Here is a 47,745-nt window from a genome sequence, read left to right on the forward strand (position 1 = left end):
AATTCAACGCTGATTTCCATGAAGCAGTGGGTATCGATCCAGAAGCAGAAGCTGACACCGTCGGTACAGTCCTACAAAAAGGCTATAGCTTAAACGGTCGTCTACTACGTCCAGCCATGGTACGTGTTGGTCAATAATATTTTTTGGGGTTAAACCCTACTAATATGAAGGTTTTTCACAAAAAATCACATGAAAGACTGTTTTTGCTTGATTATCGCCTTGAAAAATACAACAAGCAAACCGATATATAGCAACAAGTGACTGACTACGGTCTGGATAAATAAGTATTTATAGTTAAAAATAAATTAGGAGCAATTGATTATGGGTAAAGTAATTGGTATTGATTTAGGTACGACTAACTCGTGTGTAGCAGTAATGGAAGGTGACAAAGTTAAAGTCATTGAAAATGCTGAAGGTACGCGTACTACACCATCAATCGTCGCTTATAAAGATGACGAAACATTGGTTGGTCAGTCAGCTAAGCGTCAAGCGGTCACCAATCCAAGCAACACTTTGTTTGCGATTAAGCGTTTGATCGGTCGTCGTTTTGATGACAAAGTCGTGCAAAAAGATATCGGTATGGTACCTTATAAAATCGCTAAAGCAGACAACGGCGATGCGTGGGTAGAAATCAACGGTAAAAAGCTTGCGCCACCACAGGTTTCTGCTGAAATATTGAAAAAAATGAAAAAAACAGCAGAAGACTATCTTGGTGAGAGCGTGACTGAGGCAGTTGTAACCGTACCTGCTTACTTCAATGACTCACAGCGTCAAGCAACCAAAGATGCGGGTAAAATTGCAGGTCTTGATGTAAAACGTATCATCAATGAGCCAACTGCTGCGGCACTTGCTTACGGTATGGACAAAAAGCAAGGCGATAGCACCGTTGCTGTATATGACTTGGGTGGTGGTACTTTTGATATCTCAATCATTGAGATTGCAGATGTAGACGGCGAGCAACAGTTTGAAGTACTAGCAACCAACGGTGATACGTTCCTAGGTGGTGAGGACTTTGACTCAGCGTTGATCGATTATTTGGTAGCTGAGTTCAAAAAAGAGCAAGATGTAAACCTAAAAGGTGACTCTCTTGCGATGCAACGTCTAAAAGAAGCAGCTGAAAAAGCGAAGATTGAGCTATCAAGTGCACAAAGCACTGAAGTGAACTTGCCTTATATTACTGCTGACAGCAGTGGTCCTAAGCACTTGGTCATCACTATCAGCCGCTCTAAGCTTGAAAGCCTAACCGAAGATCTAGTACAGCGCACCATGGACCCTTGTAAAACTGCCCTTGAAGATGCTGGCCTAAAAATTGGCGATATCAACGATGTAATCTTGGTTGGTGGTCAGACTCGTATGCCACTTGTACAACAAAAAGTACAAGAGTTTTTTGGTCAAGAGCCACGTAAAGACGTGAACCCTGATGAAGCTGTGGCAGCTGGTGCGGCAATCCAAGGCGCGGTATTGTCTGGTGATAAAACTGACGTATTGCTACTTGATGTAACGCCATTGACGCTAGGTATTGAAACGATGGGCGGTGTTATGACGCCAGTTATCGAGAAAAACACCATGATTCCTACCAAGAAATCACAGGTATTCTCAACCGCTGAAGACAACCAGCCAGCAGTAACGATTCAGGTATACCAAGGTGAGCGCAAAATCGCCAACCAAAACAAATTGCTTGGTCGTTTTGACTTGACGGATATCCCACCAGCACCACGTGGCTTACCACAAATCGAAGTGTCTTTTGACATCAACGCTGATGGTATCATGAACATCTCAGCAACTGATAAAGGTACTGGTAAAGCACAAAGCATCCAGATCAAGGCGGATTCTGGCTTGTCGGACGAAGAAGTCGAGCAAATGGTTCGTGATGCAGAGGCTAATGCTGCTGAAGATGAGAAGTTCGCTAACTTAGCACAAGTTCGTAACGAAGCAGATGGTCGTATCCATGCCGTACAAAAAGCGCTGAAAGAAGCAGAAGATAAAGTCACTGATGAAGAAAAATCAACAGTAGAGTCTGCGATCACTGAGCTTGAAGCGGCGGCGAAAGAAGATGACCATGACGAAATCAAAGCCAAGCTTGAAGCACTAGACAATGCATTCTTGCCAGTTAGCCAGAAGATTTATGCTGACAGCGGCGCAGGTAGCGAGGGTATGGATCCAAGCCAGTTCCAACAAGGTGCTGACGCTACTGGTAGCAATCAAGCGGATGATGACGTTGTGGATGCTGAGTTTACTGAAGTAGACGAAGACAAAAAGTAAGCAATTACTTGATGTTCAAGGCTGATTTAATCGTTAATTAAATTAAATTAGCTAGATCAAAAAAACGCATCTTTCGAGATGCGTTTTTTTATGCCTGATATTTAAGTATATATTTTCAAGCGGGCCATTATGGTAAATGCGCATCAACGATTAGTACGTCATAAGTCAGATACACGCAAGGTTGACCGTCCTTATCTATGCCCGAAAATTGCTGCCAATAATCGCGCTCGAATGCTTGCAAGCGGGTTTTGGTCCAGACAAAAGGTTGTGTGTTAGACGTTTGCTTGCCATAGGTTTGATTGCTATCTATTTGATTGGTCGATACACCTGTCATCTTCATATGTTTGAGCACATCATAAGGCTGGGCAAATGGCACATTGAAACGCTGCACTGATAGCTTAATGTGTTGAAATCCCGCTTGATCTAGCGCTGATTGCCATTCACTAATATCTGGATAATGCAGTCCTTGTCCTGTTAGGGTTTTTATTTGCAAGAAATTATCTGGGGTAAAGGTGCTTAGTAATAATTGTCCATTAGGTTTTAGCCGTGAGGCTGACTGTGCAATGAAATGCAGTGGGTTATCGAACCACTGAATCGCATTAGCGCTAATAATTAAGCTATGCTCACCGCCTAAATCCATGGTTTCAGCATCGCCAATAAGGATTTGTGCTTGTGGCAACAATTCCTGTAAATGAGTGGCTTGCTGCTCACATAACTCGTTGATAGACCATCGCTCACTTTGTACATATGTTGCCAGTAGCTGCGTTAGTTGTCCCGTGCCTGCACCGACCTCAAGCACACTGTCTTGATTGGTATTATCGATAGCCATTAATAAGTGCTGACAAACCTGCTGCTGAATATAAGCATGTTTATCGTACTGACTGGCTTGAGAAAAATGCCGCGCAATGGTCTGCTTGCGGGCACTTAGCTCGGAAGTAGTGAGGGGATGTTCCATAATCGCTCTTTCACATAAAAGTTTATAACGAGCATCAAAAACTGCTGCCGTCATATGGATAATTGCATGATTAGGCGCTCGCACTCAGCATGGGTAATGGCTGCGTTGAGTACCAAGCGAATACGTGACGTATTAGTAGGAACGGTCGGTGGCCTGATAGGCAGCGCATAAAATCCAGCGTCTTGGAGTTGTTTTGCCTTTGTCATGGTACGAGCGTTATCACCTAAAATATAAGGCACAATGGGTGACTCGTAAATAGGATCTTTTGCTGCCGATGCCACGCGATATTCAGGGCTAATGGCTTGGCTCAGTTGTAATGAAATCTGCGCCAAATGCTCTCGACGTGTCTGTAGCTGCGGCATTTTTGCCAAAATAAACCGTGTCCATGCATGATTGATCGGTGGCAACGCGGTACTAAAAATCAGTGGACGCATCTGATTAATCAGCCATGATTTAACGATCTTGTCACATAGAATATAAGCACCAACGGAGGCAAATGCTTTACCAAAGGTTCCTACTAAGTAGTCAATATCAGCCAAGGTGTTTGTTTCTTCAGCCAGCCCTAATCCTTGCGCGCCAAGCACACCAACGGCATGGGCTTCATCGACATACAGCTCAATACGACTGTCAGTGGCTTTTAGCTTAACTAAAGCGGGTAGATCAGCACGATCCCCGTCCATGCTAAAAATACTTTCGGTGACGATGATGATACGCTCCACATCCTCCGCAACCTGCGCGAGCATAGTAGCCAAATGCGCATAATCATTGTGTCGATAGCGGCGATACAGACAGCGTTTGCTTTCGCTGAGTTTAATACCATCAATCATACTGGCATGTACCAGCTTGTCTGCCAAAATAACAGTCTTCACTGGTAGTGCAGTCAATGCAGGTAAGATCCCGATATTGGCGTGGTAGCCACTATTTAATACCAACGCAGATTTCGTCGCGGTTTGATTTATTCCAGCTGCAGTTTCATACCACGCTTGTAGCTCATCCTCTAACGCCTGTAGCTGTGTATCATTGCCAGTTAATAGACGCGATGATGTTGCGCTCATTTTGGGCAAACAGTCCATTGATTGCTGAATAAATTCAAAAAACTCACGCTGCAACTCAGCATCACTGCCCAAACCTAGATAATCATTGCTAGCGATATTTAATAGGGTATTGTCATCAGCGATTACATACCGTCCGTAGTGTTCGATATCTGGTAATTTGCGATACTGCTGTTTGTCTTTGAGTTGTAAGAGCGCAGTTTGTAGCTGCGCGTCGATAAAAGCTGACATGCAGAGCCGTCCTTTTTCTTTATTCGTCAGTATATGCGGAACACAATGAGTAGGGATTATTGCACAAAAACGGGATGTGTAACAAAAAGTTTCATATATCAGCCTTTGTAACCCGAGCACTGACAAATGCTTTCAAATCTTAACTCTCATACCATTAAACACTGACAGAGTGTCTGAAATAGTTTGTTACTATGTACCCATCGTTAGCAAACAAGGCGATACGGCCAAATGGTCAATACAACTAAATAACTTGTTTGTCCAAATTCACTTGAAGGAGCTAATAATGAAAACTCTACAAAAAACTATACTTGCACTAGCAACTGGTTCTTTACTTACTGTAGGTGCAAACGCCGCTGTTAACTATGGTAACGGCTATACAGGCCAACCTTATGTTGGTGCTAAGATTGGTCAATTTGACAATGATGTAGACGGTGATGATCCAACTGCTTATGGTGTATATGCTGGTTACAACTTTGATCCTAACTTTGGTATGGAAGTTGAGTATGTTGGTTCAGATGATGCTGACCTAGATAACAATGCTGGCGACTATGATACCAAAACTTATGGCGCGTACGGTACTTACCGTTATATGTTTCCAAATACTGCACTATATGCCAAAGGTAAACTTGGTATCGCTAAGACAGAGTTAGAAGCTGATTTTGATAACGGTAACAATGACTCAGTCAGTGATACTGGCATTGCTGGTGGTATCGGTCTTGGTTACGCAGTGAATCCTAACTTCAATGTCGAAACAGAATATGCCATGATGGATAGTGATGCAGATACTAAGCTGCTTACTGTAGGCGCTAACTTAAAGTTCTAAGATAGTATAGCGTACTTGTACCTATAGTCAAAAACGAAGAAACGACCATTATATATGGTCGTTTTTTTATGCCTGTAAAATATTTCTGCAACACATGTTTACTTTGACAAATAATTTGGTATGATACCGCCACTACTAATAACAAGTGAAAAAGAGTTGAGTAGTATTTGATATTAAAAAAACTATTTGTTTATTGAATCCAAGGTTGAAAATACTTTATGAAAAATCTACAAAAAGCGTTACTTGCAGTAATCGCAGGCTCAGTAATGACCATGAGCGCACAAGCAGCCATTTCTTATGGTGCTGGCCAATCATACGTTGGTATTAAAGCTGGTCAATTCATGGTAGATGCTGATGATTTAGATGATCCAACCGCATATGGCGTTTATGCTGGTTATAACTTCGATCCTAACTTTGGTGCTGAGATTGAGTATGTAGGTTCTAATGACGCTGATGTTGATACAGGTATCAGTGGTATTGACGCTGAATTTGATCTAAAAACTTATGGTGCTTATGGTACTTACCGTTATGCATTCCCAAATACTGGTTTATATGCGAAAGGTAAACTAGGCTTTGCTAAAGCTGAGATTGAAGTTTCTGCTGAGGACTTTCTTGGAAACTCTGGAAGTGACAGCGATAGCGACAGTGGTGTAGCTGGCGGTATTGGCTTGGGTTATAACTTCAATCCTAATATGAGTGTTGAAGCTGAATATGACTATGTTGCTGAAGACCTTACGCTATTAACTCTTGGTGCACATTACAAATTCTAAGCTTTGATTTGTGTGGATGACTAAAAGCGATCACTTTAAGTGGTCGTTTTTTTGTGTCAATTTTAGCATTCATTGTGCTTGTTTTATCAAAATACCACACCATAAATAATAATAGGTAATTGATTTTTAAGATAATATTATCTACAAAACTGTGCTACATTGGAAGGTAGGCAGATACAGGAGTAGACAGCGATGATTGAGACTATCTGGATGATTGAACCTTGGCATTGGTTGGTGTTGGGCTTCTCTTTGATGATTGCTGAGATTTTTATTCCGACCTTTGCTAGCCTCTGGTTTGGTGCGGCTGCGGTGATCGTTGCTGCCTTAGCATGGTTGCTGCCCATTCCATTATTATTTCAAGTACTGATCTGGCTTACGCTATCGGTTTTGTTTATGTTTGCTTGGGTCAAATACATCAAGCCGCTGTTAATGAGCCGTAAAAAGATGGGGCAAAGTAGCGATCTGATTATTGGTGAGACGGGCATGATCGTGGTCAAACCGCAAAAAGGCATTTCAGGTATGGTGCGCTTTAACGTGCCTATTTGGGGTGCAGATGAGTGGCCATGCCGCACAGCAGGCGTGAAAGTCGAAGCGGGAGATCGTGTGGTGGTTATAAAGGTGGTCGGCGATGAGCTAATCGTTGCGCCCTCGCAGCGCCTCCAAGCACCTAAAACCATACGGCCAAACAGTACTCCGACGATTAACAGTCAAGTGCCTGCCAAACAATCTAAAGCGGGTAGACTGAGTTTGCACAAAACCGATCTCAAAGAGACAGGTACTAGCAAATAAACGTTATCAGGTACTAAAGATTTTTAAATTAAGAAAAAAAGGACATAAATCACGTCGCTGGCAAATAAAGCAAGGGTCAAGGAGAATCACATGGGTAGTATCTTGAGTAGTTTAAATGGCGTCGGTATCGTGATGCTGGTATTAATAGCATTGGTAATTTTTACCGTTTTTAAAGGCGTTTGTATTGTTCCGCAAGGGTACAAGTGGGTCGTGCAACGGCTGGGTAAATATCAGCAAACTCTAGAGCCTGGCTTTAGTATCATCATTCCTTTTGTGGATAGAGTCGCTTATAAAGTCACCACAAAGGACATCGTACTAGATATCCCATCTCAAGAAGTCATCACCCGTGATAACGTGGTCATCATCGCTAATGCTGTGGCTTATATCAACATCTTGCGTCCAGACAAAGCGGTCTACGGTATTGAAGATTATGAACATGGTATCCGCAATTTGGTACAAACCTCCTTGCGCTCTATTATTGGTGAGATGGATTTGGATAATGCCTTATCGAGTCGTGATGAGATTAAAGCCTTGCTCAAACATGCGATCTCAGAAGACATCGCCGATTGGGGTATTACGCTTAAAACCGTAGAGATTCAAGACATTAACCCCTCGCAAACCATGCAAGCCTCTATGGAAGAGCAGGCCGCGGCAGAGCGTCTACGCCGCGCGACCGTTACTCGTGCTGATGGTCAAAAACAAGCTGCTATTTTGGAAGCAGATGGACGTCTGGAAGCCTCACGCCGCGATGCCGAAGCGCAAGTGGTACTGGCTAAAGGCTCAGAGGAATCAATTCGTCTTATCACAGCGGCGATGGGTGATGAAGAGATGCCGATTGTCTATTTACTTGGCGAGCAGTACATCAAGTCCATTCGTCAACTAGCGGAGTCTGACAATTCAAAAATGGTGGTGTTGCCAGCCGATATCTTGAGCACTGTTAAAGGGATGGTAGGCGATAAATTAAAGCTGTAAATATTTCAAAAAATATCGCAAAAAGACCTCGTTTGAGGTCTTTTTAACGGCTAATAATTGGCTGCCAAATCGTTATATCAGATAACTTTTGAGAAACGGTTTTTATGTTTTTTTTCTAAATACTCATCAAATACCATGGCGACATTGCGACCAAGCAAGCGGCCCCTAGGTAAGACACGAATGCCTGCTGCATCCATATCAATCAGTCTATCTGCTTGCATCTCGCCCAGCTGTTGAATCTCATCAATAAAATAGGTAATCGCATCGATACCGAATTTTTGATTCACATCTTTAAAATCAAGATAGTCGTGGCAGAGCAGGTTCATGATGACATATTCACGTAAGCGATCTTTGATGGACGTTTTAATATATTTCACCGCAGGCATGACCATAGGATTGATTTTCGCCATATCAATCTTAGCTTGGTAGTTCTGTAGATTAGTGTCATTTTGCAAGATGTAGCGCGTATTGCTATTTGCAATTTGACTGATGGATGAGACACCAAAGCCCAATAAATCACAATCGCCCATGATGGTGTAGCCCTGAAAATTACGATGTAATTTTCCTTCGCGCTGGGCGATCGCTAGCTCATCGTCAGGCTTAGCAAAGTGATCGATACCGATATATTGATAGCCCGCTTCGGTTAGCGTGTTGACAGTGTTGCCGAGCATAGCGAGCTTAGCTGCTGGGCTAGGTAGTTTTTCATCTTTGATCTGACGTTGGGCTTTGAAACGCTCAGGTAGATGCGCATAGTTAAAGACAGACAGACGATCTGGTGACATCTCAATGATACGTTGTACCGTTTTGTCTAACGTGTCAGGCGTTTGATGCGGCAAACCATAAATCAGATCGATATTGATGGAGTGAAAACCAAGCCCTCGCGCCTCTGTTAATACATTCTCAATAAGCTCTGCTGAATGTACGCGATTGACCGCGATTTGTACCGTTTCATCTAAGTCTTGCACGCCTAAGCTGATACGATTAAAACCAAGGTTTCGTAATATCTTTAGCGTATTCTCACTCAGCTCACGCGGGTCGATTTCGATAGAGTAGTCGCCTTCATCATCACTCAGAAACTCAAACTGCGTCTGCAAAAACTCCCACAGCTTAACCATCTCTTCATCACGCAAAAATGTTGGCGTACCGCCGCCCAAATGCAGCTGCTTGACCAAGGGCTTATCGCTACCTTCTGACACAGACAGCAAGCGGCGTTTAAGGGCAATCTCAGCCATTAAATACTGCAAATAATCACCAGAGTCGCTATTTTTTTTGGTAATAATCTTGTTGCAGGCGCAGTAATAGCAAAGGTGACGGCAAAACGGAATGTGAAAGTATAAAGACAACGGCGCGCGTGACTCACGATTCTGCAAGATTTTCGTCTCAAGACTAACTGCCTCAAAACCATTTACTCCAATATTCTCAGGTATCGGCGTGAACTCTAGAGCAGTTGGATAAGAGGTATAACGTGGTCCTGAACGATTGTACTTATTGATGATGGCCTCATCAAATGCTGGTAGCTGCTTATTGGTGATACTGCCGCGGGTACTGGCATAAGGGTTGTCTGGTTGCATAACAGGACGCGTGGTCGACGGCGGCGCTTCCGCATCATTGTAGGGCTGCGGGTTAGTTTGTACTGAATAATCTGTCATGCGGTACTCCTCGTTTTGACCCATATTGGCTATAGCATCGCTTTTTTGTGCTGCCAGATGATAACGTTTGCAGTAACAGCTTGGCTATTATAGCAACTGTCTTAAAATATGGTCATTATTATACCAAATCCCTACTTTTAGTATGGTATATCGTGATGGTTTTTAGCATTAATATTGACGGCTTTGGTTTGAGATGATTGTTTTAATATCCTACCTATATTTTTTATAAAACACGACATTTGCACGCTGATAAATAATACTTTATCATCGATTAGTCTCTAATATTAGGAAACGCTGATGTCGTTTGCCCAAGTCTATACCCGCTCAGTCGTCGGCCTGCACGCCCCCAAGGTCATCATTGAGGTACATCTATCACAAGGACTACCTGCATTGACCATTGTTGGTCTACCAGAAGCCGCTGTACGCGAGAGTAAAGACAGAGTACGCTCTGCCATTCTTAATTCAGGTTTTCAGTTTCCTAATCGGCGTCTAACGATTAATTTAGCCCCTGCTGATTTACCTAAAGATGGCGCGCGTCTTGACTTGCCAATCGCTATTGGGATATTGGCGGCAAGCGGACAACTTGAGCCAGAAGTATTATCGGGGTTTGAGTTTATTGGCGAGTTGGCACTCAACGGTGAGCTGCGGCAGGTGACCGGTAGCTTGGCTGTCGCTCGCGCGATTAAGGCAGAAGGATTGGCATCAACGTTGTCGAAAACGTTGTCAAAGGCGAGTGACTCTGTAAAAAACGAGCAACATGTTACCTTACAGAGCGCACCACAATTAATCGTACCGATTGACAATGGTCGTGAGGCTAGCCGTGTGGATGGCGTGACGATATTGGCAGCGAAGAGTCTAAAAGCAGTATGTAACCACTTGCAGTCACTGGCGGATCCAAGCGGATCTTATGACTGCTTGAAGGTGGTAACGCCCAGTCCAGCACCGCAGCATGTAGGCTATCAAGTGGATTTAGCCGATGTCAAAGGACAGCACCATGCCCGCCGCGCGCTAGAGATAGCAGCAGCTGGCGGTCATTCGTTATTGTTTACAGGGCCACCGGGTTCTGGCAAAACGCTCATGGCCTCACGTTTGCCGACGATATTGCCTGATCTCAGTGCTGAGGATGCGCTCGAGGTAGCTAGTACGTATTCAGTGGCAGACAGTGATTACGATTACGGCACACGTCCCTTTAGGCAAGTGCATCACACCATATCAGCCGTGGCGTTGGTTGGCGGCGGCTCACGGCCCAAACCGGGCGAGATTACGCTTGCTAATAAAGGGGTGTTATTCCTTGATGAGTTACCAGAATTTGATCGGAGCGTGCTTGAAGTATTACGCCAGCCGTTAGAAGCCAAGCAAATCACTATTAGCCGCGCCAACTCGCAAATGACCTTTCCAGCCAACTTTCAACTGGTCGCAGCTATGAATCCGTGCCCGTGTGGTTATGATGGCGATACCTCAGGGCGCTGCCGCTGTCGACCTGAGCAAATCAAACGCTATCAAGACAAACTCTCAGGGCCACTATTAGATCGTATTGATTTGCATATTACCGTACCAGCATTGCAGATTGCTGACTTACAAAGCGCGCAGGCAGGGGAAACATCCAAACAAGTACGCGAGCGAGTAGCAGCCGCGCATCAGCATCAATTAAAACGACAACAAAAAGTCAATAATGAGCTAAGCCCGAGCGAAATCGATGAATATATCAAATTAGGCGATAGCGAAAAACAACTATTGCAACTTGCTCAGCAGCGCTTGAATTTATCCGCACGCGGCTACCATCGGGTGTTACGAGTCGCGCGTACTATCGCGGACTTGGCCAACAGTACAGATATTAACAGCGCCCATGTGTCAGAGGCGCTCAGCTATCGTAGTAAGGAGTAGTCTTCGTTTGAGCCAACTATCACATCCGTTTGATAGAGGCTTTTATGGGTTAGATGTTATCTTTCATAATCCAAGTAACCAAATCCGTAAAATGATCAAACGCCTCGGTTGGGCCGAGTTCACGAATGTCTTGCCCGTAGTTATAGCCATAGGATAGTCCAAGCGTGTCCATATTGGCGTTTTGACCCGCCAAGATGTCGTTTCTAGAATCGCCAATCATAATCGCTTGGTCAGGAGTAATCCCCAATTGAGTACAGACATGCAGTAGGGGCGCTGGATCTGGCTTTTTGGTGGATAGACTGTCGCCGCCCATCACTTCACTAAACAGATCTTGCCAGCCGAATGATTCTAATATTTTGGGGACAAAACGAATGGGTTTGTTAGTGACTAGAGCGAGCGTGTAGCCAGCCGCGTGAAGTTGTTTAAGGCCACTATCGACATCGGGATAAGCAACGGTTTTGCTACCACCAATCTTAGTATATGCCTCAAAAAATATTTGCTCCGCGTGATCGGCCTCGGCTTTGGTCAGTGCGCCCTCTGGGACAGTGATATCACCGACCAAAGCACGCTCTACAAGCATTCGTGAACCATTGCCTATCCAATTGCGTATCGTCTCAATTGGGTAGGTGTCTTTACCAAGCGTGGTCAGCATTGCATTGGTGGCATCGGCCAAATCAGGCACGCTATCAATGAGTGTGCCATCAAAATCAAAAATTAAAAGTTGCTTATTCATTGTTCCTCACTATTGAAAGTCATTATATTTATTGTATTAGATATTCCGTGTTATACCTTAGCACGGTAGTATTTTAAGACTGGTCAATTTAGTGTTGTTATATTCTCAAGTTTATGAGCATTAGCAGTTACTCGACATCTTTATATAGTCAATCCACTAAAAAGCGTTACAGCGTTAACCTCGCTTGAAGTATGACGTATACATCTGCACTCGGTTGCCTTGTACCACTCTTAAATTGGATCAACTATAACGCGCGCGGTGTTCTTTTTTCATTCTTAGATAATCTTCGTTCTCACGACACTGGTCCCATTTTTGCTTAAAAATACGCGCCGATTCTGCCTTGATCGGGTCTTCGGCTTGTCGTGGTAACTCTTCGCGACCATGGGCGCCGCTTTGGCCTTTTTTGTCATCAGGTACTGGCCCTTTATATTTTTTACCGCCCTTGTGATTGGCATAGCGGCGAGCACGAGTGTAACCCATTTGGATGAACTTACGTGCCATATCCGCGCCAACGAAGTCATCATCTGCTAAATAATCTAAAAACATCTGATAAATGGTTTCACTGCTCTCGCGGGCGATATCAGGCGTGGCAAAACGCCAATGCGGGAGGATTTCAGACTTGTAAGGCTCTACAAGTAATACGCCTTGCTCACCGCGCCCGACGCGGTATAACTCAGGATGCGCGCGCAGATCAAGATTTTTATAATCCAAGTCGTAATCAAATTCTCTCATATCTGCCACCTAGGCTCTGTACTATGATGGGTATCTATTCATTCATAGTTACTGAGTATACTGAGCCAAGCGGTGTAGAAAAAAGCACAAAAATGTTATACAACCGTGAGTAAAGCGAGCGATGAGTATAAATAACAGACATAAAAAAAGCCCCAAACATTGCTGTTCGGGGCTTTTTAGAATCTATTAACGAATGGTGGCTCGAGGCAGGATCGAACTGCCGACACACGGATTTTCAATCCGTTGCTCTACCGACTGAGCTATCGAGCCGTCTTCGTTGAGGCGCTATTAAACTAAATATAGGCTCGGCTGTCAAGTGATTTTTGCGTTATATCTCATAAAAGTCGATAAATAAACAAATATTGGCGAAATAAACCCTATTTACTCTATATTTAGTCTTTTACGCGCAGGAGTTCGTACTCGCTCATAATTCGGTGAATATCTGCATCCGCAGGGACAAATTCACGCACGCCTTTTTTGACCTCGGCATCATAGACCAGTTTAATAAATTTGGCATCGATGGCGCGTTTACGGTTCTCTGGATGTACCGTCAGATATTGCAAACGCTTGGCATCGGTCTGTCCATCATCAAAACAGGCAACCGCAGCGATAGGCTTATCATTGAACATACCAACATAGAGGTATTGCCCGCGTTTGAATCCTTGCGCCACTATGCTTAACACCTCAGCACCATCAGGCTGCGCATCATCACTATCGTACAATGCCTGCAAGCGTTCTGCTAGCTCATTATCGCGAGCAGGTTTTTTGATAAGTGGCGCATCCAAGCTATTAATAGCGATCGCTTCTAAAGGCATAGCAGTTCCTATAAACAGAGGGTTTTTATAGTATAAAGTCAGTATTACACCGCACTATGTCATAGAGAGTAGTGCCATAAAGGTGAGACTGTCAACGTTCGCGCCAGTCATGATTGATAATACTAAACACACTATTTTAGCAGAATGACGTAAATTTGTGCGTGGTTTGGTGCTTGGTCGTGGCAGTAAATGTTAGGGTTTGCTATGATGAGGCTAAATCATATGTGATACACATCAACCCTAATATATTGATATCTTTTGTATATATCACTTTTTCATACATTTTTTGTGGGCGCTGATGGCAGCGCTAGCCTCAATGTAACAGACAGCAATGGGCGATGTTTTACCCTATTTATAATTGACCGCTTTTCACTGATAAAAAACCGATAGAGAATAGCCATGACAGCCAATGCAACTGAGCAAAATCAAGCAACAAACCTAAATTTATACGGTCGCCCTGAGCGCATCGCGACCGTTGAGCGTATCACTGCCGAAACTCAAATCACTTGTACCATCAACCTCGATGGTACAGGCAAAGGCGTGGTAGACACGGGCGTACCATTTTTGGATCATATGATCGATCAGATTAAGCGTCATGGTTTGTTTGACTTGGATATCAAGTGCAACGGTGACACCTTTATTGATGACCATCATAGCGTTGAAGACACCGGTATTACCCTTGGTCAAGCATTTAACAAAGCGTTGGGCGATAAAAAAGGCATCCGTCGTTATGGGCACTTTTATGCGCCATTAGATGAGTCGTTGACACGCGCTGTGGTGGATTTATCAGGGCGTCCAGGGCTGCATATGGATATTCCGTTTACGCGCTCGCACGTTGGCCGCTTCGATGTTGACCTATTCAGTGAGTTCTTTTATGGGTTCGTCAATCACTCGTGGATGACGGTGCACTTGGATAATCTCAAAGGTAAAAACAGCCATCACCAGATTGAATCAACCTTTAAAGCCTTTGCTCGTGCGCTGCGTATGGCCTGCGAATATGATGAGCGTGCGCTGAATACCTTGCCATCGACCAAAGAGGCTTTCTAAGACGCATTTAAGGCTGTTCTACAAGGTTACTCAAGAGGGTCAGTTAAGTTTGGCGTACTGGTTGTACAGCCTGCGCTTAACTTCCTTGTAGCAAAACCTTATCTACACCTTAGGAACAGAAAATAGTATACAAAATAGTATAAATAGTATAGTAGTCAAAATATTTAAAAACGAGAACCAATTGATGACCAAAGTAGCGCTATTAGATTATGGTATGGGCAATTTGCATTCAGCTGGCAAAGCCTTGTCGGTAGTCGGGGCAGATGTCTCTATCACCAATGCTCCAAAAGTTGTCGCGGCAGCAGATAAAATTGTCTTCCCTGGTGTTGGCGCGATGCGTGATTGTATCGCTGGTATGCATGAGGCAGGCATTGATGACGTGGTACGCGATGCAGTGTTTAACAAACCCGTGATGGCCATCTGTGTGGGGATGCAAGCGTTATTTGAGCAATCGGCTGAAAATGGAGGTACAGACTGCCTTGGCATCTTAAACGGTACGGTAGAAGCGTTTGACCCTACGTGGAAAGACAAACAAGGCGCAACGATAAAAGTACCACATATGGGCTGGAATACGATTAGTGGTATGGATTTTGACCATCCGCTTTGGCACGGTATCGAGGACAACGCGCACTTTTACTTTGTGCACAGCTACTACTGCGCACCTAACGATAACTCTCAAGTCGCCGCTATCTGTGATTATGGCCAGCCGTTTTGTGCCAGTATCATCAAAGACAATCTATTTGCCACCCAGTTCCATCCAGAAAAGAGCCATACCGCTGGCTTGCAACTGCTAAAGAATTTTGTCGAGTGGAATGTGTAGATAGGCAGTAAACGTAAATTGCACATTTGCTTCAGAATAGGGTAGGTTATCGCTTGTATAGTCTGCCTTTTTTATTCTCCACTATTGTCATTCTTAACTATCAATTTTTAGTTATTATTGTTTAGTGATACGCTCAATCATTTTCTGCTCGCTTATATTTGGAATACTCTAGTGGACTTTAACACCTTTAAAATAAACGTTGTTGAAACAACTGGCCTTGCCAAAGATGCGTTACACATTTACGTCGGCGTCGGCGTCTATCTGCTCAGCATGTTTATCTTACGCCCTATCATTAAGAATCAGACTATCAGAGCCTTTTTAGCACTATTAGTCGTCATTAGCGTAGCACTGCTAGGTGAATATTTCGACAATCGTCACATCATCGTGCCAAAAGGCCTTCTGGCTCTAAAAGGTACAGATATCAAAGCAAGTATTCATGATCTCATTAATACCTGCCTGCTGCCTTTCGTGCTGTTTGCTCTAAATAAGTGGACAAGGATTTTTCAAGCGAGCAGCTCACCAAGTAAGCTACTAAAGAAAACCCGTTAAAACAGTTTTTCAATCCTGCTTTACAAAGCTTACGAAACATAAAAATTCTCATCTATTTAATGCTGTCTTCATTTGTTACCTTAGATTGATCATTTCTAGCTACTCAATAAATATAAATCATAAAAAAGGAAGCCACTATGAATATGCAAGATCTATTAGATAAAGCCAAAGACACCTTAGACAACGCCAAAAATACTCTAGGCTTAGAGCCGCAAGAAACTGAAGCAGGCATTTATATTCCCTCAACATCATCGCTAAAGATAGCTGCGCCGAATAAAACCAACTACGATCATACTAATTACGATAATCCCTATAAGGGCGATAAGAAAATCATGATGGTCTGTACCGAAGAGCAGTACATGACTATGGAGAACGGCAATAAATTTGATACCGGTAATCATCCGGTGGAGATGATGGTGCCGTTATTACATTTTAAAAAAGCAGGCTTTGATGTCGATGTGTTTACGCCAACAGGCGAGGCGGTCAAGGTCGAGCAGTGGGCGATGCCAGAGGACGATGACGACGTTAAACAAATCTATAGTGAGTACGAGTCCAAGTTTAACAATCCCAATAGTATCGCTGACTTTGTCAAAAATGACATGGCCAATAGCGACGACTATGCAGCGATTTTTATCCCGGGTGGTCATGGCGCGATGCTAGGCTTGCCTGAGGACAAGAACCTCGGTGCATTGCTACGTTGGGGACACGATAATGATCTCTTTACCTTAGCGATTTGTCACGGGCCTGCAGCGTTATTGGCGGCTGACCTTAATAGTCCTGACAGTTCTGATGAAGACAATTCCAAGCGTGACTTTATTTTTAAAGGTTATAAGATGGTCGCGTTCCCCACTGTCATGGATAAGCAAATGCCAAAAATTGGCTATCTGCCTGGTACGATGCCATGGTACTTTGGGGATAAGCTTGAAGACCTAGGCGTTACTATTGATAATAAACTGGCCTCAGGACAAACGCATCAAGATAGAAAGCTAATCTCAGGTGATGGGCCACTAGCAGCGAATGACTTTGGTAAAATGAGTGCTAAAGCTTTATTAAAAGAGTTTGGTTAGATCGTTTTCATAAAGTCATCATATAAAAAAACGGACTATTTATTAGTCCGTTTTTTATATTCAAAAAGAGCAGGTTTTACTTAGCCTCATCGTACAGCTTTCGCACCACCTCACCAATCACCGCAATGCCTTTGGCCAACGTGTCCTCATCTGCCGCGATACTCATGCGAATACACTCATGCGCGTGTTGATAGTCACTGACATCGACACCGGGGAAGAAATACTCACTCGGCACGATAAGCGTCCCTTTTTCTTTCAAAGTCTCATACAGCTCAAGGGTAGTAATCGGTAAATCCTTGAACCACAGCCACAAGAATATCGCGCCTTCAGGCTTATGAATCACTAGCGGGTAATCGCCCAATTCTTTTTTAAGTAAGGTAACTGCGGTCTTCGCTTGCTGCTGATAAAAAGGCTTAATCTCATTATCAGATAACTGCTTGATACGGTCGTTTTCGACCAGTGGCGTGGCAATCGCTGCCCCAAAGCGGGTCGGCGCTAGATTGACCACGGCATTCATCGCGCTGACCGCCTCAATCACTTTAGCATCAGCCACGATAATACCGGTACGCATACCGGGCAAGCCAATCTTCGACAGACTAAAGCACAGAATCGTATTGTTATCCCAGTTCAAATTCACATCAGAGTAGATGATATTCGGGAAGGGCATACCGTAGGCGTTGTCGATAATCAGCGGAATGTCATAGCGCGCCGCAATCTCGGACAAATGCGCCATTTCGTTATCGGTCAGCACGTTGCCCGTCGGGTTGGTCGGGCGTGAGCAGCAAATCGCCCCGATACGACCTTCCTTTAACGCGGGCAAGTTCTCCAACTCGTCAAAATCCACGCGATATTTAAAGAAGCCTGCTTCGCCATCATGCGTCACTTCATCGATATGCGGCAATACGGCAGTGAAATGCTGACCTTCGACATGCACATCGCTATAGCCGATATACTCAGGGGTCAATGGCAGTAGAATGGATTTGTCGACAGATTCGTTCTGCTCATCAGTGAAAGCACCGCCAAACAGATTAAACAGATAGAAAAACGCATTTTGTGAGCCATTGGTCAGAGCGATGTTGTCTGCCGTGAGATTCCAATCATAATGACGGTTAAAAAAGCCAACCAACGCATCGATAAAGCCAGCATCCCCTTGCGGATTGGAGTAGTTCGCCATGCTAATAATCGCGCTACTGTTGGGCACGTCTGCATCGTTGTCAACGCCCAGCGCCTTATAGGTCTCTAAAAACAACTCATTGACGGCATCAATTTTGGCAGGGTTACCACCGCCCAGCATGTTGACTGGCTGATCGCTTTTTAGCGCATCGCCCAGATCATCCATCAATTGTGAGATGCCCGTAGGCTGGGTAAATTTTTGACCGAACTTTGAGAATTTCATAAGACTACCATGCTGTTTGGGAGGGTGTTATAAGTGGGTATTTAACCGATAAAGTTGGGCTAGTATAGCAAATGAGGGCTATAAAATAAGCAAAGTGCGGGGCTGATATTGACTTATATGTCTATACAGCTTACGAAGCAAAAAAACGCCTTCTATTCATATAGAAGGCGTTTTTTTTATTTATTTAAAGGTATTAAATCCTCTCCATTCTTCGTAAATTATGTACAAAGTTCTGGAATGCACATCGACAACTCGGTGAAGAGGGGATAGCTACTCTACGATTATTAGGCGCTATGAGAACATGATGCTTTTTACCCTTGCGATAGTACCAACCTGATTTTAGTTTACGATTAACAAGCTTGTCGATTTGAGAGTTATTACTAAATTTCATAGCTATCTCCTATGTTTCAAATTCATAACATAGGCGAAAGCCAATTTTTATATACTTATATCTACCTGTACTTGCAAAAGGGGGTTTGTGTCTAAAATACTGATCACCACTGAATGATGTTAAGGAGTTTGAACGTATACAGCTAAAATCCTGTAACCATTCTGCGAACAAGTGAGAGTCCATAAACCTTAGGTTGTTTCTAACTACGAATTTTGGACTGTTGAAATACATATTTAATGACTGAAAGTCTTTTTCATCCACATATGGAGGTTGACGTGTTTTATCACCGTTAGAGTCGACAAAAAAACAGTATTGTTCAGAAGAGTAAACTGAATCGCGGTTTTTTTCATCCATCACTAATCGATGATATGACGTAATTGCAAGGTATTCATCTAAACTCAACAAACGTGCTTCCACGTCATTTTCAGAATTAAACCAGTCAATATACTTAAGAACATCATAGCCAGTTAGTGCAACAGGAAGCGTTCTATCTACCTCGTTATTAGCTGTTTCTAGCGTATCAAGATTTGTTTTACTCAAATTTGGATTGGAACGCCTTGTAAAGTATTCAGTATTCTCGCGTTTGAATTTTTCAAAATCTTCAATAGAAATTAAATCAGAAACCATAAGAGTGCTTTGGTCAGAAATCTCAACTCTTTGAAAATTTGGTAGTTTCTTATTCGTGTTTAAAGACTTTAAAGTTTTTGAATAGTCAGTATGGTAGTAAGATTTTAACAGCTCTAAAATACCTGGATAGTTACCAATACTCCCTCCACTCTCATAAAAACTATCTTCTGCTTTATGTAAATCTTCAGCTCTGAAACCCTCATATTCAAAATAATACCAACGCTTGAAATGGTAGTCATCGACAAAACTAGGAATTTCGGAAAGTCTCAAATAAGGTTCAAATTGTGAGTCATGTTGAAACAATTTATCGCGCTGATTACGAAAAACAAAACTATACTCTCCATTTTTGCCTTTGAGAAAAATAAGATTGTCGTTGTAAGGAATGACGTCAACCCAACCACCTTCAAGATTTTTTACTCTTTTGACAAACATATTGAATAACTCATTTTCTGAGTCGATATTTTCAGGTGAACGTTGATAAATACACAGTTCAGGAATGTTTGTACTTTTTGGGATAGTAAGTTGATCACCAATAATATTAAAGCCAGGCTGAATGATAAATAACATCTCAGAACCTATGATGATATCAAGAAGACTGCGCATATTGCAGTACTTGTTTCCTCGAACTGGCATCTCTTTGTCTGGATTGTCGTTAGCCCACTGAATTTTTTTAGAAACGTCTTGTGTAATTCCTAAATCTACATGACCAATATAGTTACCATCATCAAAATGTCTATCATAATGAAAGTCATAACCTGTAAATATTGCCTTAGGGATAGGTTTACCGCTATAGAAAAAACGTTCAGAAATATCTTGATAGGTTAAGCGTAAGCGAGGACTATCGTAACCTGAAAACTTAGGTGAAACTAAGTCAGTAAGGGTGGTGAGGTGATGTTCTTGCATAAAAGGTTTGAGCTTTGTCTCATACTCGGTCTTGTAGCCAGCAATACCACCTTTGACGCCTAAGGCATTAGCACATGCGTTGAGTAAAGTGTTATAACTGACTTTTTCTCTATCACGAGAAGCATTTTTTACAGACGACTTGATAGACTCTGGAGATAAGCCATTAATGGGAATAATATGGAATTTTTTCAACGGGAGGTAAGACGTAGGCTGTTTCATAAATTAATCCTGTTTGTTTATTACATACTCTTATGAGTATGAGTACCCCACTTGTTAGACAAGGCATACTATGGATAAATAAAGGATTAAATTTTTTGAACAGTATATAAAGAAGTTATACTTGATATCTTTTTGTCTAAGTATAGTATGAATACTTGGCCACAGGATTAGAAATCAACCTCAGCTTTAGCGCTTAAAAACAATATATATTACAGAAATTGAAAAATCAAGGAACTGTTCGATAAAAAATAAATTTTATAAAAGTGACAATCATACAACTTGAGCCAAAAATCAATAGAGAGGAGGTTTAGCTTCAATAGGAAATGTCTTCTCGATGAGCTAGCTACCAATGCATTCAAACTGAAAGAAAATAGCGATTAAAAACCCCTATTAAGGGGTTTTTTCGTTTAAATCTGAAATTGAATACACTTAAATCATCGCCCTAACCCTGGCCATAATCCCGCGCCCAATCACCAATCTCACATAAATAATGGCAATGGCAAACAGCAAGACGATTAACGCCGCACCGCCAATAGCCAAACTTGTCCATGGCACACTAAACTGTAGGTTAAACCATTGCGTGATGGCCACCCAAGCGCCAACGCTAGCGATAACGACTGCAAAGGTTGCCGCGCTAATACCAAGCACACCCAGCTCTAATATATTGAGCATATACAAGTCGCGCTTTTGCATACCGAGCAGTCTAAATGACGCGCTGTCCTTCATACGATCTTGCGAGGTAGACAACAGCGAGCTAATCAGCACCATGACGCCAGTGAGCAGGGCCAGCAAGGTAAACACATAGACCAAGCGGCTCATTTGTACCACCAGCTCTTGAATTTGCTTGGCAATAGCCGTGCCATCGATGGTCGTGACCGCAGGGAACTGGCGTACCAGTTTGCCTTGTAGCTCTGGAATCGCATCTTCTGATACGTGCGCAGTGGCAAATTGAATCTGCGGGGCAGCGGACAGCACCGACGGCTCAAACAGGAAGTAAAAATACGGGCTTGGACCGCGCTCATAGCGCGAGCGGATACTGGTGATCTGCCCGACGATTTCGATACCTTGAATGTTAAAGCGCACCTGATCGCCCATACCGACATTGAGCATACTGGCGGCAGTGTCCAAGATAGATAGGGGTTTGATTTGTTCATTTGTCGCATCGATAGGCGTATATAGCGCATCGTCTGTGAGCGATTCAGTGATGTATTCGGTATCCATGACCGTATCGGCGTAGCTTAAGTTAAACACCCGCGTGGGGTCATCAAAGCCATCCTCAGGCTCGATATCTTTTGCCGGTACATCATTGGCCGTCTCTACACGCGCACGAATGACCGGATAATAAGTGACAGGCGCCTCAATGATCGCATCAATATCGTCATGTTGATCGCTTTGCACATCGAGCAAAAACAGATTGGGCGCGTCTTCAGGATAGGCGGTGATAAACTGCGCATTAATACTATGATTGAGTGTCGTGATGAGCGTCAGCACCGCGACCGATAGCGATAGCGTGACAAAGAATAATGCGGATTGATTGCCCTTGCGCGCCAGATTATGAATGGCGATACGCTGCATCCAACTGACCTTGGCATTGCTCGCCAGCTTAGCAAGCAACCATAGCCATCCACGCGCCAGTAGCCAAAATATCGCCACAAAGCCGATCAAGCCGCCCAATAATTGCGCGCCTAATGACAATGAGCCCACTTCATAAGCAAAGAAGGCATACAGCCCTGTCATCACCAAGCCATACCACAGTAATGGTACGCGTCGATACCACGGCAGGTTTTGCGACTGCGTGCTTGCTCCTTGATTGAGTAGGGTCGCGGGTTTGGTGGTGTTAAGCGCGCTTAAACCACGCTGAGCAATCAGCAACGTGAGGGCTAAGGCAATCACAATGGTCTTAATCGCGCTAATTGGATTGATAGATAGACCCACGTCAGCAGGTAAGATAGCCGCGAGATACGGCTGACCAATTTTAAGCAAGCCCAGACTAAGGACAATCGCGGCAATACAAGCAATGGCAGTCGTGACGATAAGCAATTGATAATAGCTACGTTTGAGTGAACCAAGCGGCTCGCCTAACGCCAAACGAATGGCATTATTGGACTGCTGCTTGCTGACGAACGCACTAATGACACCGTACATGGCGACCGCCGAGAGTAGCAGTACGGCAATGACCAGTAACTTTAAAAACATCAATACATTATCAGAGATACGCGAGACCGAAGTGTCCGCCGAATCAGCATCAGAGAGCTCGATATCAGGATAGCTGGTCAGTATGCCTGTGAGCTTTTTGCGCTGCGTGCTTATCAGTTCAGGATCACCTGCTATCTCGATACGGTAATTGATGCGGCTGCGCTGACCGAGTAGATTGGTGGCCTCTAACGCATCTTGCTTCATCAAGACTCGCCCACCAAAACCAAAGGCGTTCAAAGGTCGATCAGGCTCTTTGGTCAGCACATCACTGATCGTAAACTGCGCATCGCCAATATCGATACGGTCGCCGACACTAGCATTTAGGCTACTGAGCACTTCTGGGGCGACGACGATATTGTCAGCGGTTAGTTGCTCCCACAGCGGCTTTCCTGAGGCAAGCTCAGCGGTACCGTACAAAGGGTAAGACGGTGTGACGGCTTTGACGCTGGCAAGCAAAGTTTGCTCATCGGTGACGAGCATGGCGCTAAACTGATAGTCATACACGGTCTGCGTATCGAGGATGGTTTCTACTTGCGCCAATACCTCGCTTGGCCAGTCTTGCTTGCTGTTCAAAATCAAGTCGCCACCAACGAGTGCGCGCTGATTGTCATTGATATAACGATCGACAGACTGCTGCACAGAGTCGAGGGTCAGGTAGGTTGCAAGTGACAAGGTCAATGTGAGTAGAAACAACACTGGATACACCCAGCGCTGCCACCAACTACGGCTGAGTGCTTGCGAGCCTAGTGTTTTGATGAAAAGTTGATTGAGGATACCGCTAGAATAACTGGTCTCTTGACGCATACTGGTATCAGTCTTTTTTATATCAGTCGATGTGTTGTCTGTCAGCTTTTCATTCATGTCGGTACAATCCGGCCGTCATGCATGGTGATGACGCGATCAGCCATCTCGGCAAGCGCAGGATCGTGAGTCACGACTACTAGTGCAGAGCCAACTTGCTGGCGTAGATTTAATAGCAGCTGCATGACTTGATCGGCATTTTGCTCATCCAAGTTACCCGTTGGCTCATCGGCAAAGACAATCTTTGGATGCGATACTAGCGCTCGTGCCACCGCCGTACGCTGCTGCTCACCACCTGATAACTGATTGGGTAAGCTATGACGGCGATGACCCAAATCAACCGCAACGATCAGCTCGTTGACTCTTGCTGGGTTTGGACGCCGTGCGATATCAAGAGGAAAGGCGATGTTTTCGGCGACAGTTAGGGTCGGCAGTAGATGAAATGACTGAAAGACAAAACCCATATCACGCTGACGAATAACCGCAAGTGAGTCTTCATCCAAGCTGCTGAGCGTTTGATCTGCCAGCGATACCGTACCACTATCAGGATAATCTAGAGCTGCGAGTAAGCCCAGCAAGGTGGATTTGCCCGAGCCTGATTTGCCCATGATGACCACAAACTCGCCAGCATTGACGTATATATCGACGTCCTTAATGATAGATAATTTTTGCTCACCGACTTGCACGGTTTTGTTTAGCTGTGAGGCAGTGAGTAGGGCTGGTGCCTTAGCGTCTGCTTGTGGCGTGGATGCGGTAACCGAAGGTGATGATGTCATTACAGTGTCTCGTTAAATGGTCTCGTTAAGTAGTCTCATTTGGCGTATTTTTGGTTGTGTCGGCCTGAGAGGTTTCGGCTGCTGTGACTTCTTGTAGCGTGGGCTCTAAGATAGGCAAGATATTGTCATTGACGATGATGGTGTAGCCTTCTTTGGTTGGGTGAATGGCATCTGCTTGGTTGAGCTCAGCCTCACCGCCGACACCCTCCAAAAAGAATGGTATCAGAGGGACGCTCATGTCTTTAGCGACGCGAGGATAGATATCTGAGAACGCGGCAACGTAGTCATCGCCCAAATTATCATAGATCGACATCCCGCCCAAAATAACGACACTGCCATTGTCTTGTAGACGTTTAACAGCTGTCCGAATATTGGCTTCAATCGTCGCCACGTCGATACCGCGTATAGCATCGTTAGCCCCAATGGTCAAAATCGTCACATCAGGTTTGGTCTGTAGTACCCAGTCTAAGCGATTGACGAGTCCCGTACTGGTTTCACCGCTCAGCCCTGAGTTGATCACTTCGGTATTCTTATAACCCATTGCTTGCAGGCGATCTTCTAACTGCGCAGGGTAGTTATCATTTTTATCTACCCCAAGACCTTCCGTCAGTGAGTCGCCAAGCGCTAAAATAGTGATTGGGGCGTCGTTGACTTGCATATCGGTGGGTGCATCAGCATTGGCGTCTACATTGGTGTCTACGGACGTTGTATTGGCTTGGTTGTCTGTCGTTTCAGTATCTAAGCGTTGGGTGTCAGTCGGTTGATTCGGTGTGGTCGGCTCAGTCTCTTTTTGACAACCACTGATCGCCATGACAGCAGCGAGCATGGCAATAGCAGGCAGGCGCTGAGCGAGCCGAGAAGGGGTATTTAGCATGGGTGTTATGTCCTATAAGCAATCAAGCTGATGTAGAGTCAGCTCAAGATTTAAATCATCTTGCACTGACTATAGCAAAATAAGACAGCCACCAATATTGCCCTAAGGTTAATTTCAAGACAGCTTTATTGCGCGTTAGAAATCAAGGGCTTATAGACAGTAGTATGTAGAGATTTTGATAAGCTAATATCAAATGTATTTACCATCGACCATCACTGGACGACTGACGAGCCAAGCAATCACAACGTTTGCAATCATCAGTATCAGAATAATAAAAAGCGGCAGACTCCAGCTATCAGTCGCTTCATGGAGCCAGCCTGTGCCAAGCGGCCCAAAAAATGCAATCAAATAACCGACGGCCTGTGCCATACCAGACAGCTCACTTGATTGATTGGTAGTATAGGTACGCAGGGAAAACAGCATCATACTCAAGGTAAAAATCGCTGAGCAACCAATCCCCATCATGGCTGACCATAGCCACGCCAACTCAGTAGATAGATAGCTGATACCTAATACGCCAATGACATTGAGCACAGCGGCAAACACGGCGAGTGCTTGAATAGGACGACCACGATTAATCAGCCATGTCAGACTCAAAATAGAGATGGGTGCCATAAACTGAAACACAGAACCCATTTGGCCAGCGCTCACGGTAGATAGCCCTTTACTAACCAAAATAGAAGGCAAAAAACTGGCAACGGTATAAAACAGTAATGATTGTAGCCCCATAAAGACAGCAATTTGCCAAGCAAACGCCGTTCGCCAAATAGAGATATCAGAGGCATCTTTATCTGTAGATATGACGGATTGGTGGTTGGATGAGCCCAAACGCACACGCAAAAATAACCAAATCAATAACGCAAAAATACCTAAAACCGTCCAACCACCCAACGCCCATTGCCAGCCTACTTGCTCAGACAAAGGGAGGACGATGCCTGAGACTATTCCAGCGGTCACCGTCATTGTTAAACTAAACAAACCCGTAATCAGCGGAATATGTTGCGGAGTACGTTGCTTGATGACAGGCGCGGCCAGTGTATTGGCAAAGCCAATGGCTAGAGTCAGCAATAAAGTACCGATTAAAAACCCAGTCCACGTCGGGATAACGGTACGCAGAATCATGCCAGTGGTTAATAGCGCGATCATGGCAATCAGCGTATTTTCAAGTCCGAAGCGCTTGCCAATGGCTGGTGAGATCAGCGCACCAAGGGCAAAACCCAGCATCGGCACCGCGCCCAACCAGCCAATCTGTATCTCCGAGATATTGAGTGCTTCTTTCACCACTGGCGCGATAGCGCCCAGCGCAACGATAGGGGCACGCATATTGGTCGCTAGCAAAATCATGGCGCATAGCACTAACCAAAAGGTGAAACGTGATGAAGGCAGATTGGATGAGGTAGACATAGCAGCACAACGATAACAGGGAAAAAGGACACGTTATAAGACAGCGCCGAAAAAACGTCGCTCGTAAAACAACACCAAAGATCATTTACTCAGACACGTACCTAAACGGTAATCGATAACGTCAATCAGAACTAAAAATTTGTAGAGGGCAAAACAGATATGTTTGCTAGCCAATTTTTCAAATAGAAAATATCTAAATAGAGAGTGTCTAAATAGGCATAATAAGAGATGGCGACATGAAAATAACGCCAAGTCACTTTGAATGACTTGACGTTATTATACGAACAGATGTTAGGTAAATACTACCCGCGTATGGTAACCAATGAGTTTTTACACAGATTTGCCGAGTTGGGCAGCTCTTAACGCGTTTTCTTGTTGCTCTGCCATCAATGAGTCGCACTTGTTGGGATCATCGCCACAAAATGAGCATTGCTCATCACCCATCAATTTGGCAACACCACCACAAGAGCCTTTGAGCGGCTTTTTTTTGACCATATAACCGATGCCCATAAAAACGAAAAATAGGATAAACACTGTAAAGGTAATGGCAAGCATAGGAAGCAATTGGCTAAGCATAGAGGAAACCTCATTGTCAAAAGTGGGGCAGTTGCTGTTAATGATGTACTTTTAATGGCAACTAACTAATAGTATAGCAAATTTTGGTGTTGCTCGTTGCGCGTTATCGTATTCTCTTGTTTCAATGCCAAAAACTTACTAGGGCTTTTTGTCAGCGCGTAATGCTTGCATTGCTGGTGTCTGAACCACTTGCCAGTCATCGATATTATCATCAGACACGTTATCAGAAACATTACTCTCAGACCCGTCTGTTTTTATATCGTCAGCCAATACTACAAACATAGCAGCCAAGTTTTGAGCTTTAGCGACATCTAGTGCTTTATGATAGGGCATCGCTGTCAGCGCTGTCGCCCATGCATCAGCTAATGCAACTGAATCAGCCGCGACAGTGACGGAGGGCGCACCGCCCGCGATGGGTTTGCCAGTGGTCGGATCGATGGTATGGCTATAGCGTTTGCCATCAAATATGACGGAGTTGCGATAATTTCCAGAGGTTGCCAGATGCATTTGGCTAGCCGTATTTTTTGGTTGGCGGATGGCAGAGATTGTTTGACGCTCGCTGACAGTGCTGCCTTCAATAGGGGCGTCAATCGCAATTTGCCATGGCTGCTGTTGGTTGTTAACGCCAGATGTCGAAATTTCACCGCCAATCTCAACCATATAATTGCGAATTTGATAATCCTCTCTCAGCACATCGGCGATAACATCGACGCCATACCCTTTGGCAACGGCAGAAAAATCAAGCTCGACGCCGTCTTTGGTTTTAGACACCGTTTGGTCTTTTTTGATAATGCTCTCAAAGTCTACCAGTGCTTTTGCTTGGGCAATCTCGAGCGCTGTAGGCGGACTTTGTAGACGCTCGACTGTCATGGTACTGCCAAAACCCCAAGTCTCTACCAAAGGCATAACGGTAGGATCAAACGCACCACCAGATTGCACGTAGACAATCTTTGACACATCCAGCACCCGACTAAAATCAGCGTCGATGGTAATCGGTGTATTCTTATTCAACCGATTAAATTTAGAGATGGTCGAGTCGCTCTGATAGGTCGACATGCTGTCGTTAATCTGTTTCAAGCGTTCATCGATTGACGCTTGTATGGCAGCTTCATCTGCATTATCAGGGAGCTGATAACTGATATGGTAGCTTGTCCCCATCGTTTCACCAGTCAGATAGTTATAATCTGGTGTTTGCTGGCAAGCACTGAGGCTTAAGATGCTGGTAAGGCTCATTGTGCCAAACAGCGTGTTTTTGATCGTTTTCTTAGAAAGTAAACGGTACATTGTATTTTTCATAATATCTTCGGTATGACGCAGAAATGAATAGGGTGTAAAACAATACACGCTTATTTTACACCCCTTGACCCTAGAAATACCAATGATGGCAATGTCCAGTGACAATCTACTGCATACCAAGCCACCGCATACTAATCTACTGCATACCAAGCTATTTTACTTGCGACTCGCGTATGAGCTTATAAAGTTTGGGCGGTGAGACACGATTGACCCGTGTTGCCAGCTTTTCTTTACTGCCAGCGACCACGATATATTCTTCACCTTTTGAGAGTGCCTTCACCACTTGCTTTGCAAAATCAGTTGCCGTGAGACCGTTACTGGTTGCTTCATCCATGGTGCCCTGAGCGCTGCCATCACCTGTCAAGGCATTGATAGAGATGTTGGTCTGAATAAATCCTGGGAATATCGTCGCCACTTCTATACCTTTGTCATGCAACTCTGCCCGTAAACTGTTTGCCCACATATGCAATGCGGCTTTGGCTGCGCCATAAGCACCGCGATATTGTGTCCCTAGTAATCCTGCGACACTTGATACCATGACGATTTTGCCGCCACCTTGTGCGATCATATCAGGCAGTATCAGTCTGGTTAGTCGCGTCTGAGCAAAGTAATCTACCTCCATAATCTGACGCTCGACGTCTTCGTCAGTTTCCATGATGAGTGAGCGCTGGCTAATACCGGCGTTATTGATGAGCCAATCAATGTTTCCAGCCTGAGCTTTGGCATTGTCATATGCGGCTTTTGCTTGAGCAGCATCACTGATATCAAACGGAATGACAATATGCCTATTTGCACGCTTGCAGCTTTTCTTGACGGATTCTAGTTTTTGGTTATCACGGCCACTGAGAATAATTCTAGCACCACGCTTGGCAAAGGCAATCGCCAATGCTTGCCCAATACCACTAGAAGCACCCGTGATCCAAATGGTCAGATCTTTGTATTTGGTTTTCATAAGCGTCCTTTCTTAATATTTAGAGCGTTCATGATATAGGATAGCAATGCTGATCTACCAGTTAGATTTGTAGTCTCAACAACCACAATGATTGCTAAAAATCACACAAAAAAAGAGCCTCAATTGAGACTCTTTTTATATACACTTTTAAGTTTATCTGGCGGGGTTATTTAACCACCGAAATCATCAAGCATGATGTTTTCGTCTTCTACGCCCAAGCTGTGTAGCATATCGATCACAGCAGCGTTCATCATCGGTGGCCCACACATGTAGTATTCACAGTCTTCTGGGTTTGGATGATCTTTCAGATAGTTTTCGAGCAACACGTTATGGATAAAGCCTGTTGGACCTTCCCAGTTATCTTCTGGTAATGGGTCAGACAGAGCCACATGCCATTCAAAATTGTCAAACTCTTCTTCTAGCTGATCGTAATCTTCAACATAGAACATTTCACGGATCGAACGAGCACCATACCAGAAACTGATCTTGCGATCGGTTTTCAAGCGCTTGAGCTGATCAAAGATATGCGAGCGCATGGGAGCCATACCAGCACCACCACCGACAAAGATCATTTCAGCTTCAGTCTTCTTGGCAAAGAATTCACCATAAGGACCTGAAACCGTCACCTTATCGCCAGGTTTTAGGCTAAATACCCAAGAAGACATTTTGCCCGGTGGAATACCGTCAGGACCACGTGGCGGTGGACTTGCGATACGGATGTTGAATTTGATGAGGCCTTTTTCTTCAGGGTAGTTGGCCATCGAATACGCACGGATAACGGGTTCATCGACTTTTGAGACGTATTTGAAGACGTCGAACTTCTCCCAGTCTTCACGGTACTCTTCGCCGATATCAAAGTCTTTATAATGTACTTCATGCGGCGGCGCTTCAAGCTGCACATAACCACCAGCGCGGAAGTTTACTTCTTCGCCTTCTGGGATTTTTAGCACCAGCTCTTTAATGAAAGTCGCAACGTTATCGTTTGAGATAACCTCACATTCCCATTTTTGTACATCAAAGAATTCAGGATCAATCTCAATTTTCATGTCTTGCTTAACAGCTACCTGACAAGCCAAGCGCATGTGATTGCGGATCTCGCCTTGAGTAAAATAGCCTTCTTCGGTGGGCAAAATAGAACCACCACCTTCAATAACGCGGCAACGACACTGCGCACAGGTACCACCGCCACCACACGCTGAAGACAAAAAGATGCCTTCGCCCGCTAGCGTTTGCAGTAGTTTACCGCCTGCTGGTGTCACCACGTCATTATCGGGATTATCATTAATATGGATAGTGACATCGCCTGAACTGACCAGTCTTGAGCGCGCCGCCAAAATAATAGCGACGAGGCCCATGATGATCAAGGTAAACATAGCAACGCCACCAATCGCCGTAGCGTAATCCATGGTAGGTATCCTTAATCTATGGGGTAGGGGTGCGAAGACATTTTTTATGCTGTGTCCGAACCCTTACCGAATAAATGAATTAAATAGATCAAATAGCTAATAGAAGCTTTGAGCTTAGTAGTTTAGATGGACATACCACCGAACGACATAAAGCCGAGCGACATAAGACCAACCGTGAGAAAGGTAATACCAAGACCGCGCAATGGCGCTGGAATGTCTGAGTATTTGAGCTTTTCACGGATACCTGCCAATGCAGTAATAGCAAGTGCCCAACCGAAGCCTGCGCCCACACCATAGACGACAGATTCACCAAAGTTATAATCACGCTCGACCATAAATAGTACACCACCCAAGATGGCACAGTTTACGGTGATTAGTGGTAAGAATACCCCAAGCGCGTTGTATAAACTTGGTACAAACTTGTCCAAGAACATCTCTAGAATCTGTACGGTGGCTGCAATCAAACCGATGTAACTAAGCAACCCTAAGAAGCTCAAGTTGATATCAGGGAAGCCTGCCCAAGCCAATGCACCATCTTTTAGGATGAACTGGAATAGCAAGTTGTTTAGCGGAACGGTGATGGCCATCACGACAATCACAGCAACCCCTAGACCAATCGCTGTCGAGACTTTTTTGGATACGGCCAAAAAAGTACACATGCCTAAGAAGTAGGCAAGTGCCATGTTCTCGATAAAGACTGAGGTTATAAATAAACTAATATAATGTCCCATTAGTGACCGCCTCCATGTGCAATGCCTTTAGACTGCGGCTTCATTACAAACTCAGCTTCTTCCACTTGTTCTGGTTTCCAAGTACGGACGATTGCGATAAACAAAGCAATAATGAAGAACGCTGATGGTGGCAATAGCAACAGACCGTTTGGTATATACCAACCGCCATCAGTAACTGGTTGTAGGATAGTGATACCAAACCAAGTACCTGCGCCTAACAGCTCACGAATGGTGGCAACGAATAGCAAGACCGCTGAGTAACCAAGACCGTTACCAATACCATCTAAAAAGCTTGGGATTGGCGGGTTACTCATGGCAAATGCTTCAGCACGGCCCATAACGATACAGTTGGTGATAATCAAACCAACGAAGACCGACAGACCTTTACTCACATCATAAGCGACCGCTTTTAGTACCTGATCTACCAAGATAACCAATGAAGCAATAATGGTCATCTGTACGATGATACGAATGCTCGATGGAATCTGCTTACGAATAATAGAGATAAAGAAGCTTGAAAATGCCGTCACCAAGGTGAGTGCCACACACATGACCATGGCATTGGCCATACTCGTTGTGACTGCCAGTGCCGAACAGATACCAAGAATCTGTAAACCAATGGGATTATTGTCAAAAATAGGCGTGGTTAAAATACTTTTAGTGTCAGCCATTTTATGCCTCCTTGCCATTAGCTATTGGTAGCGCGGCTGCCAATTCGGTGTTAAGTTGAGCGGCCGACGTTGACTGATTTGCTTGTGTATCTGCATCATCAAGGGTCTGACCGCTCTCTTTACGTAGCATATCTAGATAAGGCTTATAGCCTTGATCGCCTAACCAGAACTGAATCATGTTGCTGACGCCGCGGCTTGTTAGTGTTGCGCCGCTGATACCATCGACCCAATTGTCTTTCGGATTACCCGCTTTGGTCACACCAGTAGCAACGTTGCCATTGTCATCATAAGAATGGATGCCATTCCACTGTGCGCGCCACTCTGGCTCTTCAATACGAGCGCCAAGACCTGGGGTCTCTTTATGCTCATAAAAACTGATACCTTTGATGGTATTCATGTCACTTTCAAGCGTTAAGAAACCATAAATCGTACCCCATAGCCCGTAGCCTTGAATAGGCAATACAACCAGTTCAGGTTTGCCTGCGTCATCTTCTTTGACATAGACTTTGGCGTATTTTGGCTTACGGCCAATACCAGCAGGATCATTGTCGCCCAAGTCTTCGCTTAAGGCTTGGTTTTTGGTCGCTTGACTGGCGTCATAAGCATTACGATCAGGAATACCAGCCGTTTTTAACTCATCATCATCAAGGTAGTTGCCTTTATTTAGATCAATGATTTTGACATCAAAATCTTTAAAACGTTCGGCGACATCATCTGCTGTATCAGACTCAGTATTGTACATGTCAGCGGCGACCAAGATGTTTTTATTGCGATCCAAGCGTGCATTTTCGATTTGTGCAGGTTTTAGGCCAACAGCGACAGCTGAGACCAATACTGAACAAACCAAGCACAGCGTCAAAGCCACACTGATGGTTTTGGCATTATTACTTTTGGGCTTGGACATAACGAACCCTCCGAGCAGTTTGGCGTTTGATATTTGCTTGGGTCACAAAATAATCAAACAGTGGAGCAAATAAGTTGGCAAACAAGATAGCCAGCATGATGCCTTCTGGGAAAGCAGGGTTAATGACACGAATCAGAACGGTCATAAAACCGATCAAGATACCATAAGCCCAGCGGCCCTTATTGGTGTGGGCAGCAGAAACGGGGTCGGTTGCCATGAATACTGCACCGAACGCAAAACCACCGATAACCAAGTGCCAGTAGAATGGCAAGCTCATCATCATATTGTCATCAGAGCCAATCAGGTTGAACACCAATGAAGTAGCAATCAAACCAACCACACAGCCTGCCATGATGCGCCAAGAAGCAATACGCGTCCAAAGCAACACCGCAGCACCCATTAGGATAGCTAGCGTCGATACTTCACCGATACTGCCCTGCATGTTGCCTAAGAATGCATCACTCCAAGTGATCGCATTACCATAGACATCAACAAAGTCTTGAGGAACCACACCAAGCGCGGCAAGCCCAAGCGGGGTCGCACCTGAGAAGCCATCTACAGCTGTCCATACTGAGTCGCCAGACATATAGGCTGGATAGGCAAAGTATAAGAACGCACGGCCTGATAGGGCAGGGTTCAAGAAGTTTTTACCAGTCCCACCGAACACTTCTTTTGCGACCACCACACCAAAGATAATACCGAGGGCAACTTGCCATAAAGGAATATCAGGTGGTAAACATAATGCAAATAGAACTGAGGTCACAAAGAAACCTTCGTTAACTTCGTGTCCGCGGACAACGGCAAAGATAATCTCACAGAGAATACCGACGGCAAACGTCACGATATAAATCGGCAAAAACTGCATGGCCCCATAAACAAAGCTTGCCCAGATACTGTCTGGGTTGTAACCTGCCATACTAGTGATGACGGTACGCCAGCCTTCAGGTTGCAGACCGAGCTGAGCGATAGCGGTTAGTGCTTGATGACCGATGTTGTACATACCCCAAAACATTGCTGGGAAAGTACATAGCCATACCGTAATCATAATACGCTTTAAGTCGATACCGTCACGAACGTGTGATGAAGCGTACGTTGTGGTGCCTGGCTGCCGAAGAAACGTATCAAACATCTCAAAAATAGCATAATACTTTTCGTGTTTGCCGCCTTTGGTAAAAGATGGCTCCATACGATCGAACATATTGTGTAAAAATTTCATCGTGGTTAGCCCTCCAGCTCAATGCGCGTTAAGTTATCACGCAAAATATCACCGAACTCATATTTGCCAGGAGATACAAAGGTGCATAGTGCCAAGTCTTCTTCATCCAACTCAAGTGCACCCAAATCAGTGGCACTGACGATGTCTTCGACAATCAAAGCACGTAACAATTGAGTGGGCAGGTAATCTTGAGGCATGACTTCTTCAAAGACACCAATCGGTACCATGGCGCGAGGTGAGCCATTACTTGTTGTGGTGAAATTGTACTTTTTGCCACCAAAGAACTGCGAGATATAGATAGGCAGCTTTGAGAAGCGGTTTTTACCGGGGCTAAAGAAGTGAAACGCAGGACGCTCACGACCTTCAGGCAGTGCACTGATCTGATTATGAAAACGACCAAGATAAGCGATATTGTCAAATACTCTGCGACCAGACAATACTGAACCTGAGATAATACGGTTCTCGCCTGCCGCCAGTTGACCTTTGGTTAATGCCGTAATATCAGCACCACGCTCGGTTGCAATCAGATGCGGATTGGTAACCGCAGGGCCAGCCAAGCTTAGCATACGACGTGTATATAGATGTCCAGTTGTGAACAGCTTACCAATCGCAATCACATCTTGATAACCAATCGTCCATACGGTCACGCCGCGGCTGATAGGGTGCAAGAAATGAATGTGCGTACCTGCAAGACCTGCTGGATGTTTACCCGCAAAGGCATGATACTCAGTGACATTATTAGCCGCAGTGTTTGTAACTGGCGTCAACTGGGCGTCGCCATGGTGGCAGACAAAGGTCTTGGGCGTGAGTGTTGAGAGTACTGCTAGGCCATCATTGAACGCTTGTAGCTGCTCATTGATCACCAGCATTGGATCAAGGGCGAGTGGATTGGTGTCCATTGCTGTCACAAAGATAGCATGTGGACGAGCGCCGATTTCGGGCGCACGGCTATAGGGACGTGTGCGAAACGCAGTCCATTCGCCAGAGGCAATCAGTTGGGTTTCAACGACTTCAGAGTCTAGGTCAGCAAGCTGCTGTGAGTCATAGCGCTCAAAGTCTACTTCTTCACCATTCGGGTCGACCTCAATCACAAGACTCTCAAACACTCGACGTTCGCCACGTTTAACAGCGACGACCTTACCAGCAGCAGGGGCAGTATAGATGACGCCAACACGCTTTTTGTCTTCAAAAACGGGCTGACCTTTGGCTACAATGTCACCTTCTTTGACATTCATCGTAGGCTTCATGCCCACGTAATCATAGCCAATAAGTGCTACACGTGTCGGTTGGTGCTCAGATATCTCGCGGGAGGGTTCACCGGTGATGGGCAAATCCAAACCTTTTTTGATGGTAATCATAAGCGAAAACTTAGTCCATAGTCTAAAACGATACCAGACATCCTGTTTGGTACATCGGTAGCTTGAACATTTATCTCACTCAATAAAGCCTTCAATCATCTATTTCTATACTGAAATAAGGATGAAAGCTCTCTGAAGATAATACATGATCATAACTACTATTAAGAGTATTAACGCTGACCTTAGACTCCTTAACAACACGTTAATGTCTTATTCGAATTACCAAAGTGGCGACTGGCTACCAAGGTGTATGCTAAAACTATTGAATCAAAATCAATCGCCAAAAGCACATTGCCAACAGAGATTACTTTGAAAATAACAGCCTTATCATACGTTTCATTGAAATTAAAAACTTGTAATACCAGTATGATGGGCCACTTTTATCCAATCAGCATCATTCAAAAATACGCAATTTTTTAGAGGTGTGACCAAATAACGATCTATTGAAGTAGATGATAAACTGGCTAAAAGACAACCTAGATAAGCAAGCATCACATCATTTTTGTGATCTGCCAAACTCTAGTCATAACTGTTTTATATTGTTAGCTAGTAATAGGGTTTTAAACGGCATCCAATGGGGCTTTATACTGCAGAATCGGTGGTATACAGACTACCAGATTAGATTTCTATTATAACCCTTTTTGGCAATATATCAGTTAATATCATACGGATATATTGAGCCATTGCTCATTGTCTCTGAGGCATTATGAAGTGCGACTAAGCAATACCGTCTCAACAAAAAGCGTAACGCATGGTTACTATCACATAGAAACAAATAAAAATTTACCTAGGATTATACGCTAAATTGACCTAAAATTGCCAGTCAGTAATAGAATTTAACGAATGTTGGTGCCGATTCTACGTATTACAACTTATGGTTATGATTGTTTGATTTCGATTGTATCCTATCTCTATTTGAGCAGATTTCTGACCTATTTTATTTGGTTTTTCGAATCTGTCTATAATTTATGCCGCGTTTGCGTGGTGTTTTCTATCGTGGTCTGATGCTTCGATTTCGTTTTATTCTCAACAATGTAATTGTCTAAATTTATTGCCAATATTATGCTTTATAAGGAATGCTATATGTGTGCTGTGCCTGTCATTATCCCGGCTATTGATTTAAAAGATGGTAAGTGCGTACGTTTAAAACAAGGCCGTATGGAAGATGATACGGTATTCTCTGATGATCCCGTTGCCATGGCGGCACGTTGGGTAGATGAGGGCGCACGCCGCCTGCATTTGGTCGATTTGAATGGTGCTTTTGATGGCGTGCCAGTACACAGACAAGTGGTCAATGATATTACCAAAGCATATCCGAACCTGCCTATTCAATTGGGTGGTGGCGTGCGTAATATGAATACTATTGAGCAATACATTACTGCCGGTCTAACTTATATTATCATCGGTACAAAAGCGGTTGAAGAGCCGGATTTTGTGGCAGAAGCTTGCCGTGAATTTGCAGGACACATCATTGTTGGTATCGATGCCAAAGACGGTATGGTCGCCACTCATGGCTGGGCCAATGTTACCGATACCAAAGCGACCGAGCTTGCCAAGCGCTTCGCTGATGTAGGTGTTTCTTCTATTGTGTATACTGATATTGCCCGCGATGGCATGATGCAAGGCGTGAATGTTGAACAAACCGTCAATTTGGCTCGCGAAGGCGGATTACCTGTGATCGCATCAGGCGGCGTTACTGATATGAAAGACATCGAGCTATTAAAGCCCTATGGTGATAGTATCGAAGGTATCATCACTGGTCGTGCTATCTATGAAGGCACGTTGAATTTGAGCGAAGCTCAGCTTTACTTAGATAGCTAAATAAATCAAAAATTAGTCGGTTAAAATCAGACAGCTAATTATCAGCAATCAGCTAAGCGAGAAAAACCCGTAAAAAATAAAGGATGCTTATGGCCAGTTATTTTGACCGTCCAATGATACGCCGTTTTATAAAAGCGTGGGGTCAAATGCTGTTGCTGTTAAGCATCGTTTGTACGTGGCCCACCTATGCTGCTGGTGAAGAACTCTCTGGCATTGCAACCGTACTTGGCGTGGAGAGTGCAGAAGAGGCAACACCTGATAGTGATCCTGCGCCAGACGAGGAAGCATCAGACCCCGCCACCTCATTATCGACACCTGCCCAGCCCCCCGTCATCAGCGGTGAAAGCACCAATAACGGTCAAATTGAAACCACACCCACCCCGCAAAAAGATAATGAAATCCGTCAGCGTATCAATGGTATTTTCTCTGAAGTCGAAGGCCTACAAGCCGTTACTGTCAGTGTGAGCCAGGGCGTGGTCACCTTGGCAGGAGAGACTGCCAACGAAAAAAAAGCGCAGCAGGCCATCAATCTGACCAACCGTTTGACTGATGTAGTCACCGTTGATGACAATATCAATCGAACGTTGGACGTTCAAGAGAATGTCTCGACGGTTTATCAAGGTCTAAAAGCACAATTAGAAAACCTCGTGAAGGCGCTGCCTTTGCTATTGGTCGGCGTTGTTATATTTGCATTGGTCACATGGTTTGGTAGTTGGTTATCTAATCGCAAAAGAATGTGGCAGCGCTTAACGCCAAATCCGTTTGTCGCTGAGCTATTATCACAAACCGTCAAAGTTATTTTTATCATCTTTGGTCTGATCTTGGGACTGAGCCTTATCGGGGCAGAAACCATCTTAGGTACTTTGCTTGGCGGCGCAGGTGTCATCGGTATTGCCGTTGGTTTTGCGGTCAAGGATACCATCGAAAACTATATTGCCTCACTAATGCTCAGTATCCGCCAGCCATTTCGCGCCCGTGATCAAGTGGTTATCAATGGGCAAGAGGGTATTGTCGTTCGTCTGACCTCACGTGCGACGATACTGATGACATTGGATGGCAATCAGTTGCGTATTCCGAATGCTGAGGTGTTTAAAGGCACCATTCTCAACTACACTAAAAATCCCGAGCGCCGCTTTACTTTTGAATTAGGTGTTGATGCCAATGATGATCCGCTAGCAGCTATCAAAGTAGGACTGGATGCGATCGATACGCTCGCATTTGTATTGGATGAGCCCAAAGCCATCGCGGTGATTACCAATGTGGGTGATTCCAATATCGTGCTAGAGTTTCAGGTTTGGGTAGATCAATCAGAAACCGACTTTGCCAAGGCCCGTAGTATTGCCATTCGTGAGACCAAGCATGCACTAGAAAACGAGGGCTTTAGTTTACCTGAGCCTATTTATCGCCTGCGGTTTAATAACAAATTAGAGAAAGCCATTGAACATATGCAGAACAGTGCGGATAGCGCTAAATCTGACATGACCATCACCCCAACCACGCCTGAGCCTACTTTTATCCATCAAGATAATGAGAATCCTGTTGATAATAAAGATAAAAAGCAAGCGAAGGCGCGAGCCAAAGTTATTTTGCAAGGCCGTAATGCTGATGAGGTCCTCGATGCTCGCCCTGATGACAAGCTGATGGAAAAGGTCGAGCAAGAGATTGCTCAAAGCTCAGATGAAACGGATTTGCTCAATAATAATAGTCCGCAAGAATAGTAAGAGATAGTAGGTTTAAAAATAGGCACAAAAAGTGCAATGGAACTCGTATTTGGTAGCTAATCAAAAACGAGATTTTTTATGGAAATGAAGCATGTAATCATATTTGCCGTAATCGGCATCGTGGCACTATTGGGCTTTAACATCATCAATGGCAATAGTCATGAGAAAAACAGAGAGGTTGCCATTAGCAGTACTGTTTCTGAAAAGCCTACAGCAGCTGTATCTGATGCAGATAGCTCTAAGAATAGCTCTGCAAATATCGCCAGCAAACCACTTGGCGAACAGCCAAAAGCCATAATAGACGATGCTACCAATAAAATCGATCAAGCACAGCAATCTGAGCAAGATCGTTTGGAACAGATGAGTAATGCACAGTAAAAAAGTATTCAACCTAAAACTATAAATAACAAAGCATAAAAAAGGCCAACGATCACGTTAGCCTTTCTTGTTTGAAAGTTGCACTAGAGATTAGCTTTTTTTGCTAGAGCTTCTACGACTACTTCTCTTTGCTGGACCTTTCTTAGGCGGCTGTTTTTTGGTCTGATTCATGGCACTAGACTGAAGTTTTTCTTTCAAATCAAAATCAATTTGCAGTAAGTCCATGTTGACGCCAGCAACCTGTACCTTGACCAAGTCACCAAGTCCAAACAGCTTGCCCTTGTCTTTGCCGATGAGCTGCTGTTGCTGCTCATCATAAACAAAGAAATCATCGCCCACATTGGAGATATGTACCAAGCCATCGATGTATAGATCAGTCAACGTAACGAATAGGCCGAAGTTAGTCACGGTCGTCACAATCCCTTCGAACTCTTCACCGACATGATCCGTCATATAATGACACTTGAGCCAAGACTCTACAAAGCGAGATGCTTTTTCTGCACGGCGCTCTGTATCAGACGTCTGTGTACCCGCGCCGTCAAGTGAAAAATCCATGACAGGCTGCTTGCTGTTTGTTGCTTTTGCTTTGATCGCACGATGCAGCATTAGATCTGGATAACGGCGAATCGGCGAGGTAAAGTGGCTATATTCATCATAAGCCAAGCCGAAGTGACCAATATTGTCAGGGGCATAATTTGCCTGCATCATCGAGCGCAGCAACATGCTATGAATGCTAATCGCATCTGGTCTGTCTTTGGTTGCTTCAATAATACGCTGATAATCGGCTTGCGTTGGATTCTCTTGTGGGAAGGGTAGGCCAAAGTTTTTTGCATATTCGTGAATACGCATTGATTTTTCATTATCAGGCTTATCGTGGTTACGATATAAGACTGGCAGCTCATGTTTGAGTGCAAAGTTTGCCGCGCAGGTATTAGCGAGGAGCATACACTCTTCAATCAGCTTCTGAGAGTCACCGCGAGTACGCGGTAATATAGCGTCAATCCCGCCTTTTTCATTAAATTTGATGTAGGTTTCGACCGTCTCAAACTCCATGGCATGACGCTCTTCACGTTTTTTGAGCAGTAACTCATAAAGCTGATGCAATGTATCAATCGATTTTTTGACGTCTTTATTGCCCGTTAATGATTTAGGAAGTCTCTTATCAGTCGGATTGACAAAATAGTCGTTCACTTGGTTATACGTGAGACGCGCTTGTGAGTGCATCACTGATGGATAAAACTCATATCCTGTGACCTTACCTGCACGTGATACTTTAATATCAGCCACCATGCATAGACGATCAAGGTTAGGGTTCAATGAACACAGGCCATTAGAGAGGACTTCAGGGAGCATCGGAATCACACGATGCGGGAAGTATACAGACGTACCGCGCTCGTAAGCATCTTGATCTAGTGGAGAGTTTGGCGTGACATAGTAGCTGACATCCGCAATTGCGACCACGACGCGGTAGTTGCCGCCTGAGCGCTTCTCAGCAAATACGGCATCATCGAAGTCACGAGCATCTTCACCATCGATAGTAACGAGTGGCAGATGACGCAAATCTGTGCGACCTTTTATGTCTTTCTCAGTTGGTTCTTGATATTCAGCAGCTTGTTTGAGCGCCGCTTCACTGAAATCTGATGGGATATCATAGTTGAGTAAAGTGGTCTCAATAATCAGCTCTCGATCGTTATCATCAGACAATACCTCAGTGATTTTGCCAGTGGCAAATTCATGCTGGTTCGGCCAGTCGATGATATCGACTTTGACAGGCGCGCCTTGTTTGATATTGAGGGCTTGGACATTATCATCAGTGACAGTGATTGGTTGATGACTGTTTGGACTACCAAGCTCAACACAATAGCCGTCTTCATCACGCGCAAGTGTACCGATAAAGTTGTTCTGGCGGCGCTCAATCACATCGACAATACGACCTTCAGTACGACCGCGATTGTCTGTTGACGTGCCAACTGCTGCTACTGTATCGCCATTGAATACCCAGCGCATTTGTTTTTCATGCAAAAATAAATCTGGCATATCACTTAGCACCACAAAGCCAAAGCCTTTTGGATGTGCAGATACGGTGCCTGTAACGATATCTTGCTTAGTGACTGTGCGATAGCGATAGGGACGGCCTTCGCGATTGACTTGACCGTCGCGTGCCATGGCTTTTAGGCGATTGCCCAAAGCATCAAACTGATCTGGATCTTCAATCTCAAAGATCTGCGCCAGCTGCTTGTGAGTGACTTCCCCATGCTCACCAATCGTACTGAGTATCAACTCACGACTAGGGATTGGGTTGTCGTATTTTTGTGCCTCACTTGAGGCGTTTGGATCATTCCAACTCATAAATTACCGTATCTATTTTTTAAATTATTAATAGTGACTATCTTAACACGAACGGCAGCGCAATACCTTGCGTCAATTGCCTTATGTGCCTTCAATAGCAAAAAGCGTTGCATTTTTAAATGAACGCTATTGGGATCAATCAAATATCGATATCAACACTGCTTGATTGATTGATGATTTTTTTACTGTCTAGCTCTTTTGAGACTTCTAGCACTGTGGTTTGATTTGATTTATCCAGGTATTTCTGTGCTTTATCGACTTCAGTGGTCAAGCTATTGACCGTTTGTTTCATATTCTCTAATGCTTCGATTTTATAATTACTAATCATATCCATGGTGTCATAGACATTATTGAAGGCATTTTGCAGTTTATCAAGCTCAATGCTACTACTTGTTGCTTGCTCATGAATCTCACCTGACTGACGTTTGAGCATGGCAGAGGTTGATTCAATCAAACTACTGGTGGTCTTGTTTAACGCAGTGATTTGATCAAGTACCAATTTTTGATTGGTCATGGCTTGAGCAACTACCACCGCCGTACGTAGTGCTGAAACAGTAGTCGTCGTTGCTCGATCAACCCCTTTAATCAGCTCTAGATTGTTTTTACGGATGGTGTCGAGCGCTAGATAACCTTGTACGTTGACGGCCAACTGAGTTAAAAAGTCAGTGTTTTTTTGACGTACATAAAACAGCATCTCTTCTTTGATAATACGCGCTTTTTCAGGATCAGTCGCTTCTATGGCGTAGACTTTTTGCTCTAGTTGCTCATCTATCTTTTTGCCAACATAGATATACTGGCGTATAGACTGCATCAGCTCCCACATATTGACTTTTTCTTGCTCAATCATTGCATTGTCTTTGAGCAATTCATCTTTACCGTTATATAAGCTGGTTACTACTGCATTGATATGCGATTGCGCTGACTCATACTGACGGAAATAGTCTTGCACTTTATTACCAAATGGAATCAGACCGAATAGCTTACGTGAATTGGTCAGCTCTTTTTTGCTTGGATCTAAGTCCTCGACGATCCCGCGTAATTCGGTTAAAGATTTGGCGATAGGGGAGTTATCAAACAAGCTGTCATTGAGGCTTTTGGCCGGTAGCTCAAGCATACGATTAGAGACTTGAGCGGATTCACGAATTTCTTTCGTACCTAAATTATGAATAGATTGAACGTTTTGCTGAAACTCTGGGCTGTGCACAGAGTTAGTAATCACGTGATCGACGAACGCATCCACTTTGGCATCCAGCTCCGGAATTTGGCTTTCATCCAACTTGACCATTTGATCGGCTTCACTTTTTTGTATTTCTTTGACAGGTTCAGGCGCTGTGAGAGAGATACTAGGAGTTGTGGCGTTTTCTGGTGGCGTCAATTCTTGCATGAAATTTCCTTTGATGTCGGCTGAAAGTAGTGTGTTTTATCCGTGACTCTAACGGTCGCGATATACGTTATTGTTATACACTGACTAAAAATTTTGATAAATGCTGATTAGCAAATATAAAACAGACCTTTAGACTACCGCGTAATCAAATAGTTGAGAAGGTAGATTTTGTAAAATAGCGTCAGCCAATTATATCTGGCTAAATACATTTAAAAGAGACAGTAGGCAGTCCAAATAATAAAAAACCATCAATATCCCGTAGCATATTGATGGTTAGAGTTATAAATAACTATATGGACTGACAGCCAATTCTTAAAGCAATCTCATAAAAGACTACTTTTTCTTTGTAGGTCCAAGCAACATACCCATTTGACGACCTTCCATCTTAGGATATTGTTCGACGTTTGAGATATCAGCAGTATCTTCAATGATACGATCAAGTTGTTTACGACCAATATCTTGGTGCGCCATTTCACGTCCGCGGAAACGGATGCTAATTTTAACTTTGTCTTGATTTTCCAAGAAGCTGATAATTTTTTTCAATTTAACCTGATAATCGGCTTCTTCGGTACTAGGACGTAGCTTCATCTCTTTGAGCTGAGTCTGCTTTTGGTTTTTCTTAGCTTCTTTAGCCTTTTGCTTTTGATCATAGAGGAAATGTTTATAATCCATGATCTTACATACTGGCGGCTTAGCTTCAGGAACTAATTCAACCAAATCTAGGTTTTCATCACGTGCCGCTTTCATCGCGGTTGCGATATCAACCACACCCATTTGCTCGCCATCTTCTTTGACGAGACGGACTTCTTTGACGTTGATATCTTCGTTGATGTTCAAACGGTTGGACTGTTTAATAGGTATTACTCCTCATCTGTTTTTGGGGTCTGTCGGCCTTTTTTACTGACAGCGGTCTGTACTAATGTAATAAATTCAGAAACACTCATCACGCCAAGGTTTTCACCTTCACGCGTTCGGACGTTGACACTGCCCGATTCCACTTCTTTATCCCCTAATACTAGCATATAGGGAATACGTTCTAATGTTTTCTCTCGTATCTTAAATCCAATCTTTTCGTTACGCAAGTCGCTAACGGCACGCAAACCTGCATTTTTGAGCTCACTAACCACGTTTTCACAGGCATCAGCTTGCTTATCGGTGATGTTCATGACCACAACTTGTTGCGGTGCTAGCCATACTGGCATCCAACCAGCATAGTGTTCGATCAAAATACCAATGAAGCGCTCAAATGACCCTAAGATGGCACGGTGCAACATAATAGGCACTTCACGATCGTTCTGCTCATTGACGAACTCAGCATCGAGGCGCTCAGGCATATTGGGATCTACCTGAATGGTACCGCATTGCCAAATACGGCCTAACGAGTCTTTTAGACTAAACTCAATCTTTGGACCATAGAAAGCACCTTCGCCAGGTAGATAATCCCAGTCTAGGCCTGAGCTATCAAGCGCATCTGCTAACGCCTTTTCTGCAAAGTCCCAAGACTCATCACTACCAACACGTTTTTCGGGACGAGTAGACAGCTTCATAATAATGTTATCGAAGCCAAAATCTTCATAGACAGCAAGCGTTAGCTTGATAAATTCTGCTACTTCTTGCTGAATCTGTGCTTGCGTGCAAAAGATATGTGCATCATCTTGCGTAAATCCACGTACGCGCATCAGACCGTGCAATGAACCTGATGGCTCGTTACGATGGCAAGAACCAAATTCAGCCATACGTAGTGGCAAATCACGGTAAGACTTTAAGCCTTGATTGAACACTTGCACATGGCAAGGGCAGTTCATTGGTTTTACGGCATAATCACGATTTTCACTAGAGGTCGTGAACATATTAGTTGCGTAGTTGCCCCAATGTCCTGAGCGCTCCCACAAACTACGATCAACGATTTGCGGTGTCTTAATCTCTTGATAGCCATTGTCGTATTGTACTTTACGCATATATTGCTCAAGTACTTGATAAATTGTCCAGCCATTGGCATGCCAGAACACCATACCTGGCGCTTGCTCTTGCATATGAAATAGGTTTAACGCTTTACCAATTTTACGATGGTCACGTTTTTCTGCTTCTTCAATACGCTGGATATAGGCTTTTAGCTGTTTTTTATCAGCCCAAGCAGTACCATAGATACGTTGCAGTTGCTCGTTTTTCGCATCACCGCGCCAATAGGCACCTGACATTTTGGTCAGTTTAAATACTTTCAAAAAGCGCGTGTTCGGTACGTGCGGGCCACGGCACATATCGACGTATTCTTGGTGATGATACAGACCAAATGCTTCTTCGCCTGGCATATCATTAATAAGCTTCAGCTTATAATCTTCATTGCGTGATTCAAATATCTCAATTGCTTCGGCACGTGGCGTCATTTTTTTGATAACGTCATAATCTTGCTTGATAAGCTCCATCATGCGTTTTTCAATCGCTTCCATGTGCTCAGGCGTAAATGGCGTTTCACTAAAGATATCGTAATAAAAACCATCATCAATAACAGGACCAATGACCATCTTCACATCAGGATAAAGCTGTTTCACCGCATGACCAAGCAAATGCGCACATGAGTGACGAATGATATCGACACCGTCATCGTCTTTTGGCGTTACGATTTCAACGTTGGCATCAGCGACGATAGGATCGTACGCATCTACTAGGTGACCATTGACACGTCCAGCAACTGTCGCTTTAGCGAGCCCTGTCCCAATACTTTGCGCCACTTCCATGACTGTTGTATGACCTTCGAAGTTTTTCACGCTACCATCGGGTAAAGTAATCGCTACCATAATCTATTCGCCTGTTATTGGGTCCGTTGGCAGTGATGATTGCAACCATCAATCATATAACCGTGAGACCGCATCAATTATATCTAATTATTGTGATATATAGTAAGAGTGACACATTACTTGCTACTGCTTTGTACTGCTATATATTGTGGGTTTTATTGGTTATTCAAGAGTGTCTAACCAATAACGACATCATAGACAGAACTCTGTCATCTATCTAATACAGATAATCAGCAAAAATAAGTAATGCAATAAAAGGATGATTATAGCAAAAACCGACTACCAAGACTAGATAGCAAGGGGTAGAGCCTTAAGCTCAATAAGAGATAAACTGCGAAAGTTATTTTTGAACAGTTCAAAATAGAATGTTGGCAAAACTATATAAAACTTGGCGATTGACCTTCTGTATAGCGATGTTTGTAGTAATATCAATATTGAAGGTGGAAGAAGTAGAAGCAAATCCAAAGAGGTAAAAAATACTTCAAAGATAATAAACGGCAATACATATCTGATAAAACTGTCAATCAGAGCACACTTCTATTTTCTTTCCTTTTAAAGCAGCCAGCTCCAACCCATTGAAAAAACTACCGTTTTTATGTTCCACTAAAATAAGTCCAAAAACATCACCAAAACAGGTTGACACAAAAATTAAACCCTCTATAATACGCCCTCATCAGACGGACTGGCAGTGAGAGATGTGTAGATTACACATTAATAACGCAGTTAACCTGGTGAAACAAATTATAAAAAGTCTTGACAATTCAAATCAATATGATAAGATAGTCGGCTCGCTAGATAGCTTAACCGGCAACGGAAAAGGCAGATAGCGTTAGTAATACCCTATATATCGATGACTGGACGACAGTGATTGAAACTATTTAAAAGCATAACTAAAGAACAACTTGTGTGGATTTTTGCTGATTCAGAATGCTAAAAAATAAAGTTGGTCGACTATCTTTTCGGTAGAACACCAACTATAAAAATTATCATTTAAGACAGCAGAAAAACTCAAAGTTAATTCATTACGAACATAATTACGAGCGATTTTGCCAGATTAGATGAGCCAAGATTAGAAGTCGTCTTGCTATTTATAGTGAAGACTTCAGATAGATTAAACTGAAGAGTTTGATCATGGCTCAGATTGAACGCTGGCGGCAGGCTTAACACATGCAAGTCGAGCGGAAACGATGATAGCTTGCTATCAGGCGTCGAGCGGCGGACGGGTGAGTAATACTTAGGAATCTACCTAGTAGTGGGGGATAGCTCGGGGAAACTCGAATTAATACCGCATACGTCCTACGGGAGAAAGCAGGGGATCATTAGACCTTGCGCTATTAGATGAGCCTAAGTCGGATTAGCTAGATGGTGGGGTAAAGGCCTACCATGGCGACGATCTGTAGCTGGTCTGAGAGGATGATCAGCCACACCGGGACTGAGACACGGCCCGGAC

Annotated in this window: 39 protein-coding genes, 1 tRNA gene and 1 rRNA gene (1 of these 41 cut by a window edge); 15 read left to right on the plus strand and 26 right to left on the minus strand. The window is 44.0% G+C overall.

Going from position 1 to position 47,745, the window contains the following annotated elements; translation table 11 throughout:
• Positions 1-137, plus strand: partial view of a nucleotide exchange factor GrpE gene (gene grpE, locus BLR43_RS08125; RefSeq protein ID WP_093070281.1) — the 3' end only. 463 nt of this gene lie to the left of the window's left edge; only the last 137 of its 600 coding nucleotides appear in the window; its start codon lies beyond the left edge, outside the window; the stop codon is at positions 135-137.
• A 184-nt stretch (positions 138-321) separates the two neighbouring features.
• A complete protein-coding gene (dnaK, locus tag BLR43_RS08130; RefSeq protein ID WP_093070283.1) occupies positions 322-2,262 on the plus strand; it encodes a molecular chaperone DnaK in 1,941 nt (646 codons plus the stop codon).
• Between the two features lie 127 nt (positions 2,263-2,389).
• Here dnaK and BLR43_RS08135 read toward each other — a convergent pair whose 3' ends face one another.
• Both BLR43_RS08135 and BLR43_RS08140 read right to left on the minus strand, forming a co-directional pair.
• Complete coding sequence (locus BLR43_RS08135; protein ID WP_093070285.1) at positions 2,390-3,217, minus strand: methyltransferase domain-containing protein; 828 nt, start codon at positions 3,215-3,217, stop codon at positions 2,390-2,392.
• Between the two features lie 50 nt (positions 3,218-3,267).
• Complete coding sequence (locus tag BLR43_RS08140; RefSeq protein ID WP_093070287.1) at positions 3,268-4,500, minus strand: 8-amino-7-oxononanoate synthase; 1,233 nt, start codon at positions 4,498-4,500, stop codon at positions 3,268-3,270.
• Positions 4,501-4,783: 283 nt separating this feature from the next.
• Here BLR43_RS08140 and BLR43_RS08145 point away from each other — a divergent pair, with 283 nt between their 5' ends.
• From BLR43_RS08145 to BLR43_RS08160, 4 genes are all read left to right on the plus strand, one after another.
• Positions 4,784-5,323 carry a porin family protein gene (locus BLR43_RS08145; RefSeq protein WP_093070290.1) on the plus strand — a complete coding sequence of 180 codons (540 nt, stop codon included), beginning with the start codon at positions 4,784-4,786 and terminating at the stop codon, positions 5,321-5,323.
• Between the two features lie 218 nt (positions 5,324-5,541).
• Positions 5,542-6,093 (plus strand): porin family protein, encoded by a 552-nt coding sequence (locus tag BLR43_RS08150; protein ID WP_093070292.1) that lies wholly within the window; start codon positions 5,542-5,544, stop codon positions 6,091-6,093.
• Positions 6,094-6,285: 192 nt separating this feature from the next.
• Positions 6,286-6,882, plus strand: a complete 597-nt coding sequence (locus BLR43_RS08155) for an NfeD family protein (protein WP_093070294.1) — start codon at positions 6,286-6,288, stop codon at positions 6,880-6,882.
• A 90-nt stretch (positions 6,883-6,972) separates the two neighbouring features.
• Entirely contained in the window at positions 6,973-7,854 is an 882-nt protein-coding gene (locus BLR43_RS08160) for an SPFH domain-containing protein (protein ID WP_093070296.1), read from the plus strand.
• A gap of 77 nt (positions 7,855-7,931) precedes the next feature.
• Here BLR43_RS08160 and hemN read toward each other — a convergent pair whose 3' ends face one another.
• A complete protein-coding gene (gene hemN, locus BLR43_RS08165) occupies positions 7,932-9,425 on the minus strand; it encodes an oxygen-independent coproporphyrinogen III oxidase (protein ID WP_379542862.1) in 1,494 nt (497 codons plus the stop codon).
• Between the two features lie 375 nt (positions 9,426-9,800).
• On the opposite strand from hemN, the gene BLR43_RS08170 reads away from it, so the two are divergent.
• Entirely contained in the window at positions 9,801-11,387 is a 1,587-nt protein-coding gene (locus BLR43_RS08170) for a YifB family Mg chelatase-like AAA ATPase (protein WP_093070302.1), read from the plus strand.
• 49 nt (positions 11,388-11,436) lie between these two features.
• On the opposite strand, the gene BLR43_RS08175 is transcribed toward BLR43_RS08170, so the two are convergent.
• From BLR43_RS08175 to BLR43_RS08190, 4 genes are all read right to left on the minus strand, one after another.
• Positions 11,437-12,120, minus strand: a complete 684-nt coding sequence (locus BLR43_RS08175; RefSeq protein ID WP_093070304.1) for a phosphoglycolate phosphatase — start codon at positions 12,118-12,120, stop codon at positions 11,437-11,439.
• 240 nt (positions 12,121-12,360) lie between these two features.
• Positions 12,361-12,852: a DUF4385 domain-containing protein gene (locus BLR43_RS08180; RefSeq protein WP_093070306.1), complete on the minus strand. Its 492-nt coding sequence runs from the start codon at positions 12,850-12,852 to the stop codon at positions 12,361-12,363.
• Positions 12,853-13,046: 194 nt separating this feature from the next.
• Positions 13,047-13,122 (minus strand) — tRNA-Phe (locus BLR43_RS08185).
• Positions 13,123-13,244: 122 nt separating this feature from the next.
• Positions 13,245-13,667, minus strand: a complete 423-nt coding sequence (locus BLR43_RS08190; RefSeq protein WP_071002690.1) for a hypothetical protein — start codon at positions 13,665-13,667, stop codon at positions 13,245-13,247.
• A 399-nt stretch (positions 13,668-14,066) separates the two neighbouring features.
• Here BLR43_RS08190 and hisB point away from each other — a divergent pair, with 399 nt between their 5' ends.
• From hisB to BLR43_RS08210, 4 genes are all read left to right on the plus strand, one after another.
• Positions 14,067-14,714 carry an imidazoleglycerol-phosphate dehydratase HisB gene (hisB, locus tag BLR43_RS08195; RefSeq protein WP_093070309.1) on the plus strand — a complete coding sequence of 216 codons (648 nt, stop codon included), beginning with the start codon at positions 14,067-14,069 and terminating at the stop codon, positions 14,712-14,714.
• A 184-nt stretch (positions 14,715-14,898) separates the two neighbouring features.
• Positions 14,899-15,534, plus strand: coding sequence for an imidazole glycerol phosphate synthase subunit HisH (hisH, locus tag BLR43_RS08200; RefSeq protein WP_093070311.1), 636 nt, complete (start codon positions 14,899-14,901; stop codon positions 15,532-15,534).
• 171 nt (positions 15,535-15,705) lie between these two features.
• Entirely contained in the window at positions 15,706-16,083 is a 378-nt protein-coding gene (locus BLR43_RS08205; protein WP_025645257.1) for a hypothetical protein, read from the plus strand.
• 137 nt (positions 16,084-16,220) lie between these two features.
• Positions 16,221-17,150, plus strand: a complete 930-nt coding sequence (locus tag BLR43_RS08210; RefSeq protein ID WP_093070313.1) for a DJ-1/PfpI family protein — start codon at positions 16,221-16,223, stop codon at positions 17,148-17,150.
• Positions 17,151-17,226: 76 nt separating this feature from the next.
• On the opposite strand, the gene BLR43_RS08215 is transcribed toward BLR43_RS08210, so the two are convergent.
• From BLR43_RS08215 to BLR43_RS08290, 15 genes are all read right to left on the minus strand, one after another.
• Positions 17,227-18,546, minus strand: coding sequence for a valine--pyruvate transaminase (locus BLR43_RS08215; RefSeq protein WP_093070315.1), 1,320 nt, complete (start codon positions 18,544-18,546; stop codon positions 17,227-17,229).
• Positions 18,547-18,946: 400 nt separating this feature from the next.
• Positions 18,947-20,686 (minus strand): hypothetical protein, encoded by a 1,740-nt coding sequence (locus tag BLR43_RS13735; protein ID WP_208855956.1) that lies wholly within the window; start codon positions 20,684-20,686, stop codon positions 18,947-18,949.
• Between the two features lie 429 nt (positions 20,687-21,115).
• The gene (locus tag BLR43_RS08230; protein ID WP_093070320.1) at positions 21,116-23,743 is read right to left on the minus strand and encodes an ABC transporter permease; all 2,628 of its coding nucleotides are present in this window, start codon (positions 23,741-23,743) and stop codon (positions 21,116-21,118) included.
• The gene (locus BLR43_RS08235) at positions 23,740-24,459 is read right to left on the minus strand and encodes an ABC transporter ATP-binding protein (RefSeq protein WP_093070322.1); all 720 of its coding nucleotides are present in this window, start codon (positions 24,457-24,459) and stop codon (positions 23,740-23,742) included. Before BLR43_RS08235 ends, BLR43_RS08230 begins: the two co-directional genes overlap by 4 nt.
• A 25-nt stretch (positions 24,460-24,484) precedes the next feature.
• Entirely contained in the window at positions 24,485-25,333 is an 849-nt protein-coding gene (locus BLR43_RS08240) for an arylesterase (RefSeq protein ID WP_093070324.1), read from the minus strand.
• A 189-nt stretch (positions 25,334-25,522) separates the two neighbouring features.
• On the minus strand, positions 25,523-26,737 hold the full coding sequence (locus BLR43_RS08245) for an MFS transporter (RefSeq protein WP_093070326.1): 1,215 nt from the start codon (positions 26,735-26,737) through the stop codon (positions 25,523-25,525).
• A 330-nt stretch (positions 26,738-27,067) separates the two neighbouring features.
• Positions 27,068-27,313, minus strand: coding sequence for a (Na+)-NQR maturation NqrM (gene nqrM / locus BLR43_RS08250; protein WP_058025258.1), 246 nt, complete (start codon positions 27,311-27,313; stop codon positions 27,068-27,070).
• Between the two features lie 138 nt (positions 27,314-27,451).
• A complete protein-coding gene (locus tag BLR43_RS08255; RefSeq protein ID WP_379542861.1) occupies positions 27,452-28,546 on the minus strand; it encodes an FAD:protein FMN transferase in 1,095 nt (364 codons plus the stop codon).
• Positions 28,547-28,760: 214 nt separating this feature from the next.
• Entirely contained in the window at positions 28,761-29,561 is an 801-nt protein-coding gene (locus tag BLR43_RS08260) for an SDR family NAD(P)-dependent oxidoreductase (protein ID WP_093070331.1), read from the minus strand.
• Positions 29,562-29,731: 170 nt separating this feature from the next.
• On the minus strand, positions 29,732-30,967 hold the full coding sequence (gene nqrF, locus BLR43_RS08265) for an NADH:ubiquinone reductase (Na(+)-transporting) subunit F (protein WP_093070333.1): 1,236 nt from the start codon (positions 30,965-30,967) through the stop codon (positions 29,732-29,734).
• A 122-nt stretch (positions 30,968-31,089) separates the two neighbouring features.
• Positions 31,090-31,698: an NADH:ubiquinone reductase (Na(+)-transporting) subunit E gene (nqrE, locus tag BLR43_RS08270; RefSeq protein ID WP_058025262.1), complete on the minus strand. Its 609-nt coding sequence runs from the start codon at positions 31,696-31,698 to the stop codon at positions 31,090-31,092.
• Positions 31,698-32,369, minus strand: a complete 672-nt coding sequence (locus BLR43_RS08275) for an NADH:ubiquinone reductase (Na(+)-transporting) subunit D (protein ID WP_093070335.1) — start codon at positions 32,367-32,369, stop codon at positions 31,698-31,700. The genes nqrE and BLR43_RS08275 overlap by 1 nt, the downstream gene beginning before the upstream one ends.
• Before the next feature lies 1 nt (position 32,370).
• Positions 32,371-33,273, minus strand: a complete 903-nt coding sequence (locus BLR43_RS08280; RefSeq protein ID WP_093070337.1) for a Na(+)-translocating NADH-quinone reductase subunit C — start codon at positions 33,271-33,273, stop codon at positions 32,371-32,373.
• On the minus strand, positions 33,254-34,489 hold the full coding sequence (locus BLR43_RS08285; RefSeq protein ID WP_071002705.1) for an NADH:ubiquinone reductase (Na(+)-transporting) subunit B: 1,236 nt from the start codon (positions 34,487-34,489) through the stop codon (positions 33,254-33,256). Before BLR43_RS08285 ends, BLR43_RS08280 begins: the two co-directional genes overlap by 20 nt.
• A gap of 5 nt (positions 34,490-34,494) precedes the next feature.
• A complete protein-coding gene (locus tag BLR43_RS08290; RefSeq protein WP_093070339.1) occupies positions 34,495-35,847 on the minus strand; it encodes a Na(+)-translocating NADH-quinone reductase subunit A in 1,353 nt (450 codons plus the stop codon).
• A gap of 1,083 nt (positions 35,848-36,930) precedes the next feature.
• Between BLR43_RS08290 and hisA the strand changes: the two genes are divergently transcribed.
• From hisA to BLR43_RS08305, 3 genes are all read left to right on the plus strand, one after another.
• On the plus strand, positions 36,931-37,668 hold the full coding sequence (gene hisA / locus BLR43_RS08295) for a 1-(5-phosphoribosyl)-5-[(5-phosphoribosylamino)methylideneamino]imidazole-4-carboxamide isomerase (RefSeq protein WP_093070341.1): 738 nt from the start codon (positions 36,931-36,933) through the stop codon (positions 37,666-37,668).
• 89 nt (positions 37,669-37,757) lie between these two features.
• Positions 37,758-39,386, plus strand: a complete 1,629-nt coding sequence (locus tag BLR43_RS08300) for a mechanosensitive ion channel family protein (protein ID WP_093070343.1) — start codon at positions 37,758-37,760, stop codon at positions 39,384-39,386.
• Positions 39,387-39,467: 81 nt separating this feature from the next.
• A complete protein-coding gene (locus BLR43_RS08305; protein ID WP_093070345.1) occupies positions 39,468-39,767 on the plus strand; it encodes a hypothetical protein in 300 nt (99 codons plus the stop codon).
• 90 nt (positions 39,768-39,857) lie between these two features.
• On the opposite strand, the gene rnr is transcribed toward BLR43_RS08305, so the two are convergent.
• The 4 genes from rnr to thrS form a co-directional block, all read right to left on the minus strand.
• A complete protein-coding gene (rnr, locus tag BLR43_RS08310; protein WP_093070347.1) occupies positions 39,858-42,116 on the minus strand; it encodes a ribonuclease R in 2,259 nt (752 codons plus the stop codon).
• Positions 42,117-42,255: 139 nt separating this feature from the next.
• On the minus strand, positions 42,256-43,500 hold the full coding sequence (locus tag BLR43_RS08315; protein WP_093070349.1) for a toxic anion resistance protein: 1,245 nt from the start codon (positions 43,498-43,500) through the stop codon (positions 42,256-42,258).
• A gap of 333 nt (positions 43,501-43,833) precedes the next feature.
• A complete protein-coding gene (gene infC / locus BLR43_RS08320; protein WP_093070350.1) occupies positions 43,834-44,337 on the minus strand; it encodes a translation initiation factor IF-3 in 504 nt (167 codons plus the stop codon).
• Positions 44,338-44,360: 23 nt separating this feature from the next.
• Entirely contained in the window at positions 44,361-46,295 is a 1,935-nt protein-coding gene (gene thrS / locus BLR43_RS08325) for a threonine--tRNA ligase (RefSeq protein ID WP_093070352.1), read from the minus strand.
• A gap of 1,113 nt (positions 46,296-47,408) precedes the next feature.
• Between thrS and BLR43_RS08330 the strand changes: the two genes are divergently transcribed.
• Positions 47,409-47,745 (plus strand): 16S ribosomal RNA (locus tag BLR43_RS08330); the annotation flags it as partial.

This window comes from Psychrobacter pacificensis (assembly GCF_900101915.1).
In the GTDB taxonomy this organism is placed as follows: Bacteria; Pseudomonadota; Gammaproteobacteria; order Pseudomonadales; family Moraxellaceae; genus Psychrobacter; species Psychrobacter pacificensis.

Bases quoted from the DNA above. Each gene is read 5' to 3' on its own strand.
- dnaK (WP_093070283.1), top strand. From the start codon at position 322: ATGGGTAAAGTAATTGGTATTGATTTAGGTACGACTAACTCGTGTGTA.
- BLR43_RS08135 (WP_093070285.1), bottom strand. From the start codon at position 3,217: ATGGAACATCCCCTCACTACTTCCGAGCTAAGTGCCCGCAAGCAGACC.
- BLR43_RS08140 (WP_093070287.1), bottom strand. From the start codon at position 4,500: ATGTCAGCTTTTATCGACGCGCAGCTACAAACTGCGCTCTTACAACTC.
- BLR43_RS08145 (WP_093070290.1), top strand. From the start codon at position 4,784: ATGAAAACTCTACAAAAAACTATACTTGCACTAGCAACTGGTTCTTTA.
- BLR43_RS08150 (WP_093070292.1), top strand. From the start codon at position 5,542: ATGAAAAATCTACAAAAAGCGTTACTTGCAGTAATCGCAGGCTCAGTA.
- BLR43_RS08155 (WP_093070294.1), top strand. From the start codon at position 6,286: ATGATTGAGACTATCTGGATGATTGAACCTTGGCATTGGTTGGTGTTG.
- BLR43_RS08160 (WP_093070296.1), top strand. From the start codon at position 6,973: ATGGGTAGTATCTTGAGTAGTTTAAATGGCGTCGGTATCGTGATGCTG.
- hemN (WP_379542862.1), bottom strand. From the start codon at position 9,425: ATGCAACCAGACAACCCTTATGCCAGTACCCGCGGCAGTATCACCAAT.
- BLR43_RS08170 (WP_093070302.1), top strand. From the start codon at position 9,801: ATGTCGTTTGCCCAAGTCTATACCCGCTCAGTCGTCGGCCTGCACGCC.
- BLR43_RS08175 (WP_093070304.1), bottom strand. From the start codon at position 12,120: ATGAATAAGCAACTTTTAATTTTTGATTTTGATGGCACACTCATTGAT.
- BLR43_RS08180 (WP_093070306.1), bottom strand. From the start codon at position 12,852: ATGAGAGAATTTGATTACGACTTGGATTATAAAAATCTTGATCTGCGC.
- BLR43_RS08190 (WP_071002690.1), bottom strand. From the start codon at position 13,667: ATGCCTTTAGAAGCGATCGCTATTAATAGCTTGGATGCGCCACTTATC.
- hisB (WP_093070309.1), top strand. From the start codon at position 14,067: ATGACAGCCAATGCAACTGAGCAAAATCAAGCAACAAACCTAAATTTA.
- hisH (WP_093070311.1), top strand. From the start codon at position 14,899: ATGACCAAAGTAGCGCTATTAGATTATGGTATGGGCAATTTGCATTCA.
- BLR43_RS08210 (WP_093070313.1), top strand. From the start codon at position 16,221: ATGAATATGCAAGATCTATTAGATAAAGCCAAAGACACCTTAGACAAC.
- BLR43_RS08215 (WP_093070315.1), bottom strand. From the start codon at position 18,546: ATGAAATTCTCAAAGTTCGGTCAAAAATTTACCCAGCCTACGGGCATC.
- BLR43_RS13735 (WP_208855956.1), bottom strand. From the start codon at position 20,686: ATGAAACAGCCTACGTCTTACCTCCCGTTGAAAAAATTCCATATTATT.
- BLR43_RS08230 (WP_093070320.1), bottom strand. From the start codon at position 23,743: ATGAATGAAAAGCTGACAGACAACACATCGACTGATATAAAAAAGACT.
- BLR43_RS08235 (WP_093070322.1), bottom strand. From the start codon at position 24,459: ATGACATCATCACCTTCGGTTACCGCATCCACGCCACAAGCAGACGCT.
- BLR43_RS08240 (WP_093070324.1), bottom strand. From the start codon at position 25,333: ATGCTAAATACCCCTTCTCGGCTCGCTCAGCGCCTGCCTGCTATTGCC.
- BLR43_RS08245 (WP_093070326.1), bottom strand. From the start codon at position 26,737: ATGTCTACCTCATCCAATCTGCCTTCATCACGTTTCACCTTTTGGTTA.
- nqrM (WP_058025258.1), bottom strand. From the start codon at position 27,313: ATGCTTAGCCAATTGCTTCCTATGCTTGCCATTACCTTTACAGTGTTT.
- BLR43_RS08255 (WP_379542861.1), bottom strand. From the start codon at position 28,546: ATGAGCCTTACCAGCATCTTAAGCCTCAGTGCTTGCCAGCAAACACCA.
- BLR43_RS08260 (WP_093070331.1), bottom strand. From the start codon at position 29,561: ATGAAAACCAAATACAAAGATCTGACCATTTGGATCACGGGTGCTTCT.
- nqrF (WP_093070333.1), bottom strand. From the start codon at position 30,967: ATGGATTACGCTACGGCGATTGGTGGCGTTGCTATGTTTACCTTGATC.
- nqrE (WP_058025262.1), bottom strand. From the start codon at position 31,698: ATGGGACATTATATTAGTTTATTTATAACCTCAGTCTTTATCGAGAAC.
- BLR43_RS08275 (WP_093070335.1), bottom strand. From the start codon at position 32,369: ATGGCTGACACTAAAAGTATTTTAACCACGCCTATTTTTGACAATAAT.
- BLR43_RS08280 (WP_093070337.1), bottom strand. From the start codon at position 33,273: ATGTCCAAGCCCAAAAGTAATAATGCCAAAACCATCAGTGTGGCTTTG.
- BLR43_RS08285 (WP_071002705.1), bottom strand. From the start codon at position 34,489: ATGAAATTTTTACACAATATGTTCGATCGTATGGAGCCATCTTTTACC.
- BLR43_RS08290 (WP_093070339.1), bottom strand. From the start codon at position 35,847: ATGATTACCATCAAAAAAGGTTTGGATTTGCCCATCACCGGTGAACCC.
- hisA (WP_093070341.1), top strand. From the start codon at position 36,931: ATGTGTGCTGTGCCTGTCATTATCCCGGCTATTGATTTAAAAGATGGT.
- BLR43_RS08300 (WP_093070343.1), top strand. From the start codon at position 37,758: ATGGCCAGTTATTTTGACCGTCCAATGATACGCCGTTTTATAAAAGCG.
- BLR43_RS08305 (WP_093070345.1), top strand. From the start codon at position 39,468: ATGGAAATGAAGCATGTAATCATATTTGCCGTAATCGGCATCGTGGCA.
- rnr (WP_093070347.1), bottom strand. From the start codon at position 42,116: ATGAGTTGGAATGATCCAAACGCCTCAAGTGAGGCACAAAAATACGAC.
- BLR43_RS08315 (WP_093070349.1), bottom strand. From the start codon at position 43,500: ATGCAAGAATTGACGCCACCAGAAAACGCCACAACTCCTAGTATCTCT.
- thrS (WP_093070352.1), bottom strand. From the start codon at position 46,295: ATGGTAGCGATTACTTTACCCGATGGTAGCGTGAAAAACTTCGAAGGT.